This is a genomic window from Pseudomonas sp. (assembly GCF_051660785.1).
Classification (GTDB): Bacteria; Pseudomonadota; Gammaproteobacteria; order Pseudomonadales; family Pseudomonadaceae; genus Aquipseudomonas.
In genome coordinates, this window is sequence record NZ_JBOFQE010000088.1 from 1 (window position 1) to 54,409 (window position 54,409).

Sequence of the window (54,409 nt, forward strand, 5' to 3'; positions counted from 1 at the left end):
CGAGCCTGCTCGCGATAGCGGTGTGTCAGACAACATTAATGTCGACTGACACACCGCGATCGCGAGCAGGCTCGCTCCCACATTGATATTGCTTTGCTGCTTGAGACCGCTTATTGAACGGTCGGAGTCTCGCCAGCCGCCTGCATGCGTTGCAGTTCTTGTGCGTACAGCGCGTCGAAGTTCACCGGAGCCAGCATCAGGGCCGGGAACGAACCGCGGGTCACCAGGCTGTCCAGGGTTTCGCGAGCGTACGGGAATAGGATGTTCGGGCAGAACGCGCCGAGGGTGTGGCTCATCGAAGCGTCGTCCAGGTTCTTGATCAGGAAGATCCCGGCTTGTTGCACTTCAGCGATGAACGCCACTTCGTCACCGTTTTTCACGGTCACGGACAGGGTCAGCACGACTTCGTGGAAGTCGCCTTCCAGCGCCTTTTGACGAGTATTCAGATCCAGACCGACACTCGGTTCCCACTGCTGGCGGAAGATAGCCGGGCTTTTAGGGGCTTCGAACGACAAGTCACGTACGTAGATGCGCTGCAAGGAGAATTGCGGTGCGGTTTCTTCTTCGCTAGCTGCAGTGTTCTGTTGGTCAGTCATCTCAGATCCTTTCTGATCTTGGGGTCTTATAGGGAAGGCATTCAGGCCTTGAGCATGGCGTCGAGCTTGCCGGCGCGCTCAAGGGCAAACAAATCATCACAGCCGCCAATGTGGCGCTCGCCGATCCAGATCTGCGGCACGGACGTACGTCCGGCTTTCTGGGCCATGGCGGCACGCACCTGCGGCTTGCCATCGACCTTGATCTCTTCGAAGGCCACGCCTTTGTTCTGGAGCAATTGCTTGGCCCGGGAACAATAACCGCAGTAATCGCTGGAATAGACGACGACGTTGCTCATATCACTTCACCAGCGGCAGGTTGTCGCCTTTCCAGCTGGAAATACCGCCGGACAGCTTGGCGGCGGTGAAGCCGGACTTCATCAGTTCGCGGGCATGGGTGCCGGCGGTCTGGCCCATGGCGTCGACCAGGATAATGGTCTTGGCCTTGTGCTTTTCCAGTTCGGCAATGCGAGCGGTCAGTTTGTCGTGAGGAATATTCAACGCGCCGACAATGTGACCGGCTGCGAAATCCTTGACCGGACGAATGTCGATCACAACGCCGGCGTCCTTGTTGACCAGCCCGGTCAGTTCACCGGTGCTCAGGCTGCGGCCGCCGCCTTGCATCTGATAAGCGATCAGCAACGCCAGCAGTACGACAAAGATACCGACGAGCAGATAGTGATTAGTGGCGAATTGAATCAGGTTAGCAACCATCGAAGGAGGTTCCAGGGCGTTAAAATGTCGGCCAGTATACACAGCCCCTATGGTGGGCCAAACCCCGTCCGGCGGTGACGTGGCCGGAACTTCGCTTTAAACTGCCACTCCCTTTTTCATTGCCCCTCTTTTCATTAAGCCAACGAGCGGAATCCATGACTACCACGCCTAAACCTTTGGTCCTGATTATTCTCGACGGCTTCGGTCACAGTGAGAGCCCTGAATCCAATGCCGTGTTTGCGGCGAAGAAGCCCGTGCTGGACCGCTTGTGGGCCACTGTGCCGAACGGCCTGATCTCCGGCAGCGGCATGGACGTCGGCCTGCCCGACGGCCAGATGGGCAACTCCGAAGTCGGCCACATGAACCTGGGCGCCGGTCGCGTGGTGTATCAAGACTTCACCCGCGTGACCAAATCGATCCGCGACGGCGAGTTTTTCGAGAACCCGACCATCTGCGCCGCGGTGGATAAAGCCGTTGCTGCGGGCAAAGCCGTGCACTTCATGGGCCTGCTGTCCGATGGCGGCGTCCACAGCCACCAGGATCACCTGGTCGCCATGGCCGAACTGGCCTACAAGCGCGGCGCCGAAAAAATCTACCTGCACGCCTTCCTTGATGGCCGCGACACGCCACCGAAAAGCGCCCAGTCGTCCATCGAGCTGCTCGACGCGACCTTCCAGGCCCTCGGCAAAGGCCGGATCGCCAGCATTGTCGGCCGTTATTTCGCCATGGACCGTGACAACCGTTGGGACCGCGTGTCCCAGGCCTACAACCTGATCGTCGACGGCAACGGCGAATTCAACGCCGCCACCGCACAGGAAGGCCTGCAAGCCGCTTACGAACGTGGCGAGAGCGACGAATTCGTCAAAGCCACCTCCATTGGCGAGCCGGTGAAAGTCGAAGACGGCGACGCCGTGGTCTTCATGAACTTCCGCGCCGACCGTGCCCGTGAGCTGACCCGCGTGTTCGTCGAAGACGGTTTCAAGGAATTCGAACGTGCCCGCCAGCCGAAACTGGCCGGTTTCGTGATGCTGACCCAATACGCGGCCAGCATTCCCGCACCATCGGCCTTCGCCGCCGGCAGCCTGGACAACGTGCTGGGCGATTACCTGGCGAAAAACGGCAAGACGCAGCTGCGCATCGCTGAAACCGAGAAATACGCCCACGTGACCTTCTTCTTCTCCGGCGGTCGCGAAGAACCGTTCCCGGGCGAAGAACGCATCCTGATCCCGTCGCCGAAAGTCGCCACCTATGACTTGCAGCCGGAAATGAGCGCCCCGGAAGTCACCGACCGCATCGTCGACGCGATCGAAAACCAGCGTTACGACGTGATCGTGGTCAACTACGCCAACGGCGACATGGTCGGCCACAGCGGCGTGTTTGATGCGGCGGTGAAAGCCGTTGAATGCCTGGACCTGTGCGTTGGCCGAATCGTTGATGCGCTGGACAAGGTTGGCGGTGAAGCGCTGATCACGGCCGACCACGGTAACGTCGAGCAGATGTCCGACGAATCCACTGGCCAGGCTCACACGGCTCACACCACGGAGCCGGTGCCGTTCATCTATGTCGGCAAGCGTGACTTCAAGGTGCGTGATGGCGGCGTGCTGGCGGATGTTGCGCCGACGATGCTGATGTTGCTGGGGATGGAAAAACCGTCTGAGATGACCGGTACTTCGATTCTGGTGTAACTCAACCTTCCAAACACCACCAAATCCTGTGGGAGCTAGCCTGCTAGCGATTGCGGAGTGTCAGCCAACATCAATGTTGCCTGACTCACCGCATTCGCTAGCAGGCTAGCTCCCACATTGGTTTTCAGTGTTTTGCAGGCCGGTTATCACACAACCCCAATTGGGCGTTTTTTTTGCGGCGCTTGGCGGGCATACTAGGCCGTCCCTTTCCCTGGTGTCGCCCGCCTCTATGCTTCGCGTCCTGATAGCCCTTGCTCTGACCTGCCTGCTCCAACCGGCCTTCGCGGATGAGCGCGCGCAAACCCAACAACAGTTGGACGCCACGCGTCAGGACATTGCCGAGCTGAAAAAACTGCTGGGCAAGCTGCAGGAAGAAAAATCCGGTGTGCAGAAAGACCTCAAAGGCACCGAGACCGAGATGGGCAAGCTCGAGAAACAGGTCGAAGCCCTGCAAAAAGAGCTGAAGAAAAGCGAATCCGAGCTGCAGCGACTCGATGGTGAGAAAAAAAAACTCCAGAGCGCGCGCACTGAACAGCAAAGACTGATCGCCATTCAGGCCCGTGCGGCCTACCAGAACGGCCGTCAGGAGTACTTGAAACTGCTGCTGAACCAGCAGAACCCGGAAAAATTCGCCCGCACCCTCACCTATTACGACTACCTGAGCCAGGCCCGTCTGGAGCAGTTGAAGAATTTCAATGAAACCCTGCGCCAACTGGCCAATGTCGAAAAAGACATCGCCCTGCAGCAGGCGCAATTGTTGGTGCAGAAAAGCAGCCTCGACAGCCAGCGGGACGAACTCGACAAGGTTCGCAAGGAACGCCAGCAAGTTCTGGCCAAGCTGAGCGACGACGTGAAGGCCCGCGACCAGAAGCTGGCCGCCCGCGAGCAGGATCAGGCAGACCTGTCTAAAGTCCTTAAAACCATCGAAGAAACCCTGGCCCGCCAGGCTCGAGAGGCTGAAGAAGCGCGACAAAAAGCGCTCATCGCCCAGCAGGAAGCCGAAAAAAAGCGTTTACGTGAGGCTCAGGAACTGGCGGATGCCACGACTGATGCCCCACGCAAACCCGTTAAATCGACACCCGGCGCACTGGTTTCAAGTTCAGGCGAGACCTTTGGCGGCCCCTTTGCTTCAAGCCGGGGAAAACTTCCGTGGCCCGTTGATGGTCGACTGCTTGCGCGCTTCGGTGAATCCCGTGGCGACGATACCCGTACCAAGTGGGACGGCGTGATGATCAGCGCCTCCGCCGGCAGCCAGGTACACGCCGTGCATGGCGGTCGCGTGGTGTTTGCCGACTGGCTGCGTGGCGCCGGACTGCTGGTGATTCTCGACCACGGCAACGGTTTTTTGAGTCTTTATGGTCACAACCAGACGCTGCTCAAGTCTGCGGGTGACGTGGTAAAAGCCGGTGAGTCCATCTCCACTGTCGGTAGCAGTGGCGGGCAGGACACTCCAGCGTTGTATTTCGCTATTCGTCAGCAGGGTCACCCGAGTGATCCGGCGCAATGGTGTCGTGCGCAAGGATAAGTACGCCACCTACTTCAGGAGTTCGTTCGACATGCTGCATTTGTCCCGCCTTACCTCGCTGGCCCTGACGATCGCCCTGGTGATCGGCGCGCCTCTGGCGTTCGCCGCTCAACCGGCCCCGGCGATCGCGCCTGCGGGCACTGCTGCGACCACCAAGGCGCCGCTGCCTCTGGAAGAGTTGCGCACCTTTGCCGAGGTCATGGATCGGATCAAGGCAGCCTATGTCGAGCCGGTGGACGACAAGACCCTGCTGGAAAACGCGATCAAGGGCATGCTCAGCAACCTCGACCCGCACTCCGCCTACCTGGGCCCGGAAGACTTCGCTGAATTGCAGGAAAGCACCAGCGGCGAATTCGGCGGCCTGGGCATCGAAGTCGGCGCCGAAGACGGTTTCATCAAAGTGGTTTCGCCCATCGATGACACCCCGGCCTCCAAGGCTGGCATCCAGGCTGGTGATTTCATCGTCAAGATCAACGGCCAGCCGACTCGCGGCCAGAGCATGACCGAAGCCGTGGACAAGATGCGCGGCAAGATCGGCCAGAAAATCACCCTGACCCTGGTCCGCGACGGCGGCACGCCGTTCGACGTGACCCTGACCCGCGCCATCATCCAGGTGAAGAGCGTCAAGGCACAGCTGCTGGAGTCGGGCTACGGCTACATCCGCATCACCCAGTTCCAGGTCAAGACCGGCGAGGAAGTCTCCAAGGCCCTGGCCAAGCTGCGCAAGGACAACGGCAAGAAGCTCAACGGCATCATTCTCGACCTGCGCAACAACCCGGGCGGCGTGCTGCAATCGGCGGTGGAAGTGGTCGACCACTTCATCACCAAGGGCCTGATTGTTTACACCAAGGGCCGCATCGCCAACTCCGAACTGCGCTTCTCCGCCACCGGCAAAGACGAAAGCGAAGCCGTGCCAATGGTTGCCCTGATCAACGGCGGCAGCGCCTCGGCCTCGGAAATTGTTGCTGGTGCCCTTCAGGATCAGAAACGCGCAGTGGTCATGGGCACCACCAGTTTCGGCAAAGGCTCGGTGCAAACCGTACTGCCGCTGAACAATGATCGCGCACTGAAGATCACCACGGCGCTGTACTACACGCCGAACGGCCGATCGATCCAGGCCCAGGGCATCGTGCCGGACATCGAAGTGCGCAAGGCCAAGATCACCAATGAACAGGATGGCGAATACTTCAAGGAAGCCGATCTGCAGGGTCACCTGGGCAATGGCAACGGCGGCGCCGACAAACCGACCGGTTCCAGCAGCAAAGCCAAGGCAATGCCACAGGATGACGATTACCAGTTGGCCCAGGCCCTGAGCCTGCTTAAAGGGCTGAGCATCACCTCCGGCCGCTGAGATGCGTCTGCGGTTAGTCCTCGGCCTGCTGTGCTGTCTGGCGGGTGTTGCTCATGCAGCGCCTGCCCCTCAGAAGGCCTACCTCACGTTGATCATCGATGACCTGGGGCAGAACCTGCCCCGGGATCGCCGTGTGCTTGCCCTGCCCGGGCCGGTGACTGCGGCGATCATGCCCGACACGCCCCACGCCACTGAATTCGCCCGCGAGGCTCATCGCGCCGGCAAGATCGTCATCCTGCACATGCCCATGGACCCGGCCACCGGCCCGTTCGCCTGGCATCCCGAGCTGCCCATCGAAGAACTTGAGAAACGCCTGAACGCGGCGCTCAGGGTCGTGCCTTATACCGCCGGCATCAACAATCACATGGGCAGCCGCATGACCGCTCAGCGACCGGCCATGGCCTGGTTGATGGCGGACTTGCAGCGTCGGCACAAGCTCTTCGTCGACAGCCGCACCAGCGCGCAGACCGTCGCGGCGGCGGAGGCGCAGAAGATTGGATTAGCGAGCGTTTCCCGGGACGTGTTCCTCGATGATGAGCGCACCGAAGCGGCGATTTTCACGCAGCTACAGACGGCGATCGACCTGGCACGAAGGCAGGGTTCGGCGGTGATGATCGGGCATCCGTATCCGCAGACATTGGCGGTATTGGAGCGGGAGTTGCCGAAGCTCAAGGCTCAGGGGATTGAGTGGATTGATATCAAACAGATGATCAGCGTGCGCGGCAATCGCGCGACGGCTGCTCACGGGAAGGATGGGGTTTATCGGTAGAGCCTGAAGAGCCCCCCTCACCCTAACCCTCCCGAAACGTCGGACCGCCCCAAGGGGCGAGGGGACTGACCGAGGTGTTCTTGGGAATTACATCGACCTGAAATATCGAGTCGACCTCAGGATTTGAAAGCCTTGGAGATCGGCTCCCTTTCCCCCTCTCCCCTTTGGGGAGAGGGCTGGGGTGGGTAAAAACCGGGTACATCCTTTACGTTTGAGACCGGGGACATGGTTTACAGGTATCAATCATGGTCAGGAGGTACTGACCATGCCCTGGAATCGAGAGTCCCCGATGGATCAGCGAGTGAAATTAATCCATGACTGGCTTAGCGGCAGTTACAGCAAGAGCCAGCTGAGTCGACGATATGGCGTTAGCCGCCCGACGGTCGATAAGTGGCTTGATCGGTATGCAACCTGCGGCGTAGATGGCTTGAAAGAGCGCTCGCGAAAACCGCTGAGCTGTCCGCACCAAACCAGCGATGAAATCATTGCCACGTTGCTTGCGAAGAAAAGCGAGCACCCGGATCGCGGGCCGAAGCAACTGATCCAGCGCCTGCGCAATGCCCAGCCGCAGATCGCTTGGCCGGCCGCCAGCACCGCTGGCGAGTGGCTGAAAAAGGCCGGGCTGGTGATTCCTCGACGGCTGCGCCAGCCCCGTCCGCATGGGCCAGTGCATCTACGTCAGGCCGACGAACCCAATCAAACCTGGTGCGCCGATTTCAAAGGGCAATTCAAAACCCAGGACGGCCACTGGTGCTATCCGCTGACCATCACCGACCATGCCAGTCGCTATCTTCTGGCGTGCCGGGCGCTTCCCAGCACCCACGGTGAACCTACGCGTCAGGGCTTCGAGTGGGCGTTCCGGGAGTTCGGCATGCCTGATGTGATCCGCACCGATAACGGTGCTCCATTTGCGTCGACAGGCTTGGCCCGCCTTTCCAGGCTGTCCGTCTGGTTCATTAGGCATGGTGTCCACCCCGAAACAATCAAGCCGGGACGCCCGGATCAGAACGGTCGGCATGAACGCATGCACCGCACGCTAAAGGCTGCCGTTCTCAGGCCTCCGGCGGAAAACCTGCTGCGTCAGCAGCTTGCCTTTGAGGACTTCGTACAGGATTTCAATCACGCACGGCCTCATACGGCGCTGGAGATGAAGACGCCATCGGATATCTATCTTCCGTCACTCAGACCTTATCCAGGCTATTTACCTGCGGTCGAATACGGGGCCGACGTCGAAGTACGGCGGGTGCGCAAGAATGGTGAGATCAAGTGGCAAGGGGCCCTGATCTTTCTGGGTGAGGCGCTGATCGACGAGCACGTCGCGCTGAAGGAGGTGGCTGATGGCGTGTGGGAGTTGTACCTTTGCTCTTTCCCTTTAGGCAGGCTTGAACGCGGTGCCAAACGCGTATCAAGCCTGTTAAATGTGTAAACGATGTACCCGGTCAAAAGTGTAAAGGATGTACCGGTCTCTACAGTGAGGGGTGTCCCTAACAGACGCTAGAGATACCGCGCCATGATGTCGTCCACCACGCCTTCCTTGCGCAGCTGATCCAGCGCGGCCTGGAGCTTGGCCACCACTTCGTCCGGCACATCCTTGTTCAACGCCAGATAAAGCTCGGCGCTGTTGAAACGCAGTACCGTCTTGAGGCCGTTAACCCCTTCCTGACGCGCCAGATACCGCCCCGCAGGATCGCCCGTGGCCCACAAATCAATCTGACCATTCACCAACTTCTTCGCATTGTCCTGATCGCGCAGCACCACAATCGGCTTCAACCCCTGTTTGGCTAGCGTCTCGGCAATCGCATCGCCCTTGTACGCGCCGATCTTGTATTTGCGCGCCTGCTCCAGCGACTCAAGGCTGATCTTGCTGTCAGCCTTGGCCAGCATGATCCAGTCATCCGGGCCAATCGGGCCGACCCATTTGAAGAGCTTCTCGCGGTCGGGCAAACGCGCCATCACGAACACGCCGTAACCGGGTTTCTCGAGGGCGAGCTTGTAGATTCGCTCCCAAGGGAAGCGCAGCGTCAGGCTGTAGGTGACGTCGGCACGTTTGAACATCTCGCGGACGATGTCCACGGCGATGCCGTTGATGTTCTCGTCCTGGGCGAAGTTCTTGCCATTCCTGGCCATGTTGTACGGCGGGAAATTTTCCGTCAGCAACACCAGGTCGGCGTCAGGATTTTCTGCAGCGTGCGCCCCGGTTACGAGCAATAGAGAAGCGCTGGCGAGGGCAATTAGAAGGCGTTTGAGCATGTCTGGCTACCGAAATCCATGGCGTGCCCAAGAGTGCCTTGAGCCCGCCATGATGTCCACTGGCCTGTATGGAATGTTTAGCGCATCACAATGCCGCGATGCGCCATGTAGGCCTTGGCTTCCTGCACGGTGTATTCGCCGAAGTGGAAAATACTCGCCGCCAACACTGCGCTGGCATGGCCTTCGATGATGCCGTCGGCCAGATGCTGCAGGTTGCCGACGCCGCCGGAGGCAATGACCGGGATGCCCAGTGCATCGCTGATGGCGCGCGTGACGCCCAGGTCGAAGCCGTTTTTCATGCCGTCCTGGTCCATGCTGGTCAGCAGGATTTCACCGGCACCGAGGCCTTCCATTTTCTTTGCCCACTCGACGGCGTCGAGGCCGGTCGGTTTGCGGCCGCCGTGGGTGAAGATCTCCCAGCGCGGGGTTTCGCCCGGACCGGAGACTTTCTTCGCATCGATGGCGACGACGATGCACTGCGAACCGAAATGCTGCGCCGCTTCGCCAACGAATTCCGGATTGAACACCGCAGCAGTGTTGATCGAGACTTTGTCCGCGCCGGCATTCAGCAAGTTGCGAATGTCCTGCACGGTACGCACGCCACCGCCCACGGTCAGCGGGATGAACACCTGGCTGGCCATGCGCTCGACGGTATGCAGCGTGGTGTCACGACCGTCGACGCTGGCGGTGATGTCGAGAAAGGTAATCTCGTCGGCACCTTGCTCGTCGTAGCGACGGGCGATTTCCACCGGGTCGCCGGCATCACGAATGTTCTCGAACTTCACACCTTTGACGACCCGGCCGTTGTCCACGTCCAGGCAAGGGATGATGCGTTTGGCCAGCGCCATGGTCAGTCCTCAGCCTTTGTACGAATCGCAGAAAGCTTGCGCTTCAGCGACGTCGAGGGTGCCTTCGTAGATCGCCCGGCCGGTGATCGCGCCGATGATGCCTGGCGCCTTGGCGTCGAGCAGCGACTTGATGTCACCGAGGTTGTGAATGCCGCCGGACGCGATGACCGGAATGCGCGTGGCAGCGGCCAGCGCAGCGGTGAACGGTACGTTGCAGCCCTGCATCATGCCGTCTTTGGCGATGTCGGTATAAACGATCGCGGAAACGCCGTCGGCTTCGAACTGCTTGGCCAGGTCGATCACCTGAATGGTGCTGATTTCAGCCCAGCCGTCGGTGGCAACAAAACCGTCTTTGGCGTCGAGACCCACGATCACCTTGCCCGGGAACGCGCGGCAGGCTTCGGCGACGAAGGCCGGATCTTTCACAGCCTTGGTGCCGATGATCACGTAGCTCACGCCCGCTTTCACGTAATGCTCGATGGTTTCCAGGGAGCGGATACCGCCGCCGATCTGAATCGGCAGGTTCGGGTAGCGCTTGGCGATGGCGGTAACCACTTCGCCGTTGACCGGCTGGCCTTCGAAAGCGCCGTTCAGGTCGACCAGATGCAGACGGCGGCAACCGCCTTCCACCCACTTGGCAGCCATGCTCACCGGGTCATCGGAGAACACCGTGGAATCTTCCATGCGGCCCTGGCGCAGACGAACACAGGCACCGTCCTTGAGATCGATAGCGGGAATAATCAGCATCTGGCAAACCTTCAAATTCGATTGTTCAGCTTCGCTCGAAAATCAGTTTTTCTCGAGCGCCCACAGGTCGCTTTCGATGCTTTCGAACCTCTCTTTGAGGTGCGTCTGCACATCGAAAATCGCCCTGTTGTAATAGTGCGGAGCAATTTCGCGGGTAAACAGCTCAAGGATTTCAGCCGCTTCGAACGAACCCAGGTCCAGCTCGAAGCGATCCTCCATGAAGCGCTTGATCTTGTGATTGGCCTCGTTCTCCTGCTCGGGAGTGAGGGTCAGGATCGGCGGCTTCTTCTTGACGGCCATTTACCAGCGACCGTCCCACGCAGCGAAGTTCTGCAGCAATTGCAGGCCATGGGTATGGCTCTTCTCCGGGTGGAACTGCACGGCGAAACGCGAGCCATCGGCCAGCGCCGCGGCGAAATCGACACCGTAGTGACCGCCACCCACCACCTGCCGCGCATTGCCGGCAGCGATGTAATAGCTGTGCACGAAGTAGAACCGCGCCAGGTCCGGAATGTCGTGCCACAGCGGGTGACTTACCGTCTGCTTCACTTCGTTCCAGCCCATGTGCGGGACTTTCAGGTGTTCGCCGTCCTCGTGCAGGTCTTTGCCGAAGAACTTCACCGCGCCCGGGAACAGGCCGATGCAATCGACGCCGTCGTTCTCTTCACTGCTGTCGAGCAAGGCTTGCATGCCGACACAGATGCCGAGAAACGGACGGTCCTGGCTGACTTCACGCACCAGCGAGTCGAAACCCAGGCGACGGATCTCCGCCATGCAATCGCGAATCGCGCCAACGCCAGGGAAAACCACCCGGTCGGCTTCGCGAATCACATCGGCATCGCTGGTGATCAGGACCTTGCCGGCACCGACGTGCTCGAGGGCCTTGGCCACCGAGTGCAGGTTGCCCATGCCGTAATCGATAACCGCGACCGTCTGCATTACAGAACGCCTTTGGTCGACGGCATCTGACCGGCCATGCGGTCATCGAGCTCTACGGCCATGCGCAGTGCGCGGCCGAATGCCTTGAACACGGTTTCGATCTGGTGGTGGGTGTTGGTGCCACGCAGGTTGTCGATGTGCAGGCTGACGAGGGCATGGTTGACGAAGCCCTGGAAGAATTCCTGGAACAGGTCAACGTCGAAACCGCCAACGGTGGCGCGGGTGTAGGGAACGTGCATCTGCAGGCCAGGACGGCCGGAGAAGTCGATCACAACGCGCGACAGCGCTTCATCGAGCGGCACGTAGGCGTGACCGTAACGACGGATGCCTTTCTTGTCGCCGATGGCTTTGGCGAAGGCCTGACCCAGGGTGATACCGACGTCTTCCACGGTGTGGTGGTCGTCGATATGCAGGTCGCCCTTGCTGACAATATCCAGGTCGATCAGCCCGTGACGGGCGATCTGGTCCAGCATGTGCTCAAGAAAAGGAACACCGATATCAAATCGGGCCTTTCCGGTGCCATCCAGGTTGATCGAGGCTTTGATCTGGGTTTCCAGAGTGTCGCGCTCGACTGACGCCTTACGTTCGGCCATCACCAGCTCCGCAAAATCATTGGGCGAAAAAGGCAGCCATTATAGGGGCGCGGGCGCGAAACAGAAACACGGGAGGTGATATGACTGACGGACAGAACCCGACGCTGTCGGGGATAGACATGTCCATACAAGCTATTTCGGACACCGCAAAACAAATGTGGGAGCGAGCCTGCTCGCGATAGCAGTGTGTCAGCCAACATTTATGTGGCTGACACTCCGTCATCGCGAGCAGGCTCGCTCCCACAGGGGTACTGCGTTTACTTAGTGAAAGAGGACCGCAGTTTTCTGCAGGGTCACCCAAACACCCCACGCCAACGGAATCCCCACCACCAGCCACGCAGCAATCGCCAGCGGACGTGTGCCAGGTGCCGCTTTCCACTCCAGCGAAGTGCTGGCATCAGCACCCTTGTCGTGGCCCAGCGCCTGTTCGGCGGCCAGTTCAGCGTCGGTCATGAAGTACTTGTCGGCCACCGGACGCACCAGCAGGTTGCAGATGAAACCCAGCACCAGCAGGCCCGCGAGGATGTACAGAGTGATGTCGTAAGCCGCGGCACGTTCAACGCCGATGCTCAGCTGATACTCACGCAGGTAGTTCACCAACACCGGGCCCAACACGCCCGCCGCTGCCCACGCCGTCAGCAGACGACCGTGGATCGCGCCGACCATTTGCGTACCGAACAGGTCCGCCAGATACGCCGGCACCGTCGCAAAACCACCGCCGTACATCGACAGGATGACGCAGAACGCCGCCACGAACAGCGCGACGCTGCCCAAGTGACCGAGGTTCGGGATCAGCGCGTACAGCGCGAAACCGAGGGCGAAGAACACGAAATAGGTGTTTTTGCGGCCCAGGTAATCCGAGAACGACGCCCAGAAGAACCGGCCACCAATGTTGAACAGGCTCAACAAACCGGTGAAACCGGCCGCAATTGCTGCGATCGAAGCCAGTTGCCCCGCGTCCAACTGACCGAATGGCAAGTCAACACCGATCAATTTGCCGCCGAAAACTTCCTGCAACAGCGGCGAAGCCATGCCCAGGATGCCGATACCGGCGGATACGTTCAGGCACAGCACCAGCCACACCAGACGGAACTGCGGAGTTTTCCACGCCACATTCACGTGAACGTGACGGTGAGTGATCATCGCGTTCGACGCTTTCTTCGCCGGAGCAGTCCAGCCTTCAGGCTTCCAGCCAGTTGGCGGCACGCGGTAGGACAGTGCGCCACCGATCATGAACACGAAGTAGATCGCGGCCATCACCAGGAAGCTCTGCCATACGCCGACGCTGTCTGCCGAAGCGAAGTGACCCATCAAGGCTGCGGCCAGCGGAGCACCGACCATCGCGCCACCACCGAAACCCATGATCGCCATGCCGGTCGCCATGCCACGCTTGTCCGGGAACCACTTGATCAGGGTCGACACCGGTGAGATGTAACCCAGGCCCAGGCCGATACCGCCAATGACCCCGGAGCCGATCCACATCAGCCAGATCTGGTGGGTATAGACCCCCAGCGCTGAAATCAGCAGACCACCACACCAGCACAGCGCCGATACAACGCCTGCCTTGCGCGGCCCGGCGTGTTCCAGCCAACCGCCCCAGATCGCTGCCGAGCAGCCCAGGAAGATGAAGAACAGGGTGTAGATCCAGCCGAGCATCGAGATCGGCCAGTCGCATTGCGACGAAAACACTTGCGAGATGAAGCTCATGTCCGGCGCGCAGGCCACTGCCTTGGTCACGCCCAGGGCTTTGGACAGCGGCAGCCAGAACACCGAGAAGCCATAAGCCATGCCGATGCAAAGGTGGATGGCCAAAGCGGCCGGTGGTACCAGCCAACGGTTGAAACCGGGCTTGGCGATGATGCGTTCCTTGGACAGGAACGCGGGCTGATCGGCTTTGAGGCCGTCCGCCGTGATGCTCGTGGTCATTGTGTATCCCCCAATTATTAGTATGGTTCGCCAGCCACTCTTCGCCCCCAGCCTTATGCGCACGCATGACTGTCTTTTTCAGGGTGAAGCTCCATTTTGGTGCGACATCACGTCGCAGAAGGACGGACGAACTGGCAGAGGTTACCATCTGTACGTGACAGAAAAACCAAAGTGATATCACCTTTATGTAAGTCATCTGTTCTCGTACCACTGAAGGAGCCGCCATGCCGGTCATTGTCGAACCGCTGAACGAAGCCACTTATCAGGATCAGCAAGACCTGCAAAAGATTTACCGCGACGCCCCGGACTGGCTGTTCGCCCCGTTTTCCGGGGATGTGCAGCTCATCGAAGGCTGCCTGGGCGACGGTTCGCTGATCGCCGGACGCTTCAATGATCGACTGCTCGGCGCGGCCCGTTTGCAACGGCACCAGAACGTCTGGCACTTGTCCCAACTTTGCGTACGAAAAATTACCCGCCGTCGTGGCGTCGCCGAGCGTCTGGTGAACGAAGCACAGAAAATGGCGTCGCAGTCGGGCGCGACATTGCGTTTGCTGGCGCCCGCCGGGCATCTGGAAGCCCAGGCCCTGGCCGCCAAACTGAAAGTGCCGCTGGATGTGCTGCCGCCGGCATGATCACTGACCGGTCGTCCGCTGCGGGGCGCTATACTCCCCGGCTAAATTTCGAATTCGACTAACTACAAGGACTCGCCCATGAAAGCGTTCGGCAAAATCCTGGGTCTGGTACTTCTCGGGCTGTTGCTGATCATTGTGGCGCTGGGCTTTGCCCTGACCCACCTCTTCGATCCCAACGACTATAAAGACGAGATTCGCCAGATTGCCCGCGACAAGGCCCACATCGAGCTGACGCTCAATGGCGATATCGGCTGGAGCCTGTTCCCGTGGCTTGGCCTGGAATTGCACGAAGCCAGTGTCGCGACCCTGGCCAAACCCACCGAGCCGTTCGCCGACTTGCAGATGCTTGGCCTCTCTGTGCGCGTGTTGCCGTTGCTGCGCCGCGAAGTGCAGATGAGTGACGTGCGCGTCGAAGGCCTCAACCTGCGCCTGAACCGCGACAAGGACGGCCACGGCAACTGGGAAGACATCGGCAAAGTCCCGGTGGCTGCCAACCCGACGGCGCCCGCAGTCACTCCTGGCAAACCCGCACCGGAAACCACCGTTCAGGTGGAAAAACCGGCCCAGCCGATTCGCCTGGACATCGACAGCCTGACCGTCAATAACGCTCGCGTTGAATACAGCGACGAGAAAACCGGTAAGCAATTCAGCGCCGAAAGCATCCAGCTGAGCACCGGCCCGGTCCACGACTCAACCAACATTCCGGTCAAACTCACGGCGTTCCTTGGCAGCAACCAGCCAGTCCTGCGGGTGCGTACCGAGCTGAATGGCGAGCTGCGTTTTGAACGCGCACTGCAGCGCTACAAATTCGAAGACATGAAACTCTCCGGCGAAGTCGCTGGCGATCCGCTGCAAGGCAAAACCATGACCTTCGCCGCCCAAGGCCAGTTGCTGTTGGATAAAGCCGCGAACGTCGCCGAATGGACCGGTATCAAAATCTCCGCCAACCAATTGCGTGCACTGGGCGAACTGAAGGTCAACGACCTCGACAAGACGCCGCAAATCAGCGGTGGCATTTCGATCGCCCAGTTTGACCTGGCGAAATTCGTCGACAGCATCGGCCAGACACTCCCGGCGATGGCTGAGGGCAGCCTGAGCAAAGTCGAACTGGTCAGCCGTATTGCGGGCACGCCGACCAGCGCATCGTTCGACAACATTAACCTGAAGATCGATGACAGCAGCTTCAGCGGCCGTATCGCCATCGAGGACTTCGCCAAGCAATCGCTGCGCGCAACCCTCAAGGCTGACACCTTCAACGTCGACCGTTACCTGCCACCGAAATCCGCCGAAGCCAACAGCGCGACGCAGGTGCGTCAGGCCGAAGTCGCCAGCACCGAAGCCGATGCCATGGCGGGCGCCGGCAGCACACCATTGCCCGCCGCACCGACCAAAACCGCATGGAGCACTGAACGCTTGCTGCCGGTAGAACGCTTGAGAAAACTGGATGTGGATGCCGACCTGACCTTCGGCCAGTTGACCCTCGACAAACTGCCGATCCAGAACGCAGCGCTCAAGGCTACCGGCCAGGGCGGCCTGCTCACACTGGAAAACCTGCGCGGCGACCTGTACGGCGGCAATTTCGAAGCCAAGGGCACCCTGGACCTGCGACAGGAAGTGCCAGCGCTGAATATGCAGACGCACATCACCAAAGTCCCCGTGGAAAAAATCCTCGAAAGCCAAGGGAAGAATCCGCCAGTCAAAGGCCTGGTGACGCTCAACAGTGCACTGACCGGCAGTGGCAATAGCCAGCAAGCGCTGATCGAAACCCTCAACGGCAACGCCAGTTTCGTCATCAACAACGGCGTGCTGCTCAATGCCAACCTCGAACAGCAACTGTGCAAAGGCATCGCCACCCTGAACCGCAAATCCCTCAACGGCGAGCCACGGGGCAAGGACACACCGTTCCAGGAGCTCAATGGCAACCTGACCTTCCGTAACGGCGTCGCGAGCAACCCGGACCTGAAAGTGCGCATCCCGGGCATGACTGTAAAGGGTGACGGCGACGTCGACCTGCGGGTGCTGGGCATGGATTACCGCGTCGGCGTGACCGTCGAAGGCGACAAGAGCGACATGCCGGACCCGGCTTGCCAGGTCGGCGAGAGGTTCGTCGGCATCGAGTGGCCACTGCGCTGCCGTGGCCCGCTGGAACTGGGCGCCAAGGCTTGCCGCCTCGATAACGAGCGCATGGGCCAGGTCGCGAGCAAACTGGCCGGCGAACGGATCAGCGAAAAAATCGACGAAAAGCTTGGCGACAAAGTCAGCCCGGAACTGAAAGACGCGCTGAAGGGGCTGTTCAAGCGATGAGAGCCGAGCAGTTTTCAACGGCGGTGCTGGATTGGTACGACCGCCACGGCCGCCACGATTTGCCTTGGCAACAAGGCATCACACCGTACCGGGTGTGGGTCTCGGAAATCATGCTGCAGCAAACCCAGGTCAGCACCGTGCTGAATTACTTCGACCGGTTCATGGCCTCGTTGCCGACGGTCGAGGCCCTGGCCGCCGCGCAGGAAGACGAAGTGCTGCACCTGTGGACCGGCCTCGGTTACTACACCCGTGCGCGCAATTTGCAGAAGACCGCGAAGATCGTCGTGGCCGAGTACGCCGGCGAGTTTCCGCGAGATGTGGAAAAGCTTGTCGAGTTGCCGGGCATCGGCCTGTCTACGGCCGGCGCCATCGCCAGCCTCAGCATGGGCCTGCGCGCGCCGATCCTCGACGGCAACGTCAAACGGGTGCTGGCGCGCTTTACCGCGCAAGAGGGTTATCCGGGCGAGCCCAAGGTTGCCAAACAGCTGTGGGCCAACGCTGAGCGCTTTACGCCCCATGATCGGGTCAACGCCTACACCCAGGCGATGATGGATCTGGGCGCCACGCTTTGCACCCGCAGCAAACCGAGCTGCCTGCTGTGCCCGCTGGAAAAGGGCTGCGAAGCGCACATGCTCGGGCTGGAAACCCGCTACCCGATCCCCAAGCCGCGCAAAGCCGTGCCACAGAAACGCACGTTGATGCCGATGCTCGCCAACGGCGAAGGCGCGATTCTGCTTTACCGTCGCCCTTCCACTGGCTTGTGGGGTGGTCTCTGGAGCCTGCCGGAACTCGACGACCTCGACGATCTGCAACACCTGGCCACGCAGCACTCGCTGGAACTGGGCACGCAACAAGCGCTGCCGAGTCTGGTGCACACCTTCAGCCACTTTCAGTTGTCCATCGAACCCTGGCTGGTTCAGGTCCAGGAAGCCTGCCACCACGTGGCCGAGGCCGACTGGCTCTGGTATAACCTCGCCACCCCGCCGCGCCTGGGCCTTGCCGCCCCGGTCAAAACCTTGCTCGAACGCGCGGCCGCCGTATTGAACGCAGGAGAGTTGTCATGACCCGCACCATCATGTGCCGCAAGTACAAAGAAGAATTGCCCGCCCTGGAGCGCGCTCCATTCCCGGGCGCAAAAGGTCAGGACATTTTTGACCACGTCTCGGCCAAGGCCTGGGCCGACTGGCAGAAACACCAGACCCTGCTGATCAACGAAAAACGCCTGAACATGATGAACGCCGAAGACCGCAAATACCTTCAGGGCGAGATGGACAAGTACTTCTCCGGCGAGGAATACGCCAAAGCTGACGGCTACGTTCCGCCGGCTGAATAATCCTGCTTTCTCGGGGGTCGGATCGTAAGCGACGGTAATAATTAAATATTTTTTGAAAACTTGCTTGACGACCCCCTGAAAAACCCGTTTAATGCGCCCCGTTGCCCAGATAGCTCAGTCGGTAGAGCAGGGGATTGAAAATCCCCGTGTCGGCGGTTCGATTCCGTCTCTGGGCACCAAATACCGAAAACCCTGAATCGCAAGATTCAGGGTTTTTTTATGCCTGGGATTTGATAGCAACAGTTCAGCGCAGCGCAGACGCCGGAAAAACAATCACTCTTTAAGACTCGGGCACGATGATGGCACCGTGATATGATTTTGCGCGTGCATGGAGCAAAGCCAACCTTGATCCCGATGTACCCGCATCGAATCACTCGATACAGGATAGAGACAGCGCAAGGAGTGCGTGCTTTTTACCCTCCCCGCAAGACACTGCCTCCCCCCTGCTCGACGACAGCTTTCCAGGCACGCTCCCTTCTCGAAAGCCCTGAACATGGAACCGTTATGTCCGACATCAATGAACTGAAAGACAAGATCAACACCAAAACCCTGAACATGGTCCTGCTGTCGATTGCGACCGCCGGGATCTACTTGCTGTTGTGGTTGTACAAGAGCAACCAGAAGATCAACGAGACGACGAAAATCAAAGTAGTCGACGACACATACATTATTTGGGTCGCCGTCTGCCTTGGCTGGAGCGGCGCGTTGTCGAACCTGGGCGACGTGTTGTTCGACTCGCTTTCCGGCATTCTGCTGATCGCATTGAACGCGCTGTACATCGTGTGGGCCTTCAAGGCAAAAAACGCACTGTCGGAATACGCCCTCAACGAGCACAAAATCGACCTGCGCATGAACGGGTTCTATACCTTCTTCCTGAACATTTTTTACGTGAATTACTGCATCAACGACTTGCCTGAAGAGCAGCGCAAACAACTGATCCTGCGCGGCCAGACGACGCAAGCCTGATCAACTGGCGAGGGGCAGTCTCGACGGACTGCCACCGTCACTCATCACCCTTCCAGTTGAACACCAGATTACGCACGCCAGCGCTGCCGACATCAGTCGTGTCGCGCTTTGACTCGCCGTTACGGGTGGCGACCACGGTGTACTTGCCAGCAGGCAGTTGGACATAAACCAGAGGCCCGGCTTGACTGAGTGTCAGCACTGATTGACCTTGAGCACTCTGAATAGCCAATTCAACATCCGGTACATACTTACCCTCCGTCCCAATGGAAAAGGTCATGTGCAGGTTGTAGCCGGTCGATTGCTGAATGGCCTTCGCTTCATCCTCGCCAATACCGCCGGACAAATAGGTAATCCCGTTCTGTTCCTGTCGCTGAATCTGCACGCCTGAACTGTCGACAGGTTCGAGGCTGGCCGCACTCGACATCGCTGGAAACATCAGTACGCCAGCGGCAACAACAGACAACAGGAATGCATGGAAGACTTTCATGATGGCGACTCCCGGTTTTTACAAAACCCTCTCGGTAACTCATTTTTGATTTCCCGGATGCGGGCCAAGTTTTAGATTGATTAGATCTTGGGCTCACTGCGAAATGGACTACACCCTGTATTCCTCAAACACGCCCCGCCGTCGGCACGATCCTGCAAAACGAATCCGGCATTTCCTGCGCATTTCCCAGCCGCGCCCTGCATCGCCACCGTGCCTTCTCTTGCCATTCTCTTTCGCCTGTTCCTCCAGCCGCGGAAGACTTCATGAGCATCGTCAAAACCGAAAACACTCAAGACCCACAACTCGCCTCCCTGGTGGGCAACCTTGGCGATTTGATACGTCAGGCACGCCAGAAGGTGCTGCGAGCGGTCGATACCGTTCAGGTGCAAACGTGCTGGCAGATTGGAAGGCATATTGTCGAGTTTGAGCAGGAGGGGGCTCGGCGGGCGAGGTATGGCAAACAGTTGCTGCCGACGCTGGCGAAGTTTTTAACGGCGGAGTTTGGGAAAGGTTTTGACGAAACCAACTTGCGAAAAATGCGACTGTTTTATCAGGCGTTTCCAATTCGAGACGCGCTGCGTCTCGAATTGAGCTGGACCCATTACCGCAGGCTGCTTCGAGTCGATAACGACCATGCTCGACGCTGGTACATGAATGAATCAGCGATCCAGAACTGGTCAAGCAGAGCCCTGGAACGCCAGATCAACACCCTCTACTACGAACGCCTGTTAGCCAGCCGCGACCGCCCTGCCGTCAAACAGGAAGCCGCCACCAACATCCAGAAAATGAACGCGCACCCTCGGGACTTCATCAGGGATCCGGTGATGCTTGAGTTTCTGGGCTTGCCCGACGCAGGCCTGACCCAGGAAACCGATCTCGAACAAGCACTGATCCATCAGCTTCAAGCCTTCCTGCTGGAGCTGGGTAAAGGCTTTGCCTTTATCGCCCGCCAACAACGCATCAGCACCGACAGCAAAGACTTCTACATCGACCTGGTGTTCTACAACTACCTGCTCAAGTGCTTCGTCATCTTCGATCTCAAGCGTGGCGAACTGACCCATCAGGATGTCGGACAGATGGACATGTACGTGCGTATGTACGACGACCTAAAGCGCGGACCGGAGGACGGCCCGACCGTCGGCATCCTTCTCTGCGCGCAGAAAGATGAGTCGGTGGTGCGCTATTCAGTGCTGGAGGGCAACGAGCAACTGTTCGCCAGCAAGTACAAATTGGTACTGCCTAGCGAAGAGGAACTTCGTGCGGAGCTGGATAGGGAACGCGCCATGCTTGAGGAACGACAGCACAATCGGATGTTGTGAAAACGACGGGCGGATTGTTCACAAGCGATGCGAGGACTATCGTTGGCAACTACCCGCAAAGGTCCAAAGCCGATGAATTTGCAGGACATGCCTTCACTGGCACCGACTCAAGTCGAATTGTCGCTGACCACCGACACTGCTGGCGAACCGTTCAAGGAGCCTGCCGCAGACGGCTTCATCCTCGGCGGTTTCACTTGGCGGCACGCCTCTCAGAACAGCGCCCGCCCGGTCGTCATCATCAACGCCGCCACCTCGGTTCGTTGCCGGCACTATTCGCGTTTCGCCGACTATCTGTTCGCCAACGATTTCGATGTCATCACCTATGACTACCGCGGCATCGGCGAATCGCGCCCGACGTCGCTGAAAGGGCTGGAGGCGTCATGGTCCGATTGGGGTGCGCTGGATTTCGAGGCGATGCTCAAGCGCGCTCAGCGCGAATTCCCCGGCCAACCCATCGACGTCGTCGGCCACAGCTTTGGAGGCTGTGCAGCGGGCCTGGGAGCGTCGGGGCACGTGATTCGACACTTGGTGACGGTCGGCGCGCAATTCGCGTACTGGCGCGATTATGCGCCCGCCCATCGCTGGCGGATGTTCGGCAAGTGGCATGTGGTGATGCCGTTGATGACCCTGCTTTACGGTTACTTCCCCGGCAAACGCCTCGGCTGGCTGGAGGACACGCCCGCCGCGGTGGTTCGCGACTGGAGCACGCCCACTGCGCGCTATGAAAAACGGCCCAGTGGTCGACTCATGCACGCAAAAACCGGTCAGCTTCCCTTTGCGTCAGTCACCGCAAAAACGCTCGCCATCAGCATCACTGACGATCCTTACGGTACGATTGCGGCCATTGAACGCCTGCTTGGCTACTTCAACGGCAGCACAAACACTCATCTGCGAATCGCTCCCGAAGACATCGGCGAAAAAGAAGTCGGACATTTCGCCTTTTTTCGCAGCGCATACCAAGCCACACTATGGCCCATTGCACTGTCCTGGTTGCAGACCGGAGAACTGGCCCCCGATACACCCGGGCGGCGAGTGCCACGCAACTGATCGACTCGCCTCAATCATCGAATTACGGAACGACACCCATGGCATCCGCCAACAAGCAGAACAAACGCGCCACCCGCGCCAAAGCCAAGGCCAAGCAGAACCGCACCCAGCGAGCCGCCGCGCCGGTCGAGCTGGACCCGAACGACGATCGCATCGACTTTGAATCGGTTGACCTGACCGAGCTGTTCAAGAAAATGATCGACGCTGAAAAAACCAGCCAGCAAGCGATGTGCGTGGCCTTCCTCGAAGACCCGCTGCTGGAACTGGTGTACGAGCAGGAAGGCGAAGAAGGCGCGATGGATTTCATCCTCGCGGCGCTGATCGAATATCGCCAATGGTCCACCGAGGTCGATGAAGCCGGCGCCCTGGCGTGGATCGAATCACCAGCCTTCCAGGCTGACTACGTAGCGGCGTCCGACGTCATTGCGGCTCAAACTCAACAGAAAGCGAACTGAATTTAATGGCATCCCTGAACAAGCAGCAAAAACGCGCCAAACGCGCCAAGATCAAAGCCAGGCAAATCAACATCCACGGCCGAAAACCCGCAGCGCTGGACGATGACCTGGGTGAAATCGGCGAGCCGATTCCGGAATACACCCTGGCAATGTTCAGCAAAATGCGCGACGCAGAGGCCATCAGCCGTAACGACATGCTGCTGGCCCTGCTGTCCGACCTCGCTGGAATCATCAGCGACCATCCAGAACTGCTGGACATGGAAAACGCCGACAACGAAGCCATGGCCGCCACACACCTGGCCGCCGACATGCTGATCGACTACCGCATGTGGGCCGACGGCATGGACCGCGATGCTGCACAGGCCTGGCTGACCGATCCGCAATTCATCACTGATTTTGGCGATGCGCTGGACAGCTATCGCAAGGCGCTGGATGCGCAGGAAGAAAAGAGCGAGTAAACACTCGCCCTTGAAAGCAAAAACGGCCATTTGTCATCACTGACAACGGCCGTTTTTTTCAAACCTGACAAACAACAATCAGGCAGCAACACCTTCCAGACGCGGAATATCAATACCGAGCTTGGCGCTGGCATAACCCAGCTCGCCTTTGGCGATGGATTGAGCCTTGTAACCGGCAGCGATCAGGTCCTGAACGTACAGCTTGTTGTAGATGAACATGAACACAAGGTTGCTGAGGCTGAACGTGAAGCAGGCCACGACGAACATGATCGCAGCCCACTTGAAATCACCACGGAACAAGGCCGGGAAAAAGCCAAAGAAAAACACGGTCCACGAGAAGCCGATTGGCGCTTCTTTCATGGCACCGGTGTTAGGGTTTTTGAACACAACCGATGTAAACGCCATGCCTGACTCCTTGATGCCCCAATGGGTTGGCTGAATGGCCGGGCTATCTCCATGCAGCTCTTTTAAACCGCAACACGTGAACGCATCTGTGACTTGCGTCAGATGAGGGAGCAGGCAAGAAAGGGTCGGGGCTTTAGCCAGGAAGGCTGGGGGCGTCGAACAATCCGTGTCCTGAAACTCCATCGCATCCCGCAACAGCGAGATACACATTCGGCGAGAAGGCTACTATCTAGCCATCATCGTGTCTATCAGATTGCCGTTAGATAACTTGCCTGAATGAAAACAAAAACGACCGCGATCATTTCTGATGGCGGTCGTTTCTGTATTTCAACAGCGTTTGGCTGGCGTCAGCACACTCAGCGCGCTACCGCTGCGATCATCTGCTCATTGCGACGACGGCGCGCCACAAACAAGCCGGTAGCAACAACCAACAAGCTCAGCAGGCCGGTCGCGAGGATCTCGACGCGATGGGCATCCTGGAACAGCATGATGGTCAGGGCCGCGACGATGAAGATGATCACCGCATAGGTCAGGCCAGGAAACAGCCACATGCTGAAGGCAATTTTTTCACCGCGAGCCATACGCTGTTTGCGCATACGCAGTTGCGAAATCGCGATCACCAGGTACACCAGCAGCGCGATGGCGCCTGAGCTTGCCAGCAGGAATTCGAACACCGCGGTCGGGGCCACGTAGTTGGCGAATGTTGCCAGGAACGCTGCGCCCGTGGACAGCATCACCGCCCAGTAAGGCGTGCCACTTTTGTTGGTGCGGGTGGACACGGCCGGCGCGTCACCGCGCTTGCCCAGGGAGAACATCATGCGCGATGAGGTGTAGAGCGCAGAGTTCAGGCAGCTGGTCACGGCAACCAGCACGACGATGTCGACGATCATCTTGGCGTTCGGGATGCCCATGCGCTCAAGAACGGTCTGGTAGGAACCGACGCTGGCCAGTACCGGGTCGTTCCATGGCACCAGGGCCACGACGATGAAGATCGATACGAGGTAGAACAAACCAATCCGCCAGATCACCGAGTTGGTGGCCTTGGAGATTTGCTTGCCAGGGTTTTTCGATTCCGCCGCCGCGATGGTTACGATCTCGGTACCCATGAAGGAAAACATGGTGGTCAGGATGGCACCCAACACTGCGCCCATGCCGTTCGGCAGGAAGCCCTGGGTGTCGAACAAGTGAGAAACCCCACTCACCTGGCTGTTCGGCAGGAAGCCGAAGATCGCCAGAACGCCGAGTACGATGAAACCGATGATCGCCACAACCTTGAGCAAAGCGAACCAGAACTCGAACTCACCGTAGTTCTTCACGCTGAACAGGTTAGTGACGGTCAGCAACATCGTGATGACCAGGGCGAAGGCCCAGATGTCCACGCCAGGGAACCAGGCATGCAGGATGGTTGCGGCGGCGTTGGCCTCCAGCGGGATCACCAGCACCCAGAACCACCAGTACAACCAGCCGATGGTGAAACCGGCCCAGTGACCGATTGCGCGATCAGCGTAGGTCGAGAAGGAGCCGGTGTCTGGCGAGGCAACCGCCATTTCACCCAGCATGCGCATCACCAGCACTACCAGCATACCGGCGGCGGCGTAGGCCAACAGCACGGCCGGGCCTGCGGCAGCGATAGCGTGGCCCGAGCCAACGAACAGGCCGGCGCCGATAACCCCGGCGATCGACAGCATCGTCACATGACGCGGTTTGAGCCCCTGTTCGAGGCCGTTAGAGCTTTGGGTATTGCTCATTGAAACTACCTTTGTAAGGAAAAGCGAATGCGTGCATCCCGTAGGGAATTCCCTTCTGTAAAAAGAAACCAACGGGGCGTTCCGGAATCTGCACGCAATAATTGCGCCAAAATGTTTCAAAACCTTCTAACCCGGCGATCTCGACCTGACCGGACAGTCATCGCAAGTCATTGAAAGCAATGGCACTTTGCCAGAACGTTACCCTGCGACTCACTTAATAAACGAGTCTGCGCACCGGAAACACACTCATAAATGTGCCGACGCACAATAAAAGTGCAGATCAGGAACGTTTGGCCGGTTAGCGCTTCCAACACCCCGTCAAAGCTGGCAACATCGCGCCCTTTTTTACGCGACACCCGCTGGGCACCTGGTTCAAACGGCTGTTCGGTTGATAGCAGCGCGACAGTCTGCTGTACCGATGCGACAACCTGCCACATGCCACCCGTTTACCGCCCGTAGCGCTGTTGGCTGCCATTCAGACGCTATGCTAGCTTGGCCGCCTCGCCAGGAAGGCCAACCAACAGCAGGAGCGAAACACTATGAGGAACGCACATGGCTGAGGCCACGCCCGCGCTTGAAATCCGCAACTTGCACAAACGCTACGGTTCGCTTGAGGTGCTCAAAGGCATCTCGCTGACCGCCCGCGACGGCGACGTGATCTCGATCCTGGGTTCTTCCGGTTCCGGCAAGTCCACGTTCCTGCGTTGCATCAACCTGCTGGAAAACCCGCACCAGGGCCAGATTTTGGTGGCCGGCGAAGAACTCAAGCTCAAAGCCGCCAAGAACGGCGAACTGGTCGCTGCCGATGGCAAGCAGATCAATCGCCTGCGCAGCGAGATTGGTTTTGTGTTTCAAAACTTTAATCTCTGGCCGCACATGAGCGTGCTCGACAACATCATCGAAGCCCCGCGCCGGGTGCTCGGTCAAAGCAAAGCCGAAGCCATCGAAGTCGCCGAAGCCCTGCTGGCCAAGGTCGGCATCGCTGACAAGCGTCACGCCTATCCGGCGCAACTGTCCGGCGGCCAGCAACAACGCGCGGCCATTGCCCGTACGCTGGCGATGCAGCCCAAGGTGATTCTGTTCGACGAACCCACCTCCGCCCTTGACCCGGAAATGGTCCAGGAAGTACTTAATGTCATCCGCGCACTGGCCGAAGAAGGCCGCACCATGCTGCTGGTCACCCATGAAATGGGTTTCGCCCGTCAGGTGTCCAGCGAAGTGGTGTTCCTCCACCAGGGCCTGGTAGAAGAGCAAGGATCGCCACAGCAGGTGTTCGAAAACCCGCTTTCGGCGCGCTGCAAACAATTCATGTCCAGCAACCGCTAACGGAGCTACCCGCATGCAGAACTACAAAAAGGTCTTCCTGGCAGCCGCCGTCACCCTGGCCTTCAGCGCCGGTGCCATGGCCGAAACCCTGAAGATGGGCATCGAAGCGGCCTACCCGCCGTTCAACAACAAAGATGCCAGTGGCAATGTCGTCGGCTTCGACAAAGAAATCGGCGACGCCCTGTGCGCCAAGATGAAAGTCGACTGCACCGTGGTCACGTCCGACTGGGACGGCATCATCCCGGCCCTGAACGCCAAGAAGTTCGACTTCCTGATCTCCTCGATGTCGATCACCGACGAGCGCAAGCAAGCGGTGGACTTCACCGACCCGTACTACTCCAACAAGCTGCAATTCATCGCGCCGAAAAACGTCGACTTCAAGACCGACAAGGCGTCCCTGCAGGGCAAAGTGATCGGCGCACAACGTGCGACCCTCGCCGGCACCTGGATGGAAGACAACATGGAAGGCGTTGAAGTCAAACTCTACGACACCCAGGAAAACGCTTACCTCGACCTGACCTCCGGTCGTCTGGACGGCATCCTGGCGGACAAGTACGTCAACTACGAGTGGCTGAAAAGCGACGCCGGACGTTCTTACGAGTTCAAGGGCGACCCGGTAGAAGAAAGCGACAAGATCGGTATCGCTGTACGTAAAGGCGACACCCTGCGCGCGAAGCTGAACCTGGCCTTGAAAGAAATCGTCGAGGACGGCACTTACAAGAAGATCAACGACAAGTACTTCCCGTTCAGCATCTATTGATTCTGACTTGCCTGGCCGGCGCCGTTATCTGACGGCGCCAGTCTCTGGCATTGCCTGCTGCAAAATGAAAAGAAATCCATGACTATCGATCTCTACGGATTCGGCCCGGCGCTCGCCGCTGGCGCGCTGATGACTGTGAAACTGGCACTCTCGGCCCTGTGCCTGGGGCTGGTGCTCGGTCTGCTCGGCGCCTTGGCCAAGACTTCCCCGTACAAGCCGCTGCAATGGCTTGGCGGCACTTATTCGACCCTGGTGCGCGGCATCCCTGAATTGCTCTGGGTGCTGTTGATCTACTTCGGCACGGTCAACCTGATGCGTGCACTGGGCGAGTTCTTCGGCAATCCCGACCTTGAACTCAATGCCTTCGCCGCCGGCGTGATTGCGCTGGGACTGTGCTTCGGCGCCTACGCCACGGAAGTGTTTCGTGGTGCGATCCTGGCGATTCCCAAAGGGCATCGTGAAGCCGGCGTGGCGTTGGGCCTGTCGAAGTTTCGCATCTTCACCCGGTTGATCATGCCGCAAATGTGGCGCATCGCCCTGCCCGGCCTGGGCAACCTGTTCATGATCCTGATGAAAGACACCGCGCTGGTGTCGGTCATTGGCCTGGAAGAAATCATGCGCCACGCGCAAATCGGCGTGACCGTATCTAAACAGCCGTTCACCTTCTACATGGTGGCCGCGTTCATGTACCTGGGTCTGACCATTCTGGCCATGACCGGCATGCACTTCATGGAAAAACGCGCCGCTCGCGGCTTCGCGAGGAGCACCCAATGAACTGGGAAGTCATCATCAAGTGGCTGCCGAAACTGGCTCAGGGCGCGACGCTGACCCTGGAACTGGTGGCCATCGCCGTGATCGCCGGGTTGCTGCTGGCGATTCCACTGGGCATCGCTCGCTCATCGCGCCTGTGGTGGGTCCGGGCATTTCCCTACGGCTACATCTTCTTTTTCCGCGGCACGCCGTTGCTGGTTCAGTTGTTCCTGGTCTACTACGGCCTGGCGCAGTTCGATGCGATCCGTAACAGCTCGATGTGGCCGTACCTGCGCGATCCGTTCTGGTGCGCCACGGCAACCATGACCCTGCACACGGCGGCCTACATCGCCGAAATCCTGCGCGGCGCGATCCAGGCGATTCCACCGGGCGAGATCGAAGCGGCGCGCGCGCTGGGCATGTCCAAGCCCAAGGCACTGTTCTACATCATCCTGCCCCGTGCTGCGCGTATCGGCCTGCCCGCCTACAGCAACGAAGTGATACTGATGCTCAAGGCCAGTGCGCTGGCCAGCACCGTGACCCTGCTGGAACTGACCGGTATGGCCCGCACCATCATTGCCCGGACCTACCTGCCGGTGGAGATCTTCTTCGCCGCAGGCATGTTCTACCTGCTGATGGCTTACGTACTGGTGCGCGGCTTCAAGCTGCTGGAGCGCTGGTTGCGCGTCGATGCCTGCCAAGGGCGTTGATTCCTGCGTGTTGACGGGCGACGCCTTACTCGCCCGTTTCACGGCGCTGGATGCTTTTCTGATAGAGCATCAAGCGCTGTGGAAACCTCGCCCGTTTACTCATCTGCAGCTTCCCTGGGAAGCGTCCTGTCCGGAACTGGCGATTTGGCTACGCGGCCGCTCGCTGGAGCAAGCAGAAAGCAGTCATAACCAACCTGGTTTGCTGGATGCGCCGGAGCCGTTTGCTTCGTTGGCGGCGCTGTCCCTTGAGTTGAGTTCGGTGGGTGAGTTGCCGTCTCATGCATTGGAAGCTGCCGGGCATCGATTGAATGTCGACGTTCCCGGGCGCAAGTGGCAGCAGATTGAGGCGTTCGCCAGTCGCTTGTCATTTACCTCGCCGTCCAGGCATTGGCTGGATTGGTGTTCGGGCAAGGGCCACTTGGGTCGGCGTCTGCTGCAACCCGGACAACAACTGACGTGTCTGGAATACGACCCGGCGCTGATTGCCAGCGGTCAGGCACTCAGCCAGCGTCATCACATGCATGCATTGCATGTCGAACAGGATGTACTCGCGGCTGAGGCGGCCTCTTTATTAAGCGCTGATCACACGCCAGTAGCGCTGCACGCCTGCGGGGATCTGCATGTTCGGTTAATTCAGCTCGCCAGTGCGGCGGGCTGCAAACAATTGGCCATCGCGCCCTGCTGCTATAACCGGATCAGTCTTACTGCGTACCAGCCACTTTCCTCGGCCGGTAGGCGATCCGGCCTACAACTCTCCCTCGATGATCTGTCGCTGCCAATGAGCGAAACCGTCACCGCCGGTGCTCGCGTCCGGCGTCAGCGCGACACCTCGATGGCCCGCCGCTTGGGTTTCGACCTGCTGCAAAGGCAACTACGCGGCGTTGACGACTACCTGCCAACCCCTTCCCTGCCGAGTGCCTGGCTGGACAAATCTTTCGCCGATTACTGCCATCATTTGGCCGCACTGAAAGAGTTATCCACAATCGATCCGCAAGATTGGTCCGCACTCGAAGCCGCTGGCTGGCAGCGACTGGCGCAAGTGCGCAATCTGGAACTGCTGCGCGGTCTTTTCCGTCGCCCTCTGGAGCTGTGGCTGGTGCTCGATCGGGCACTTTTCCTTGCCGATCAGGGCTACGCCGTTCGCCTCGGCACCTTCTGCGAATCCCCGCTCACGCCGCGCAATTTCCTGTTCTTGGCGGAACGCCCATAAAAAGCCACAGCCTGTGGATAACTCTGTTGATGAAATTATCGTGGATCCAATATAAGCGCCTGTTTCAAGGATGAAACGCTACTGTTCAATTTTCGTACACCTGTAAAAAAATAGAAAAAACAGGCATTTGCGGGCAAATGAGAACAGGTCCACAAAAAGGGTAATGAGAGCAGCCAGCGTCGGACCTGTTGTGCATAAGCATTTAATGCAAAGGACATAAGCGCCTAATCCGGGACGTCATCTGCGGAAAATTGCGCCGCTTCCCCAGTCTTGTTATACAAACAGCCAAGGACGCCGACAGTGCGGCCACGAACAAGAAAATCCGACTGACAGGATGCGACAGTGACGTTCATTTCTTACGCACAGAATTTCGAAGACATACGCCTGTGGCGCGCCCTCAAAACCGTTGAAAACGGCTTCTACATCGACGTCGGCGCCAACCATCCCACCCACGACTCCGTGACCAAAGCTTTCTATGACCTTGGCTGGACCGGCATCAACGTCGAACCGATGCCCAATTATTACGACGCTTTGTGCCAACAACGTCCCAAAGACACCAACCTGCAATGCGTGGCCGGCGAAAGCGCCGACGACCTGACCTTCTATGGCATCGCCGGTACCGGCCTCTCCACCCTCGACCCCGCCATGGCGAAAATGCACAAAGACGCCGGCATGGACGTGCGCAGCCAAACCGTCAAATCCCGCACCTTGACCTCCATCTGCGAAGAACACGCCCAGGGCCGCGAGATTCACTTTCTGAAAATCGACGTCGAAGGCCACGAAGAAACCGTGCTGCGCGCCATGGACTTCACCCAATGGCGGCCGTGGGTCATCCTCATCGAAACCCCATGGGACCGCGACCAGGCGTGGGAAACCCTGGTCATCGACGCCGGCTACCACTCCATCCTGTTCGACGGCATCAACACCTACTACCTCGCCAACGAACACCGGAACCTGAAACCCGCCTTCGACATCCCGCCCTGCAACCTGGACGAGTTCCAGTTCTGCAAAGGCCACAACTTCAGCCACCCCGTCAGCGACGCCGAACACCAGCTCGCCGCCGCCCTGCAACGCGCCGAACAGGCCGAAGCGCAGCTGCGCGCGATGCAAAACAGCCGCACCTGGAAAGCCCTGCAGAAACTCAAGAAAACACTCCTTCGGGCCTGACTTGAAGGCTGAGTAAAAATAGTCTGAATTCAGGGGTTTACAGAACCATCCCAATCGCTATAATCGTCGCCCTAACACGCCGGTATAGCTCAGTTGGTAGAGCAACTGACTTGTAATCAGTAGGTCCCGGGTTCGACTCCTGGTGCCGGCACCATACAAAACGAAGCCCCTGCAGAAATGCAGGGGCTTTGTTGTTTCTGGAACGTCCACTTTTCGTCCACACACTGGAACCTGTGGGAGCGAGCCTGCTCGCGATGAGGCTCTCAAACCCAGCGACGCTCTACTGACCAAGACAAAAGCTGCTTTTCCAAGACACTTGCGTGCGGAATCGATGCATCCAATTCTTCTACCGCGCATCTACATACCTCACCGAAACGATGAGCGGTTAAGGTCGAGAATCAGTGAAGCGGCATAATGACAGCAGTGCTTATGCACAACCTGCCATTTCTCTCCGCCGTTGCGAGCCTCTTTGTAATGAACACCGAACGACGTTACTCGATCATCCTGGAGCACAGCGCCGAGGTGCTGCTTGAACATGCACCCATGGCGCAGATAGAGGCATTTTGGGACGCCAACGATACCCGCTACTTCGGGTTGCGTATGGAGGACGAGCACAGCGCGCATGCACGAGTGATTGTTACGGACGAAATCCCCGACGAAGAAGATGCAGTGTTTTCTAGTCAGTAGAAAAAAGGGCACGGATTTAGTTTCCATCCAGTGCCGGCACCGCACAAAACAAGCCCTCGTAGAAATACGAGGGCTTTGTTGTTTCTGGCGTTTGTAAACCAGACCTTAGTGACCAGCGCTTTGCCCACCATCCACATGCAGGATCTCGCCGGTGACAAAGTTGGCGCTGTCCAGACAAGCCGGAAAATAGATCCGTCCCCTTTTCCGAGTTGTTCGTCAGTGGATGAATTTACCTTCATCGGTCTGCTCCACCGCAGTTCGACCCATTCGTGCCCTCACATGCTCGATGTCATCGTGAAGAACGTCCACCACCAAGCAACTCGCACTTGGCCACTCGTCTCGGCCAGATCGGCGAGATAGCGTGAAGGGTCTTCCGATAGGTTCAGGGGTATCCCGATCCTAGCCGCCTCGATGGAGGACGGTTGTTGGGCATCTTAAACCGGCAAACGCTCACTTGAATTTGCAGGTCATCGCGAGGTGCTTCTCGACGTATCCCGTTCTTAGGTTGATGTAGCTTTCCGGGAGACGTGGCTAGCATCAAGTCAATATACCCACGCTGGGAGCTCTAAAGGCTTGATAACACACAGCATTCGTGGTCGGATCAATGACCGAGTCGATATCGGTTTAGACTCAAGCCCTTGAATAATTTAAAGGAGCAACCCTAAACAGCATCGGAGGTTGAATACTGGCCCCTCCCAATGGCACACTGACACTAATGAGCAGATGAAAGTATCTATTAAAGCTAGACATCCAATCATTATAAAAGCATAGGAAGATAGTAAGGCTATTTACTTCAAGCTTCAAGGCAGCAGAAGGAGAAAGCGCAGTGATGGAATATATAGAATACTGGAAAGCAATTTTATCAAATGTCCGAGAACGAAAGCGTATGGTGAAAGCCACGTCGTCGTACTCTCAACATCGACACGACTTAACGCGCACGCAACAAACACTTTTATTTATTCTTTATCTTTTTTTCGCACCTCCTGCTGGCATACTCCATCTTTTATCACCAGTCTATACAGTAATTAAAGGTTGGGGAACAACAAACCGGCGCATCGCAGCGCCGACAACATAATGAACAACAGCATGCCCAACACAGCGCAAAAAAAAAGTACTTCGACTTCAAATATAAGACATATACGTTCAACAACATTAGCCACATTGATTCTGGCTTTAATTATTAGTCTTTACGCCGTAAAGACTCTTGCAGAAATATCCAACACCGAAACAAAAGAACAGAATCAAGAAGAGCCAAGCCTGACAAATCACGAAAATCTGAAAGACTATCTTCTTATTCAGGAGATCGTCCAGTCGATGACTCCCAAAGCGGATTCCAGCACACGAGATCTTGTACTGGAAGTAAAACTCCAAGCCGAAAAAATAAAAAATCTAGAGAAAGAAGTCTCAGAATTAAGGAAACCTGACGACAACAGCGTGGCCACGCTTTTATTATCCGCTGTATCAGTAATTATAACTGTACTTGGAGTACTTATTGCGATACTAGCAATACTTGGGTATCGCAACATAAAGAACGAAGCTATTAAAGACGCTCGAAAAACCGCAAAAGAAACTGTAAAAATAGTCGCCAAAGAAGAAATTCCGAGAGCGACAGAAGAGAATATAATTAAGCTAATCGAAGAAAACAGATTCGACAGGTTAATTCAAAACGCTGTGGAAAATATTGTTTATCGAGATACTTCAATGCCGGATGAAGTTACAGATGAGGAGCGGTCAAATTGAGAACTTCGCCGGAATGGAACTCTTTGAGCGATCATCAAAGAACGGTCATATCTTCGCATCAAACTAATCTGCCAGTGGCGGTCGGAGCAATCGCCAAGGATCTCGGATTAACCATCCTTAAATCTACTATGCCAGGTTCAATTTCAGGAGAAATAAGGGAGTCGGACGGAGTTATCACGATCAAGGTTAATCGCCACGATGTTAAAGAAAGACAACGATTTACTATTGCGCATGAAATCGCGCATTTTTTGCTGCATCGTGAACGTCTCGCTGGCGGCATCACAGATGATGTACTTTATCGCTCGAGACTCTCGGATGATCTGGAAAGAGAAGCCAATAGATTAGCGGCAGATATAATAATGCCTGCATCGCTTATCCAAGAAGCGCTAATTGTGCATGGAGCGCTAAAACCAGATGATCGATATAAAAAAATCGCTGAGCTCGCCCAAGTATCGCTCGCCGCAATAAAAATCAGGACGGGGAAAAAATAGTTTATGCAAGATACATTTCCAAATTGGGAATACATACCGATTTTAGCAATAAGTCTTGCTGAAATGACGGCGATTGCACAACTCCCCGACAAAGACAAAGATGAACTACTTCCGCTCTTTTCCCTGAGAGGATGGGTTAGTGCTCATCGCTTGGAAAACTCACTCAAGAAAATTGAGGAGTCCATAGGGAACCGTCCTTGGATCTCAGATATCGACGAAAAATTTCTTTCCGAAAATAAAGTATTCCTGTTCACCGGAAAATATCCCGAAAAACCCGTGTATCAAGAATTAGTGCAGCTTTTAGATCCTAGTAACAGTTATGACAATTGGTACAACTTCATAAAAAGCCAAAAAAATGCGATCCCTTGCCTTCGACATGAAAGCCTACAAGATATTGAGGGTCAGATTAACAAGCTGTCATCCCTTGACAGAGGTTTAGTCTTGAGGATCTGTCCAAACGAGTTAAATATTGAGAAGCATAACCGCTTGATTACCGCTTTAAATGTTACTAAAGCGGAAAATGTTCTTATTATTTACGATCTAGGGGGGATCGACGTAAATTTCCACGAGAGGATTCCGCTTCTAGAAAGGCTGATGCTAGAAGCAAAACGCCAGATTGCAAATGTTACGATATCAATAAGCGCATCCTCTTTCCCTTCAGGTTTTGCAGGGCAACATCGAGGAACGAACTCTATATACGAGAGAATTCTTTTTAATACAATAGCAGAAAAAGGAATCTTCAATCCTGTCGTTTATTCCGACAGAGGAAGCGCACGTGCAGAAAAACAAGAGGGTGGTTCGGGAGTTCCTCCTCCTAGAATTGATTACCCATTAAAAAAAGATTGGAAATTCGTCAGACGAGAAGTTGACGATAACGCGCCAGACTCCAAAGCCAAACGCACGACTGCCTATATAGATATCGCAAAAGAAATCATCAGTGATGAATATTGGATTCCAGAGCTACGCCTTTGGGGCACCCAACAGATAGAAATAACCTCTGAAAATAATGAGTTCGGAATTTACAGCGCTCAGAAATCCACTGCAGTTCGCATCAACATCCATCTTTTCAATCAGCTTCATTACAATGCTATTGGGGATATAATTAACACCGATGAAGAGTGGGTGGATTGACCACTCTCTCATGCTACCTCGACTACGCGCTTCAAATATGGGCTTAACAAAATCACATCGGATGGTCTGACACTGCCAAAAGCGCAGACCTTGGCCAGGAACCTATTTGACGGCATGCTAAACCTCTTAGAAATCCCGTCTAGAAGTATGTCTTTCACATCAGATTTAGAAATCTTACTCAACCTACTTGAGACTTCGATTTTCAGCTCATACATTGCAATATCGGAAGGAATTATGCCGACTCGCCTAGCTAGAAGGGAGACTTCTCTCTTCGTCATGAGCTCAAGATAATTTTGCTTAGATATATTTTTAATCAGACGTCCCTTGCGAATCACCTTTAACCCGTCCGATGTCACCTCCCAAACCGCCACATCATCATCAGCGATAGCGAGGACCCCTTCAACGTACTTCCCAGCAACGGCAACAATGACGCGATCGAAGTATTTTCTGTACTCTTCGAGCTGTCCCGCCAATCGAAACAACGAATCTTTTTCGCTCTTAATTTCAATTGCGACCATCTCTTGATTTCGAATATAACCAAGATCTACCCTACGAGCTTTTCTTGCCAAGTTCATCTCACTAAAAACAAGGGACGAAAAATCAATCTGCCCTGTTTTCAAAAGCTTGTCTAAAACCGTCGTTTTAATCTCTTTCTCACCCATATTTAAACACCGCCTTCATACGTTTAATCAACGCACACTTCTCAACAATAAAGTATCTCTACGACAGATACGAAAACAAAAACACTTTCAGTACTTCTGACATTTTCAGCCCCCCCCCCGAACCTCCTGGAAAATATTAATTATCCACAAAATCCAAACTTAAGTATAACCTGACTTGAAATCAATATAAAGCTAGAAATCTGCACCGCTCCAGATAATAAGGCAACCGCAGACGTCATTACTACTCTTTCACTAGCAAGCATAATATTTATGCCGTTTCTATGTTATTCCAAAAATACAAATCAAATTCAACTCAAGCCAAAAATATTACAGCCATCCAACTACAAACTGCACGCATTTTCTATTGATACCTTTATCTAGCATGCCATGCATTACCGCCGCAGCAACGAAGTACGCCCTATTACTGGGCGCACCCGATCAAAACGAAATTAAAATAATAAGATCAATCAAAAAGCGGAGACATGCCACGATTATGGGATTGGCCGTTTTATCAGTTAGCAAAATCGTGGGCTGGATGGGTTGAAGACATCAAGGATACGGGGAGCAGTCCAAATGAGCTTGCAAGGTGCGTAGAAAATCCAAAGCAATTCAGTGAAAACCAGCCGCTTAAGGATAGAAATAGAGGTAAATAGCAGCTCAGCACGAACACAAGCTACTGAGATAATTACCATTTTTTATATAGTTCGACTCCTGGTGCCGCACGATATTCAAAGCCCCGCAATGCGGGGCTTTGTCGTTTCTGGGCTTCGGAACTACCTCACGTCAAATCGTGAAAACGTCCACAAAGTGCCCACACTTTATATTCTTGGGACCCAGAACTTCCACCACTTGGGCGTGGGCACCGGCTTCGGCTCCGTCAAATCGCGGCCAATTTTCATAGCCATCTCCAGTAAATCACCTGTTTCCTTGAAGGCTTGCGGGTTCGAGCTTTTTGTGAGTACGCCACCGGGTACTACGTCGAGCCTGACGCTGTCAGCGAGCTGATGGAAGCGAACGATCTGTTTCGCATCCTCCGCTGTGAGCACCCCGAGTTTCGATACATTTCCCTGATAGACCCTGCTGTACTGGCTATCAATGTGGACTACAAATGGCTCAATAGTTTTAGCGTTTGGGAATATTGCATAAGCAGATGAGGATCGTGCGCGCAACAGCGCTTCCCTCTCCCGCAAGCCCGGTAGATAGCCACGACGTTCCACAATTTCGACTAGCGCCGCCACCTCAGCGAGAAGCGACGCTCTGACGCTTTCGGCCTCCTTTTTCACTTGCTTTTTCCATAGCAGAAATGGACCGGCCCCCGTTACACCACCTACCAACACCGCTGTCCAATTGATCGCAGCAAGCGACTGCACCAAAGGCGTCCAATCAATTTCTCCAGGCATTCACTTTGCTCCCTTGGTGGGTACATCAACTGAAAGCGGATTGCGGTGTACGACCTCGGTAAGATGCCCAGGACTAAAGTGAGCGTACTTTATCGTCATAGCTAACAACGCATGACCGATGACACCCTGCAGCGTAAGAATATCCCACCTTTCGCCAGGTAGTGACTTGCAAACGTATGGCGTAGCACATGCGTCATCTGCCCGTCTGGCAAGTCTATTCGCAATGCCTCGACAGGCTCTCCAAACTTCTTATAGCAGTCGCCAAAAGGCATAGCAGCATTGATTTTTGTTGCAGAGCTTCAACTATAGGCACCGTACAGTAAAAATGGGACAGATCTATTTTCTGCCCCACACCGGCACCAGACGAAACAAAGCCCTCGTAGAAATACAAGGGCTTCGCTGTTTCTACACTTTGGAAAAGCAGTCTTAGTGACCAGCGCTCTGCCCACCATCGACGTGCAGGATCTCGCCAGTGACAAAGTTCGCGCTATCCAGATAAACAACAGCCTGCGCAATGTCACTGATCTCACCCATATGCCCAACCGGATGCAGATTCCCCAGCGCCTCATGAGTTTCCTCACCATGCATCGGAGTCTTGATGATGCCAGGAGAAACCGCATTCACCCGAATCCCGCGCTTGGCGTACTCAATCGCCAGCGACTTGGTCGCCGCGTTCAAACCACCTTTAGTCAGCGAAGCCAGCACCGACGGCACACCATCAATCGCGTGGTCGACCAGGCTGGTGGTGATGTTCACGACGTGGCCTTTGCCTTGTTTTTCCATCTCGGTGATCGCGAGTTGGGTGATGTAGAAGAAGCCATTCAGGTTCACCGACAGCACCGCGGCGTAGTCTTCAGCGGTGTAAGCAGTGAACGGCTTGGCAACGAAGATCCCGGCGTTGTTGACCAGGGTATCGATGCGGCCGAAACGGGCGATGGTTTCACGGATCACTTGCTGCGCAACTGCCGGGTCGCCGATGTCGCCGGCCACGGTGAGGATGTCCGGGTCGGTGGACGGCTTGATCGAACGCGATGTGGCGACAACTTTGTAATCCAGATCACGGAACGCCTTGACCATGCCTGCGCCGAGGCCTTGGGATGCGCCGGTAATTACGATGACTTTTTTCGAATTGCTCATGATGAACCTCTACTAATAAATGATGGTTTGAAAAAGTAAGTAATCAGGCTTCGGCGGGGACCTTGGCCATTTGTCTCAACATCTGTTCGTAGTACTCGACCGACTGCGAACCGGACACCAGGTGACGTCCGTTAAGCACCATGGCCGGGACCGAGTTGATGCCGTGCTGGCGGTAGAACGCTTCAAGCTCACGCACTTCTTTGGCAAACGCGCCGGACGCCAACACTTCTTGAGCAGCCGCCGCATCCAGTCCCGCTTCAGCCGCCAGACGAACCAGCGTCTCGCGATCGCTCGGGTTCTCGCCGTCGGCGAAATAGGCTCGCAGCAGGATTTTCTTCAGAGCGACCTGCCGCCCTTCCTGCAACGCCCACAACAACAGCCGGTGCGCATCAAACGTGTTGTAGAAGTGAGTGCGCTTCTCCAGGTCGAACTTGAAACCAAGCGCCGCGCCACGTTCGATCTGCATCGCTTTGCCGGCGGCAACGTCCTCGGCAGTGCGTCCATACTTGCGCATCAAATGCTCGACCGCTTTTTCGCCGACCGCCGGCATGTCCGGGTTCAACTCGAAAGGCTTGTAGGTCAGCTCAACCGAGATTTCTCCGGCCACGTTCTCGATCGCTTGCTCCAGCGCCGTCGCGCCCAAAGCGCACCACGGGCACACCACGTCAGAGATAAAATCGATGGAGACGGACGCGGTCATGACTTGCCCTCCGCGTCAGCCAGTTGCTTTCGGTACCGGGTGGTGGTGATGCCGGCGTAGCCCCAGTTATCGGTGTCGACTTCTTCGATCACGATGTGGGTCAGGTGCGGATCCTTCTTCAGGACGCGTTCCAGGGTTTCAGTGATTTCGGCGATCACCTGAGCTTTCTGCTCAGAGGTAACGCCATCGCGGGTGATGCGTACGCTTACGAAAGGCATGAGGACTCTCCAGTGACCTTCCCTTCGGAATGAATGGGTCGGCGTTGGAGTTCAATGTATGGAGTTAGCTGGAGGGGATAAAGGTGGGGGCGGGAACATCATTAGTTACTTGGTGTAATGATTGTCTCGATGGAAGACGCTAAAACTGTTTGCGTCGAAAATGATTAATCGGCCAACTTCCAACCGCAATGTTTAGATATCGCCAAAAAATGGAGAAATGCTCATGACAATTCGATTCTTCGACAGCCCGTTCCATGTCACGCACGACGAGGAAATTGCCAACAAAATGGTGAGGGAAGTGGAGCTATCGATCGTCACTGATTGCCCTCAAAAGCCTGGCGTCGAAGAGAATGAAGCCGGCGTCAGGTTAGACGTGGGTCATTCACGCATTCCCAAGCCTCAGGACCAGTAAATCACTGAAGCTCTCACCCTACGCCACCACCTAGCCACGATTGCGCATCCGCCTCCCTCAAGCTACCTTCAAACCGTCGCTGCCAATTCAGCGACCGGGCCTGATAACCCGAGTAAGATACAGGCGCACAAGCGCCCATAATCACGATTGTTGGCGTTTTTTTGTGCCTGCATTTCCGTGTAATGGCGGCTGTGCGTGGGAGACCTTCGGGTCTGCCGGGTTCCTGTATCTCCGGTTTATCAGCCCGCGCATAGCTGCCACCCATTCGCCTGATAACGAACGTGGTAGCTCTAACTTTGATTCAGGAGTTTTTGCTAATGCCCGCTATCGATCCGTCCAAAATTTGCGTTACCGCTTCACTGGTCACCACCCACCACCGTCCAAAAACCGGAGGTGCCCAATGACCAACCCCCAAGACCTGAAAACCATCGGCCTCACCCCTTTCTCCCACCACGCCAACCAACCGCTCTTTCGCATCAACGCAGGCGTCCCGGTCATCGCAGCCCTCTCCCACGCATCCGATCTGCTCCACGTCGCCAAACTGCTCGCATCAGACGCGGCCATGGTCCGCGACACAGACCGCCACGCCTGGGCATCGCATTACTTGCAGGACATGAGTAAAGCGATCATCGATGACGTGGTGAAGGTGCTCGACGCACCGTGTAACAACCGAGCCAGTAACGTCGTACCGTGATCTAAATCGCACGCATAAAAAAGCCCCGAATCAATCGGGGCTTTTTGCATCAATGAGAGGGCGTTGGCATATGCCTTTTGCGCAAAAACGAATCTACGTGCATAAAAACGTTCACAACGCTTAAGCGTTATCGACTCTCACAGTCTCCACAGTGATCTGCTTAAGCGCATAAAACGGCGCAAGCGCCGCCTCATCCGCGGTTGAGCTGGTAATCAACCGCCACTCCCGCTCAATCGGCGTCCAATGCTGCTGCCGAGCCCGCCCCAGCTTGTCAGTGTCAGCAAGGACAACTATCTGCGCCGCCCGCTTGATGATGCATTCCTTCAAATACGCCTGCTGCGCACTCGCCTCACACAAACCAAACTCCGCGACCACACCATCAGCACCCAGAAACGCCTTATCGACACTCAACCGACTTAACGTCAGCTCAGCCAACGGCCCCAACGTGCTCATGCTCGAACCGCGCAGATCGCCACCGATCAACGTCAACCGAACCCCCGGCGCATTGGCCAAAGTCATCACGGCGAGCAGGTTGTTAGTCACCACATGCACGTCTTGTCGCGAACACAAATGATGGGCCAGCGCAGCACATGTGGTGCCGCCGTCGAGCAGCACGGTATCACCGTCCTGTACATGAGCCGCCGCAGCTTGGGCGATGGCGTCTTTTTGCTCCCACTGCGACGTCTTGCGTTCTTCAAGGGAAGCTTCCGGCTCATGAACGCCGACAACCGAAGTGGCGCCGCCATAGGTCCGCACCAGATGCCGTTGTTTGGCGAGCATGGTCAGGTCGCGCCGCACTGTGGCTTCCGAGACTCCGAGCGCCGCGCTCAATTGCTCGACGTTGGCATCGCCAATGCGTACGAGATCGAGGATGGCGCGGTGGCGTTCGGAGGCTTTCATGGCGGGTCTCGTTGTGTGGACGGTGGTCGATCTTACACGACAGCGCCCGCGCGGCTCATCCCCGTCGCGTGGCGAGTTCCGCCCCCTGACGCAGCGCTTCGAGCAGGCTGCGTTCATCGGCGATGCCCTTGCCGGCGATATCGAAAGCCGTGCCGTGGTCGACCGAGGTGCGGATCACGTCGAGGCCGACGGTCACGTTCACGCCCGCTTCAAGTCCGAGCACTTTGACCGGGCCGTGACCTTGGTCGTGATACATCGCCACCACGAGATCAAAGTCGCCGCGGCCGGCGCGGAAGAACAGCGTGTCGGCGGGCAGCGGGCCAGTGACGTCGAGGCCGCGTTCCTGCAGCAGCTTCACCGCAGGGATGATTTTTTCTTCCTCTTCGCCATAACCGAACAAACCGTTTTCACCGGCATGGGGATTGATCCCGCACACGCCGATTCGCGGTTTGGCGATGCCGGCCTTGATCAGCGTGTCATTGCCGCGCTCGATGGTGCGCTGGACCAGGCCCGGTTCGATCTTGCGGATCGCGTCGATGATGCCGATATGCGTCGTGACGTGAATCACCCGCAGTTGCGGCGCCACCAGCATCATGGAAACTTCATCGACATTGGTCAGGTGCGCGAGCATTTCGGTGTGGCCGGGGTATTTGTGGCCACCGGCGTGCAGCGCTTCCTTGTTCAGCGGCGCGGTGCAGATCGCGTCAATCTCGCTGGCTTCGGCGAGTTTCACCGCGCGGGCGATGTATTGATAAGCGGCGTCACCGGCGATTGGCGACAGTTCGCCGAACGGCAGGTCGTCGGGGATCAGGTCGAGGTCGATGCAGTCAATGGTGCCGGCCTCGTACAAGGCTTGGGCGGCGTTCTCGATGCGGCGCACTTTGGCGCTGCCGCCGACGATGACGTTGGCCTGTTCGAGACGGCGGGCATCGCCGATCACCAGCGGCCGGCATTGTTGGTAGACGATGTCATGAGTCAGGCTCTTGACGATGATTTCCGGGCCGACGCCGGTGGCGTCGCCCATGGTGATGCCGATGATGGGGAGGTAGTTGCTCATAGTGTTCATTCGAGTCCTTGGATTCGTGTGCGTTGGGGCGGGGAGCGATCGGCGCTGTCGCTCAGGTGTTGCCATGCCGCATACAAAGCGTTGTCGGTGCCGAACGCGCCGGCTTTGGTGACGATGCCGGGGCGGTGACCCTGCCGGGAAACGGTCGGGCGGGCGAAAGCGACGCCGGCTTCGATTTCGGTCAGCAGTTGCAGGCTGTCGATGCCGACGGTGGTCAAGATGGCCCGGGCCGTCTCGCCGCCCGTGGCGATCAGACCGCCGACCTTGGCAAAGTGCGGCTCGACCAGCACGGCGAGCATGCTTGAGAGTTGCGCGCCCTCTTGCGGATCGAACGCTTCATCGCGCCCGATGCGCAGCAGCAGGTCGCTCCAGCCGTCCAGTTGCTCGCCGATGCGCGATTGCCAGAGCGCCCAATCGGCATGCGTCGTGCCTTGGCGAAGAACCTCGGGTGGGACAACCAATTCGCTGACGCCGCCACGTTCCTTGAGCAAAGCGCATTGGCGTTCGCAGACGCCGGAGAGGCTGCCGACGAGGATCAGAATCGGTGCCTGGCTTTTTTCCTGCGCTGTCGGTTCGCTGGCTGTGAAACGTGTTTCGGAGAAATCAGAAAGACTGGCGATTTCCCGCGCAAGGCCACCCGAACCGATCCAGAACAGCGGCTGCTCCATCGAGGCGGTCAGGCGAGCGAGGGTCAGCAGGTCGTCCTCGGTTTGCGCATCGACGATCAGTGCCTGGGTGCCATTGCCGGCAATTTCAGCAATGTGTCGCTCAAGGGCTTTTTCGTTGCCGCGCAAGGTGTCGAGGTCGAGCTTCGCGGTGCTCAGGCCGGCGGCAACGAGCATCGCTTCGACATCGGCCGGACGGTCGGCGTTTTCCAGTTTCCAGGTATCGGTGGTCTCCAGCGGTTGGCCGTTCACGAACACCCGGCCACCGAGCAACGTGCGTCCGGTGGCGGGAAACGCCGGGGCGACGATGGCCAGGCCGGCCAGCGGTTGCAGGGCGGCGACTTCGGCCGCCCAGTTGCCGCGCAGCGTCGAATCGATTTTCTTGTACAGCCGTTGCCCGGGTTGATGCAGGGCCTTGAACGCAGCGACGGTGCGCTCGGCGGCCCGCGTCGGAGTGAGGCGCCGAGTGTCCGTGTCAGCGGCAATCACCTGAGCATCAGCCTTGTCATTCAACGGGTCGAGGGTGACGACCGTCTGCATCCCCACACTCGCGAAGCCGATGGCGCAATCCGCCGCGCCGGACAGATCGTCTGCGATGATCAGAATCCTCATCGCAACGCCTCCTGCTTTGGAGGTTCGATCCCCGGCTCGGGTATGACAACGGGGTTGCGCTGCTGTACGCGCTTGGCGACGGCGGCGGTGAGCAACGGTGCGAGGATCGCGGTGACCACGACGCAGGCGGCCACCAGTATGGTCGCGCTCTTGGCCGCTTCGGCGTAGACCGGGTTGGCCGCTGCGATCAGCGCTGGCACGGCTGCGGCGTTCCCGGCGGTGGTGGCTGCGGCAACACCCGCGACGCCTGTGCCACCGGTCAAACGGTCAGCGAAGAACAGCGGGATGCCCGTCAGCACGACCACCGCAACACCCATGCCGAGACCCAGCAAACCGGCCTGCCAGACGTTATGCAAATCCAGGCTGGCACCCAGCGCGAGGGCGAAGAACGGGATCATTACCGGGACGGCTTTGGCCAGAAAGTCGCGCATGTCTCGGTCGAGATTACCCAGCAGCATGCCGAGAGCCAGTGGCAGGATGCTGCCTACCAGCGTCGGCCAAGGGAATGCCGACAGGCCGGCGATACCCAAGGTCACCATCGTCAGAAAAGGCCCGGACTCCAGGGACATGACCGAGTAGGCGCCGACGTCTTCGGATCGACCGTATTGACCCATCAGCGCCATGTACAAGCCGCCGTTGGTGTCGTTCATCGCCGCGACAACCGCGAGCGTGGAAATGCCGGCGAAGAGTCCCGAAGAAATCGGCTGCTCACCCAGGAAGTGCCCGAGCACAATGCCGATCAGCACGGCGATGCCGACTTTCGTGATGAGCAGCGTGCCGCCCTTTTTCAGCAGATAAGGCGTGGCCTTGATATTGATGCTCGCGCCCATGCAGACGTAGAACACCGCGAGGATGGGTAACGCCCCGGTGAACAGCGCATTGGTGAAGGAGCCGAAAAACTTCGGTGTGTCGGGAAGGAATGTAGCCACCAGCGAGCCGATCAGCAGCGGGACAATCATCATGCCGCCAGGGATGCGTTCAATGGTGCGCTTGATAGGAATTTGGGCCACGAGGGTCTCCTTTTATAATTGTTTGGTAAGACGTATTTCACCTCGAAACTGACTGGATCGATCACCTTGTGATTGATTCAGTCAAAATTATCTTAGGCCTTCGTCATTGCTTGCGCAAATCAATCATTCAAATGATCGTTTTGATCATTTGTGGAGGTAGAGCCTCAGACTGAAACGACCTCGCTGGTGCGAGGCTCATTGACACAAGCATCACCCTTTGCAGAGAATCGACCCAAGAGCGCGAAACCGACTGCCTTCAGGTGGCAGTAGTCGGCGTTAGGAACCCCGTTGATGACCTGGACATCAGCGCTCGGGTGAGACCTCTTTTTAAATGCAGCCTTTCAGGCTGCTTTTTTTTTGGCGCGAAAAAAAGCCCCGTATCAGTCGGGGCTTTCTTCTATTTCATATCGCGCCAACTTCACCAACAAGCCGCTGTAAATGACTCGAGCGCTCTACCTGAATAGTTCTGAATGACTTCCGAGATCAACAAATGTAATCAGGTCGGAACGTGTGTGCTCATAGATCATCAAGAAATCACCGCCAATATGACATTCTCGGAAACCAATCCAATCACCTGTCAAGGCATGGTCAAGATATTCGGGGGGCAATGGCTCTCCCAGAAAAAGCATGATCATCACTTGTCGCACTTCGTTCATATCACGACGTCCCGCCCGCCTGTAACGCTCCCAAGACTTCTTAAATACTGACGTTTGTGCACATTGTTTAGGTATTTCGGCGCGCTTCTGTTTGTTCTCCGGTTTCGCCATCAGCATCCCTCAGCATGTCGTCTATCGAATCGAACTGCTGGCGAATATTTCGTGCTTCTATCATTGCGCGGGCTGTCTTCTCCGACGGGACGCGTACCTCAAACGGGAGTCCTTGCGTCGCAACAACCTGACGGAGAAAGAGACGCATGGCATCACTGATGCTCAGGCCGCACGCGCTCAAGACCTCTGTAGCACGCATCTTCAAATCCTCATCAATGCGGCAGCGCACATCAGTGGTTTTCAGCAATGCACCCATATAAATGCCCTCATCGTTATTTTGTAGCTACATTGGCGCTACCTCTGCATTGTGGTCGAGCGTACCGTTTTCGGTCAATGTCGAGTTGATAAGCGGAGCCATAGACTGGACTGACATGTGCTATTTCAGCGTTTTATACAGTCGATAACTATCAGCCAGATCCTCATTTTTCTGAAGAGACGTCCTAAGACGACGCAGGAAATAACCCCCAGTCCTGTCAGTCTCAAAACCAAAAAAATGCCCAAACCTCCCGGTCCGAGCATTTTTTTGACCCTGATCACCCACCCCTCCCCAAAAACCTCGACTCTATGTAAGCCTCCAGCCATCGGACGCAGCATCATTTCGCTACTAAACTCGGGACAAGCGTGTTCAGGTGCAGGATTATAGCCAGCACGAATCGCCCAACCGGCGGCCAGGTACTCAACAATAGCCAGCCCACTTTAGAGGGCATTACCCAATGGATAGCAGAACCCTACGCAACCTGATGCGCATTGTTCAGACCGGCTCATTGTCGGCGGCAGCAGAGCATTCCTGTTTAACGGTGCAGGCGTTGGCCGCGCAGTTGAACAAGGTCGAAGAGCAGTTCGGTTTTCGGTTGTTCCGTCGCTCCAACAAGGGGTTGACCCTGACCACGCAAGGCACGGAACTCACGCCTTACATGGACAAGGTGCTGGTTGCCACGCGGCAACTGGAAGAAAAAGTCGCCGCGCTGAAGGTGCCTGGGCAGCGCACGCTCAAGGTGGCGCTGAACACGACGCTGTCGGCTGACTTCAATCGGCGAATGATCGGACGCCTGATTGAGGTGTTTCCCGACTATCAGCTGGAATTCAGCTACGCCGAGTCGATGGAAAACCTCAGCAAGCTGAAGAACGAAGATTTTGACCTGGCCGTGTTGATCGGGCCGCAAAAGCCGGGTTTGCCCAGCATCATCCTGCCCGATGTCCAGGTGCAGGTGGTCGGTGCGCATTGCGGTCAGGAACATGATCCGCTGGTGTTGCTCGGCAACAAGTTTCAGGTGCGTCCGGCCGACGATTGTCCGTATTCCCACAGCTTCCTGCGCTTTCTCGATGCCGGTCTTGGCAATTACGAGTCGGGCAAGCGGATGGTGTATTCGTGCAGCGAAACCCTGACGCTGTCGTTGATCACGCAAATGGACGGCCTCGGCATGGTCTCGCGGGATGCGGCCCAGCGAAACGGCCTGACCATTTTCCCCGGTTTCGAGGATGCCCTCGAAGTGCGGCTGGCGATCAACAATCCGGAGTTGTCGGGTCAGGCCTTGCACGATGTGGTCGACCTCCCGCTACATGAACGAGCCGAGCGCAATGTACGCAGCCGTTCCCACCGCAACGGAGAGAAAGAGGTTTTTGCTGAAGTACGCACATAACAACGTCGGAATCGCAGCATAAAATTCCGGGCGATCGAGCTGCACGTGCTGATCCTTGATCAACAACGGCGTAAGGCTGATTGCAGCGACGATCGCCACCGGCAGGTATTCCAGCGCCCGGGCGACGAAGGGCGGCCAGTGGTCGGTGTTCACTTGAAGCGGCAACGCGCGCGGCAGGAAGGTCACGGCCATCATCAGCGCGACGACCAGGATCAGGAACGTTTGGTCAGGCATACGCCCACCCCGCAGCCGACGAATGTGGCGATGAAGACGTTGAAGGGCGAGCTGCCGACCAGGCTCAGCGCGCCCATGCAGGCGACGGCGGCCAATGCGGCGATGAGTTTGTTACGGGTGTTGCACAGCGACACCAGCACGTAGAGCATCATTGCGGTCAGCGCGTAGTCGAGCTGATACTGGATCAAGTGCGCCGCGTACTGCGCACAAATCGCCCCCAGCAAACCACCGAGCACCCACGAAGTGTGGCAAAACAGGTTGAAACCGATCAGGTAACGCACGTTGACGGGCGAGCCCTTGCCCAGTTTGACGCTGTGGAAGGCGAACGACTCATCGGTCAGCCCGCCCGCGTAACACCAGCGCTCCATTCGACTGAGCCCCATCGCCTGCAACGCCTTGGCCATGTAGACCGACATCAGCATGTGCCGCGCATTGATCAAAAACGTGGTGAGGATGATGGTGGTGAGCGAAGCGCCGCTGGAAATCAGCGCCAGGGCAGCGAACTGTGAAGCGCCGGCATACACGAACAGGCACATGGCGACCGGCAGCCACACGGGCAACCCGGCATTCACCGCCATCAATCCGAACACAAACGACACCGTGAAGTAACCCGCAATGACCGGGCTGGCTTCGGCGAAGGTGCGCGAAGCGTGCGGCTCGACCATCAGCGGCTGGCTGCTGGACGTCTCATTCATAGGTCCCTCTCAAATGTTCTTTCGCCGCGCGGTTCGCAAAAACCCTGGGCACTCCAGAAGCGCTGGCCGGCAAGGTTAGCATCGTCGACAAACAGGAACATGCGCAGAACGCCTACGCGTTTCATGTCTGAGGACGCCGCTTCAACCAGGCGTTGACCGACGCCCTGGCTGCGGTAATCCGGGCTCACTGCGAGGTGGTTGATCGTGCCGCGACTGCCGAGCATGCCGCCCAACACCGCGCCGACAATTTCGCCGCTGACATCCAGTGCGATAAACGCGGTAGTGGTCTTCTGCACCAGCACACCGCGCAGGCATTTGGCGTCCTGCCATTCACAGAAAGACACTTCTTCGAACTGCCGAAAGAAGCGTTCCAGGCGCTGTGCATCCTTGGCCGTGGTGCGCCGCAGCATCACCGGTGCAGGGCACTCGGCGAGGCTGGTCACGGAGTTGTACTGTTCAGCGAACAATGTCGAAAGCGGTCCCGGGCCGCGAGAAAGAGATCGCCAGAATCTGCCGGTACGCCATGTCGTGAGAATGGGTATTGCGTGCCGGTGTCACGTAGTGACGCATGTCGCGATCGAGAAAGTAGGTGGTGTCGAGGATTTCCTGATACGTCGTCGAGGCCAGGTGTTCCTGGTTTTCAGTGTCGTATAAACGACTCTCTGCCCCTTCAACGTTATTGCGTCCCCAGAAGTGCACGCCGCTGAACGGGTAACCGTCGCAGTGAATCCCTTCCGGGGTGATTTCCAGTTGCTTGCCAGGCTTGATCTCGATGCGGATCTGATGAATCTGACATTGCCAGATTTCATCGTGCAACTCAGGTGGCAAAACGTTTTTGTACACTTCGAAGTCGGTGTCGATCAGGCTGCGCATCACCGGCGAACTGATGATTTCATCGGAGAAATCCTGGAAGTGCCGAACCATCCCGCCCACGTAGCTGTTGTTGGCCTTGGACTGAACATAGGCGCGATGTTCAAGCTGCTTGAGATCGCGCGTGACCGGGTTGTATTCGAAATCGCTGTAACGTCGATAACGCATGCCCGCCTCGGCCTGACCGTAGTAACTGTCCGGCTCCATGTTTTCCCAGCTTCTGGTCAATCTGACGAAATCGTTGAAATGACCGAAAAGATTGAAGTCAGCACCCCGGACGTTGGCATATTTGTCCCGCCGTAGAAATTCGCCCACTTCTTTGTTCAAAACGATCATTTTCAAAATCTCCGTACATTTAGCAGCCTAATCTAGAGAGCACAGGATTTACGTCCATGAGAAAGAATTTGAGGCATATCAAGCGCTGCTTGAAACGGAACATGACGTTGCTTTAATTCGGTTTTTTATGACCGAAAATGGCCGTTTTTTGCGTTTTTCGATGGTTCTCAGGCAAAAAAAACCCCGAGCCAGTCGGGGTTTTTTCAGCGAGTGTTGGACACTCAGTCGATCATCAGAAGATGTTGATCGGGTAATCCACGAACACACGCACTTCGTTACCGCTGACGTTGTACTCGCTGGATTTCTGCGAGACACGCAGGATCGAGCTGCGCAGTTTCACGCTCAGGTCTTTGGCCGGGCCGCTTTGCACGACGTACTTGAACTGGTTGAAGATTTCGCGCTCGGTGCCGCCTTCGCTGGTGGACGTGGTGATGTTGTCACCGCGCACGTAGGCGAAGTTGTAGCTCAGGCCAGGAACGCCGAATGCGGTGAAGTCCAGGCCGTAGCCCAACTGCCAGCTGCGCTCGTCTTCGGCGTTGAAGTCGGACCAGTAGGAGTTCGCCAGGTAGATGGTGTTGCCACCGTCACCGACACGACCTTGATCCTTCTGATAGCCGCCGTAGGCGTAGCCCAGGTTGCTGTCGCCGGTGCTGCGCTGGTGACCGACGGTAAACGAGTGCGGGCCAGTGGCGAAGGTCGCTGCCAGGCTCCAGATCTTGTTGTCGTCGCCGGTAGCACCGCTTTCGCGGACGTAGGAATCGTCCAGCTTGGTGCGATAGCCGTTGAAGTCCAGGGTCAGAGACTGATCCTTGTTGATCGGGAACACGTAGTTGGCGTTCACGTATTGCTTCTTCAGCACGTCTTCGACGTCGGATGCGTACAGCGCAGCCTTGAATTGCTCGGTGAACTGATAGCTACCGCCCAACACGTTGATCGACTTCAGGCCACCACTGTCACGGCCTTCAGCGCTTTTGCGCGATTCGGCGGTGAAGCGACCGGCGTTCAACTCCAGGCCTTTGATCTCCTTGGAGGTGATCAAGGTGCCGGTGTAGCTTTCCGGCAGCAGGCGCACGTTGTCATAGCTCAGAACCGGCAGGGACGGCATCTGGTCGCCGTAGGTCAGCGTGGTGCTGGAGAGACGGAATTTGACCGCTGCGCCACCCTTCGACAGGTCGTCAGCCGCGTTGCCGCTGTCGCCCTTTTTAAAGAAATCGATGCCTTGGGCGCCGGTGCGACCCTTGCCGCCATCCAGACGCAAAGCGTACAGACCGAAAGCATCCACACCGACACCGACGGTGCCTTGGGTGAAGCCGGACGAGAACGTACCGATGGCCGCTTGGCCCCATTCGGCTTTGTCCGCACGACCGTCTTTGTAATCACGATTCATGTAGGCGTTGCGCAGCAGCACTTTGAGACTGCTGTCTTCAACAAATCCCTTGGATTCGGCCTGGTCGTTAGCCATGGCCTGTGTAGCGCTCAACATCCCCAGAGCGATCAGGCTGATTCGCTTATTCAACATTTTGTTCTTTTCCTTATTACTGGTTGATACGCGCTGTGTCGAACGGCTGAAATGGCGCTATCGCGCTCTTTTTTCACCCCAAAACAAAAAGGCCCGCCCACGAGGAAATCGTGGCGGGCCTTTTTATTATTTTGTTGAGTCATGGCGGTTAGCCACAGGCGTTGGCGAATGCTAGCCGCGCCCAGAACACCGTGTCAATTTGATGAATCGTCTATCGATAGGCTGGAAACGTCTAAGCGGACTGAGCAACCCAGGTTGCGAACGCCTCAGGCTTGCCGAGCCAGGGGCTGATGTCGACCAGCGCGAATTGGCCATTGCGCTCAAGGGCCAGCGTTGGAAAGCCCTGGCCGCCGACGCGGGCCAACAACGCGCGACTGTCCTTGATATGCCGATCGACATCGGCATTGTTGTAGGCGGCCTCAAAAGCCTGAGGTTTCAGGCCGATGTCCTTTGCCAGTTCACACAACACCGTCTCATCGGCGATGCGCCGACCTTCCACGTAATGGGCTGTTTGCAAACGCCCCAGCAATTCAAGTCCACGACCGGCCATTTGTTCGGCAGCCAGCACCGCAGCGATGGGCGGCGTGGAGTCGAACACCGCTGTTTCGTCGCGTAGCAAACCTTCGAAATACGCTTCGCCAAACGGTTGACCGCTGTACTCAGCGATGCGTCGGTCGTGGGGCATCACGTAGTTGCGCAGTTGTGGCGAAACGGTCTGGCGGTTGGCGCCGCTCATCATCCCGCCGCCGTGGGCGATGACCGGCAACACGCCTTGAGCGGCTTGAGCCAGCGGTTTAGCGCCGTAGCACCAGCCGCATAACGGGTCGTAAATGTAGTGAAGGATCATAGGAGACTCCGGCAATCAATCGGGGAAATTCAATGCGGCAGACTAATCCTCAGACCGTTTCGGAAAAACGCTGAAATGGCTTTCAGTCTGTTTCATGAATCGGTCGAATGCTCTCTTCAAGCCTTTGTATCAACCTCGAAATAACTCGAAACAATCCAGCGGCGGAACCTTTCAAGAATAATTAACAAAAGTAAATAGCAAGCATTACCATTCGCGCCCTCGAATTCTTCCACCCTTTCGGATGCGCTTCAGATGCCTGCCCCCTTCCGCCTTACGCCCGTCACCCTTGGGCTTTCTGCTTTTCTGTCTGCCGGTTTCACCTGCGCCGCGACCACCGTATTACCCGAAACCTCGATCAGTGCCGAAGCCGAAGCCGACGACCCGCGAGTGAAGGAAACCAGCACCGCAACTCGCACTGCGACACCGGTACGCTATGTGCCCCAAGCCATCGACTCGATCAAAACCTCGAACGTCTCGGATTACGGCACCAACGACCTGGGCACTGCGCTGAGCGGCATCCCCAACGTCAGCAGCGGCGCCGACACCCGTTTCGACAGCCTGCGCATCCGCGGTTTCGACGCCAGCAACGACTTCTACCTCGATGGCATTCGTGACGACAGCCAATACGTGCGCGACCTGCACAACATCGAGCGCATCGAAGTCCTCAAGGGCCCGGCGGCCGTGTTGTACGGCCGTGGCAGCCAGGGCGGGATCGTCAACCGGGTCAGCAAACTGCCCGAGTTCGGCCGCCGTTCGTCCATCGAAGCCCAAGGCGGCAGCGATGATTTGCGCAGCCTGTATGCCGACCTCAGCACCGATCCGTCCGAGAACATCAGCCTGCGCCTGAACATGGGCAACATGGATCAGAACAGCTTCCGCGATGGCGTCAGCGGCAACCGTCAACTGTTCGCGCCGTCGATGAGCTGGCAACTGACGCCGGACCTGAACTGGCTCGTACAGTACGAATACAGCCGTTACAACCGTACGCCGGATCGCGGCATCCCTGGTATCAACGGTCGCCCGGCAGACGTAGGACGCGATACGACCTACGGCAGCGAGCACGATTTCATCGACGACAAGTCGCAATCCCTGCGCTCCAAACTCATCTATGAACTCAGCGACAACTGGCAGCTGCGCCACACCCTGGGCGTGTTCAAGCTCGACAGCGATTTCGATAACACGTACCTGACCGGCTACACCCCGGCCACCAACAAGGTCACGCGCCAGCACTGGCAGCAGGACCTGACCACCCGCAACGTCTACAACAACGTCGAACTGGAAGGGGGTTTCGACACCTTCGGTCTGGAGCATCGTGTGCTGACCGGGATCGAGATCGGCAGCCAGCGCCGCGATCCGACCTTGTACACCGCGGCCACGACAGGGCGAGGCAGCTCACCGGTGCCGGCGCTGGACCTGTACAACCCGAATCGCGATTTGCGCCATACCGGGCGCATGCAGGTGTCCAGCGACAACCACACCGAAGTCGAAAGCCGTGCGGTGTACATACAGGATCAATTGCGCCTCAACGATCAATGGCAACTGCTGGCCGGTTTGCGCTACGACACCTTCGACATCGAATCGACCAACAAGCTGCGCAACATTTCTGAGGACCGTGACAGCCACAGCACCAGCCCGCGTGTAGGCCTGGTCTGGACGCCGCTGCAGAATCATTCCTTCTATGCGTCCTGGACCAAGACATTCTCGCCAGTGGGCGGCGGCTTGATCGGCATCACGCCGGGCGCTGCCGGCAACAGCAACGACTTGAGCCCCGAACTGACCAAGCAGAAGGAAATCGGCGTGAAAAGCGACTGGCTCGACGACCGCCTGAGCACCACGCTGGCGATCTACGAACTGGAACTCTACAACCGCCGCACCAGCGACCCGCTCAACCCGACCATCACGTTGCTCTCGGGCCTGCAACGTTCCCGCGGGATCGAGCTGACCGGCACCGGCAAAATCGCCGGCAACTGGTACGTGCGCGGTGGAGTCGGCGTGCAGGACGCGACGGTCGAGAAGGACAACAACGGCTTTGAAGACAAACGCATCAGCAACGTGGCCAAGCACAACGGCAGCCTGTTCCTGACCTGGAAACCGGAAATGGGCTGGTATGCGGAAACCGGCTTGACCCTGGTGGGCCAGCGTTATGCAGACAACCTCAACACCGTCGTGCTGCCGGGTTATGGCCGTTGGGATGCACTGGCCGGGTTCCGGCAGAAGGATTGGGACTTGCGTGCGGCGCTGAACAACATCAGCGACAAGACCTATTACTCGTCAGCCACCAGCGCGGCGCAGATTCAACCGGGCGAACCGCGCAGCCTGGTGGTGACTGGAACCTACAGTTTCTAAACACGCCACAACCGTGTGGGAGCGAGCCTGCTCGCGATAGCGGTGGATCAATCAACATCGATGTTGACTGTCAGACCGCCATCGCGAGCAGGCTCGCTCCCACAGGGGGTGTGTTGTTCACAAAACCATCGCCCATAAAAAGCGCCGCCCTCCCGGCAGCGCTTTTATCAATCCTTTGTTTTTTCTTCTTATCCTTCCATCACATCCCACAACGCTTCCAGTTCCGCCTCGCTGAATAAACCAGCGGGGTAACGCTCGATCATCATCCGGCGCGGATCAGGCTCTCTGATCTGACGCGTTCCATTGGACTTCAACCAGTGCGCAAGAACCTGGAGCGATTCGCTATTGACTGCCAGGGGATGCAACGCCCGCTCGCTCACTACGTTCACTTCGGCGTTCATTTCGGCGCTCTCTCCCGGTTTGTGAGCGGCTAACTTATCCAAGGTTTATGACAGAACATCGAAGTCCTCCCCCTCCCTGTTTCACACCTTGAGAGATACAAGAGCTGTGCCAATGTTTCTGATATGTCGACAAGTGGATACAAAGAAGCCCGCAGTCCTTTGGGGCTGCGGGCTTCTTGATGAACGGCGGGGATAAACAGGAGCCTCAGTGG

General features: G+C 57.1%; 60 protein-coding genes and 2 tRNA genes. 30 read left to right on the forward strand and 32 right to left on the reverse strand.

Annotated elements, in window-relative coordinates; genetic code table 11:
• Positions 1 to 110: 110 nt before the first annotated feature.
• The 3 genes from secB to ACRC4F_RS23765 are packed head-to-tail and all read right to left on the reverse strand — an operon-like array spanning position 111 to position 1,307.
• Positions 111 to 596 carry a protein-export chaperone SecB gene (secB, locus tag ACRC4F_RS23755; RefSeq protein ID WP_007949026.1) on the reverse strand — a complete coding sequence of 162 codons (486 nt, stop codon included), beginning with the start codon at positions 594 to 596 and terminating at the stop codon, positions 111 to 113.
• Positions 597 to 637: 41 nt separating this feature from the next.
• On the reverse strand, positions 638 to 892 hold the full coding sequence (grxC, locus tag ACRC4F_RS23760; RefSeq protein WP_438661556.1) for a glutaredoxin 3: 255 nt from the start codon (positions 890 to 892) through the stop codon (positions 638 to 640).
• A 1-nt stretch (position 893) separates the two neighbouring features.
• On the reverse strand, positions 894 to 1,307 hold the full coding sequence (locus tag ACRC4F_RS23765; RefSeq protein WP_438661557.1) for a rhodanese-like domain-containing protein: 414 nt from the start codon (positions 1,305 to 1,307) through the stop codon (positions 894 to 896).
• A 155-nt stretch (positions 1,308 to 1,462) separates the two neighbouring features.
• Here ACRC4F_RS23765 and gpmI point away from each other — a divergent pair, with 155 nt between their 5' ends.
• From gpmI to ACRC4F_RS23790, 5 genes are all read left to right on the forward strand, one after another.
• A complete protein-coding gene (gene gpmI, locus ACRC4F_RS23770; RefSeq protein WP_438661558.1) occupies positions 1,463 to 2,992 on the forward strand; it encodes a 2,3-bisphosphoglycerate-independent phosphoglycerate mutase in 1,530 nt (509 codons plus the stop codon).
• A gap of 229 nt (positions 2,993 to 3,221) precedes the next feature.
• Positions 3,222 to 4,517 carry a murein hydrolase activator EnvC family protein gene (locus ACRC4F_RS23775; RefSeq protein WP_438661559.1) on the forward strand — a complete coding sequence of 432 codons (1,296 nt, stop codon included), beginning with the start codon at positions 3,222 to 3,224 and terminating at the stop codon, positions 4,515 to 4,517.
• Between the two features lie 31 nt (positions 4,518 to 4,548).
• Positions 4,549 to 5,868, forward strand: coding sequence for a S41 family peptidase (locus ACRC4F_RS23780; protein ID WP_438661560.1), 1,320 nt, complete (start codon positions 4,549 to 4,551; stop codon positions 5,866 to 5,868).
• Between the two features lies 1 nt (position 5,869).
• The gene (locus tag ACRC4F_RS23785; RefSeq protein ID WP_438661561.1) at positions 5,870 to 6,637 is read left to right on the forward strand and encodes a divergent polysaccharide deacetylase family protein; all 768 of its coding nucleotides are present in this window, start codon (positions 5,870 to 5,872) and stop codon (positions 6,635 to 6,637) included.
• Between the two features lie 265 nt (positions 6,638 to 6,902).
• Positions 6,903 to 8,063: an integrase core domain-containing protein gene (locus tag ACRC4F_RS23790; protein WP_438661562.1), complete on the forward strand. Its 1,161-nt coding sequence runs from the start codon at positions 6,903 to 6,905 to the stop codon at positions 8,061 to 8,063.
• 68 nt (positions 8,064 to 8,131) lie between these two features.
• On the opposite strand, the gene ACRC4F_RS23795 is transcribed toward ACRC4F_RS23790, so the two are convergent.
• The 7 genes from ACRC4F_RS23795 to ACRC4F_RS23825 all read right to left on the reverse strand — a co-directional run bounded on the left by ACRC4F_RS23795 (position 8,132) and on the right by ACRC4F_RS23825 (position 13,940).
• Positions 8,132 to 8,887, reverse strand: a complete 756-nt coding sequence (locus tag ACRC4F_RS23795; RefSeq protein ID WP_438661563.1) for a substrate-binding periplasmic protein — start codon at positions 8,885 to 8,887, stop codon at positions 8,132 to 8,134.
• Between the two features lie 77 nt (positions 8,888 to 8,964).
• Complete coding sequence (gene hisF / locus ACRC4F_RS23800) at positions 8,965 to 9,735, reverse strand: imidazole glycerol phosphate synthase subunit HisF (RefSeq protein ID WP_007972752.1); 771 nt, start codon at positions 9,733 to 9,735, stop codon at positions 8,965 to 8,967.
• A gap of 9 nt (positions 9,736 to 9,744) precedes the next feature.
• The gene (hisA, locus tag ACRC4F_RS23805) at positions 9,745 to 10,482 is read right to left on the reverse strand and encodes a 1-(5-phosphoribosyl)-5-[(5-phosphoribosylamino)methylideneamino]imidazole-4-carboxamide isomerase (RefSeq protein ID WP_010464588.1); all 738 of its coding nucleotides are present in this window, start codon (positions 10,480 to 10,482) and stop codon (positions 9,745 to 9,747) included.
• 42 nt (positions 10,483 to 10,524) lie between these two features.
• Entirely contained in the window at positions 10,525 to 10,782 is a 258-nt protein-coding gene (locus ACRC4F_RS23810) for a DUF2164 domain-containing protein (protein ID WP_008024930.1), read from the reverse strand.
• Complete coding sequence (hisH, locus tag ACRC4F_RS23815; RefSeq protein WP_438661564.1) at positions 10,783 to 11,421, reverse strand: imidazole glycerol phosphate synthase subunit HisH; 639 nt, start codon at positions 11,419 to 11,421, stop codon at positions 10,783 to 10,785. It lies immediately after the preceding gene.
• Positions 11,421 to 12,014, reverse strand: a complete 594-nt coding sequence (gene hisB / locus ACRC4F_RS23820) for an imidazoleglycerol-phosphate dehydratase HisB (protein WP_003218037.1) — start codon at positions 12,012 to 12,014, stop codon at positions 11,421 to 11,423. The genes hisH and hisB overlap by 1 nt, the downstream gene beginning before the upstream one ends.
• 261 nt (positions 12,015 to 12,275) lie before the next feature.
• Positions 12,276 to 13,940, reverse strand: a complete 1,665-nt coding sequence (locus tag ACRC4F_RS23825; protein ID WP_438661565.1) for an OFA family MFS transporter — start codon at positions 13,938 to 13,940, stop codon at positions 12,276 to 12,278.
• A gap of 224 nt (positions 13,941 to 14,164) precedes the next feature.
• Between ACRC4F_RS23825 and ACRC4F_RS23830 the strand changes: the two genes are divergently transcribed.
• The 6 genes from ACRC4F_RS23830 to ACRC4F_RS23855 all read left to right on the forward strand — a co-directional run bounded on the left by ACRC4F_RS23830 (position 14,165) and on the right by ACRC4F_RS23855 (position 19,175).
• Positions 14,165 to 14,572 (forward strand): acetyl-CoA sensor PanZ family protein, encoded by a 408-nt coding sequence (locus ACRC4F_RS23830; RefSeq protein ID WP_438661566.1) that lies wholly within the window; start codon positions 14,165 to 14,167, stop codon positions 14,570 to 14,572.
• 78 nt (positions 14,573 to 14,650) lie between these two features.
• A complete protein-coding gene (locus ACRC4F_RS23835) occupies positions 14,651 to 16,876 on the forward strand; it encodes an AsmA family protein (RefSeq protein ID WP_438661567.1) in 2,226 nt (741 codons plus the stop codon).
• Positions 16,873 to 17,940, forward strand: a complete 1,068-nt coding sequence (gene mutY / locus ACRC4F_RS23840) for an A/G-specific adenine glycosylase (protein ID WP_438661568.1) — start codon at positions 16,873 to 16,875, stop codon at positions 17,938 to 17,940. Before ACRC4F_RS23835 ends, mutY begins: the two co-directional genes overlap by 4 nt.
• Positions 17,937 to 18,209: an oxidative damage protection protein gene (locus tag ACRC4F_RS23845; protein WP_010464608.1), complete on the forward strand. Its 273-nt coding sequence runs from the start codon at positions 17,937 to 17,939 to the stop codon at positions 18,207 to 18,209. Before mutY ends, ACRC4F_RS23845 begins: the two co-directional genes overlap by 4 nt.
• 103 nt (positions 18,210 to 18,312) lie before the next feature.
• A tRNA-Phe gene (locus ACRC4F_RS23850) sits at positions 18,313 to 18,388 on the forward strand.
• Positions 18,389 to 18,713: 325 nt separating this feature from the next.
• Complete coding sequence (locus ACRC4F_RS23855; RefSeq protein ID WP_438661569.1) at positions 18,714 to 19,175, forward strand: DUF4234 domain-containing protein; 462 nt, start codon at positions 18,714 to 18,716, stop codon at positions 19,173 to 19,175.
• 37 nt (positions 19,176 to 19,212) lie between these two features.
• Here ACRC4F_RS23855 and ACRC4F_RS23860 read toward each other — a convergent pair whose 3' ends face one another.
• On the reverse strand, positions 19,213 to 19,662 hold the full coding sequence (locus ACRC4F_RS23860) for a carboxypeptidase regulatory-like domain-containing protein (protein ID WP_438661570.1): 450 nt from the start codon (positions 19,660 to 19,662) through the stop codon (positions 19,213 to 19,215).
• Between the two features lie 263 nt (positions 19,663 to 19,925).
• Here ACRC4F_RS23860 and ACRC4F_RS23865 point away from each other — a divergent pair, with 263 nt between their 5' ends.
• The 4 genes from ACRC4F_RS23865 to ACRC4F_RS23880 all read left to right on the forward strand — a co-directional run bounded on the left by ACRC4F_RS23865 (position 19,926) and on the right by ACRC4F_RS23880 (position 22,941).
• Positions 19,926 to 20,981, forward strand: coding sequence for a PDDEXK nuclease domain-containing protein (locus tag ACRC4F_RS23865; RefSeq protein WP_438661571.1), 1,056 nt, complete (start codon positions 19,926 to 19,928; stop codon positions 20,979 to 20,981).
• 72 nt (positions 20,982 to 21,053) lie between these two features.
• Positions 21,054 to 22,028: an alpha/beta hydrolase family protein gene (locus ACRC4F_RS23870; RefSeq protein WP_438661572.1), complete on the forward strand. Its 975-nt coding sequence runs from the start codon at positions 21,054 to 21,056 to the stop codon at positions 22,026 to 22,028.
• Between the two features lie 38 nt (positions 22,029 to 22,066).
• The gene (locus ACRC4F_RS23875) at positions 22,067 to 22,483 is read left to right on the forward strand and encodes a hypothetical protein (RefSeq protein WP_438661573.1); all 417 of its coding nucleotides are present in this window, start codon (positions 22,067 to 22,069) and stop codon (positions 22,481 to 22,483) included.
• A 5-nt stretch (positions 22,484 to 22,488) separates the two neighbouring features.
• Positions 22,489 to 22,941 carry a hypothetical protein gene (locus ACRC4F_RS23880; protein ID WP_438661574.1) on the forward strand — a complete coding sequence of 151 codons (453 nt, stop codon included), beginning with the start codon at positions 22,489 to 22,491 and terminating at the stop codon, positions 22,939 to 22,941.
• Positions 22,942 to 23,019: 78 nt separating this feature from the next.
• Here the strand turns inward: ACRC4F_RS23880 and ACRC4F_RS23885 are convergent, their stop codons facing one another.
• The 3 genes from ACRC4F_RS23885 to ACRC4F_RS23895 form a co-directional block, all read right to left on the reverse strand.
• Positions 23,020 to 23,346 (reverse strand): hypothetical protein, encoded by a 327-nt coding sequence (locus ACRC4F_RS23885; RefSeq protein WP_438661575.1) that lies wholly within the window; start codon positions 23,344 to 23,346, stop codon positions 23,020 to 23,022.
• 356 nt (positions 23,347 to 23,702) lie between these two features.
• Positions 23,703 to 25,094 carry a GABA permease gene (gene gabP / locus ACRC4F_RS23890; RefSeq protein ID WP_438661576.1) on the reverse strand — a complete coding sequence of 464 codons (1,392 nt, stop codon included), beginning with the start codon at positions 25,092 to 25,094 and terminating at the stop codon, positions 23,703 to 23,705.
• Between the two features lie 167 nt (positions 25,095 to 25,261).
• Positions 25,262 to 25,531, reverse strand: coding sequence for a hypothetical protein (locus ACRC4F_RS23895; protein ID WP_438661577.1), 270 nt, complete (start codon positions 25,529 to 25,531; stop codon positions 25,262 to 25,264).
• A 115-nt stretch (positions 25,532 to 25,646) separates the two neighbouring features.
• Here ACRC4F_RS23895 and ACRC4F_RS23900 point away from each other — a divergent pair, with 115 nt between their 5' ends.
• The 11 genes from ACRC4F_RS23900 (at position 25,647) to ACRC4F_RS23950 (ending at position 35,066) form a co-directional block, all read left to right on the forward strand.
• Entirely contained in the window at positions 25,647 to 26,420 is a 774-nt protein-coding gene (locus tag ACRC4F_RS23900; RefSeq protein WP_007972784.1) for an ABC transporter ATP-binding protein, read from the forward strand.
• A 13-nt stretch (positions 26,421 to 26,433) separates the two neighbouring features.
• On the forward strand, positions 26,434 to 27,180 hold the full coding sequence (locus ACRC4F_RS23905) for an ABC transporter substrate-binding protein (protein WP_438661578.1): 747 nt from the start codon (positions 26,434 to 26,436) through the stop codon (positions 27,178 to 27,180).
• 78 nt (positions 27,181 to 27,258) lie between these two features.
• Complete coding sequence (locus tag ACRC4F_RS23910) at positions 27,259 to 27,954, forward strand: ABC transporter permease (RefSeq protein ID WP_059406395.1); 696 nt, start codon at positions 27,259 to 27,261, stop codon at positions 27,952 to 27,954.
• Entirely contained in the window at positions 27,951 to 28,640 is a 690-nt protein-coding gene (locus tag ACRC4F_RS23915; protein WP_150771954.1) for an ABC transporter permease, read from the forward strand. Before ACRC4F_RS23910 ends, ACRC4F_RS23915 begins: the two co-directional genes overlap by 4 nt.
• The gene (locus ACRC4F_RS23920) at positions 28,621 to 29,850 is read left to right on the forward strand and encodes a methyltransferase (protein ID WP_438661579.1); all 1,230 of its coding nucleotides are present in this window, start codon (positions 28,621 to 28,623) and stop codon (positions 29,848 to 29,850) included. Before ACRC4F_RS23915 ends, ACRC4F_RS23920 begins: the two co-directional genes overlap by 20 nt.
• 342 nt (positions 29,851 to 30,192) lie before the next feature.
• Complete coding sequence (locus ACRC4F_RS23925; protein WP_438661580.1) at positions 30,193 to 31,017, forward strand: FkbM family methyltransferase; 825 nt, start codon at positions 30,193 to 30,195, stop codon at positions 31,015 to 31,017.
• A gap of 78 nt (positions 31,018 to 31,095) precedes the next feature.
• Positions 31,096 to 31,171 (forward strand) — tRNA-Thr (locus ACRC4F_RS23930).
• A 320-nt stretch (positions 31,172 to 31,491) separates the two neighbouring features.
• On the forward strand, positions 31,492 to 31,704 hold the full coding sequence (locus ACRC4F_RS23935; protein ID WP_438661685.1) for a hypothetical protein: 213 nt from the start codon (positions 31,492 to 31,494) through the stop codon (positions 31,702 to 31,704).
• A gap of 1,086 nt (positions 31,705 to 32,790) precedes the next feature.
• A complete protein-coding gene (locus ACRC4F_RS23940; RefSeq protein WP_438661581.1) occupies positions 32,791 to 33,444 on the forward strand; it encodes a hypothetical protein in 654 nt (217 codons plus the stop codon).
• On the forward strand, positions 33,441 to 33,935 hold the full coding sequence (locus ACRC4F_RS23945) for an ImmA/IrrE family metallo-endopeptidase (RefSeq protein WP_438661582.1): 495 nt from the start codon (positions 33,441 to 33,443) through the stop codon (positions 33,933 to 33,935). The genes ACRC4F_RS23940 and ACRC4F_RS23945 overlap by 4 nt, the downstream gene beginning before the upstream one ends.
• A gap of 3 nt (positions 33,936 to 33,938) precedes the next feature.
• Positions 33,939 to 35,066, forward strand: coding sequence for a beta family protein (locus ACRC4F_RS23950; RefSeq protein WP_438661583.1), 1,128 nt, complete (start codon positions 33,939 to 33,941; stop codon positions 35,064 to 35,066).
• A gap of 8 nt (positions 35,067 to 35,074) precedes the next feature.
• Here ACRC4F_RS23950 and ACRC4F_RS23955 read toward each other — a convergent pair whose 3' ends face one another.
• From ACRC4F_RS23955 to ACRC4F_RS23975, 5 genes are all read right to left on the reverse strand, one after another.
• The gene (locus ACRC4F_RS23955) at positions 35,075 to 35,728 is read right to left on the reverse strand and encodes a sce7726 family protein (RefSeq protein WP_438661584.1); all 654 of its coding nucleotides are present in this window, start codon (positions 35,726 to 35,728) and stop codon (positions 35,075 to 35,077) included.
• Positions 35,729 to 36,546: 818 nt separating this feature from the next.
• Complete coding sequence (locus tag ACRC4F_RS23960; protein WP_438661585.1) at positions 36,547 to 37,128, reverse strand: hypothetical protein; 582 nt, start codon at positions 37,126 to 37,128, stop codon at positions 36,547 to 36,549.
• Positions 37,129 to 37,554: 426 nt separating this feature from the next.
• On the reverse strand, positions 37,555 to 38,265 hold the full coding sequence (locus ACRC4F_RS23965) for an SDR family NAD(P)-dependent oxidoreductase (protein WP_438661586.1): 711 nt from the start codon (positions 38,263 to 38,265) through the stop codon (positions 37,555 to 37,557).
• A 43-nt stretch (positions 38,266 to 38,308) separates the two neighbouring features.
• Complete coding sequence (locus ACRC4F_RS23970; RefSeq protein WP_438661587.1) at positions 38,309 to 38,965, reverse strand: DsbA family oxidoreductase; 657 nt, start codon at positions 38,963 to 38,965, stop codon at positions 38,309 to 38,311.
• On the reverse strand, positions 38,962 to 39,183 hold the full coding sequence (locus ACRC4F_RS23975; RefSeq protein WP_438661588.1) for a tautomerase family protein: 222 nt from the start codon (positions 39,181 to 39,183) through the stop codon (positions 38,962 to 38,964). The genes ACRC4F_RS23970 and ACRC4F_RS23975 overlap by 4 nt, the downstream gene beginning before the upstream one ends.
• A 223-nt stretch (positions 39,184 to 39,406) precedes the next feature.
• Here ACRC4F_RS23975 and ACRC4F_RS23980 point away from each other — a divergent pair, with 223 nt between their 5' ends.
• Both ACRC4F_RS23980 and ACRC4F_RS23985 read left to right on the forward strand, forming a co-directional pair.
• The gene (locus ACRC4F_RS23980; protein ID WP_438661589.1) at positions 39,407 to 39,595 is read left to right on the forward strand and encodes a hypothetical protein; all 189 of its coding nucleotides are present in this window, start codon (positions 39,407 to 39,409) and stop codon (positions 39,593 to 39,595) included.
• 400 nt (positions 39,596 to 39,995) lie between these two features.
• A complete protein-coding gene (locus ACRC4F_RS23985; RefSeq protein WP_438661590.1) occupies positions 39,996 to 40,289 on the forward strand; it encodes a DUF3077 domain-containing protein in 294 nt (97 codons plus the stop codon).
• 120 nt (positions 40,290 to 40,409) lie between these two features.
• Here the strand turns inward: ACRC4F_RS23985 and ACRC4F_RS23990 are convergent, their stop codons facing one another.
• The 6 genes from ACRC4F_RS23990 to ACRC4F_RS24015 all read right to left on the reverse strand — a co-directional run bounded on the left by ACRC4F_RS23990 (position 40,410) and on the right by ACRC4F_RS24015 (position 45,565).
• On the reverse strand, positions 40,410 to 41,189 hold the full coding sequence (locus ACRC4F_RS23990; RefSeq protein ID WP_438661591.1) for a DeoR/GlpR family DNA-binding transcription regulator: 780 nt from the start codon (positions 41,187 to 41,189) through the stop codon (positions 40,410 to 40,412).
• A 55-nt stretch (positions 41,190 to 41,244) separates the two neighbouring features.
• Complete coding sequence (gene pdxA, locus ACRC4F_RS23995; protein ID WP_438661686.1) at positions 41,245 to 42,246, reverse strand: 4-hydroxythreonine-4-phosphate dehydrogenase PdxA; 1,002 nt, start codon at positions 42,244 to 42,246, stop codon at positions 41,245 to 41,247.
• Positions 42,247 to 42,251: 5 nt separating this feature from the next.
• Complete coding sequence (locus tag ACRC4F_RS24000) at positions 42,252 to 43,532, reverse strand: four-carbon acid sugar kinase family protein (RefSeq protein ID WP_438661592.1); 1,281 nt, start codon at positions 43,530 to 43,532, stop codon at positions 42,252 to 42,254.
• Complete coding sequence (locus tag ACRC4F_RS24005; RefSeq protein ID WP_438661593.1) at positions 43,529 to 44,542, reverse strand: 2-keto-3-deoxygluconate permease; 1,014 nt, start codon at positions 44,540 to 44,542, stop codon at positions 43,529 to 43,531. The genes ACRC4F_RS24000 and ACRC4F_RS24005 overlap by 4 nt, the downstream gene beginning before the upstream one ends.
• Before the next feature lie 452 nt (positions 44,543 to 44,994).
• Positions 44,995 to 45,315, reverse strand: coding sequence for a type II toxin-antitoxin system YafQ family toxin (locus ACRC4F_RS24010; RefSeq protein ID WP_438661594.1), 321 nt, complete (start codon positions 45,313 to 45,315; stop codon positions 44,995 to 44,997).
• On the reverse strand, positions 45,266 to 45,565 hold the full coding sequence (locus ACRC4F_RS24015; RefSeq protein ID WP_438661595.1) for a type II toxin-antitoxin system RelB/DinJ family antitoxin: 300 nt from the start codon (positions 45,563 to 45,565) through the stop codon (positions 45,266 to 45,268). The genes ACRC4F_RS24010 and ACRC4F_RS24015 overlap by 50 nt, the downstream gene beginning before the upstream one ends.
• Before the next feature lie 457 nt (positions 45,566 to 46,022).
• Between ACRC4F_RS24015 and ACRC4F_RS24020 the strand changes: the two genes are divergently transcribed.
• Complete coding sequence (locus tag ACRC4F_RS24020; RefSeq protein ID WP_438661596.1) at positions 46,023 to 46,949, forward strand: LysR family transcriptional regulator; 927 nt, start codon at positions 46,023 to 46,025, stop codon at positions 46,947 to 46,949.
• On the opposite strand, the gene ACRC4F_RS24025 is transcribed toward ACRC4F_RS24020, so the two are convergent.
• The 6 genes from ACRC4F_RS24025 to ACRC4F_RS24050 form a co-directional block, all read right to left on the reverse strand.
• A complete protein-coding gene (locus ACRC4F_RS24025) occupies positions 46,866 to 47,183 on the reverse strand; it encodes an AzlD domain-containing protein (protein WP_094469616.1) in 318 nt (105 codons plus the stop codon). The genes ACRC4F_RS24020 and ACRC4F_RS24025 overlap by 84 nt on opposite strands.
• Complete coding sequence (locus ACRC4F_RS24030; RefSeq protein ID WP_438661597.1) at positions 47,162 to 47,878, reverse strand: AzlC family ABC transporter permease; 717 nt, start codon at positions 47,876 to 47,878, stop codon at positions 47,162 to 47,164. The genes ACRC4F_RS24025 and ACRC4F_RS24030 overlap by 22 nt, the downstream gene beginning before the upstream one ends.
• Positions 47,875 to 48,288 carry a GNAT family N-acetyltransferase gene (locus ACRC4F_RS24035; RefSeq protein WP_178082335.1) on the reverse strand — a complete coding sequence of 138 codons (414 nt, stop codon included), beginning with the start codon at positions 48,286 to 48,288 and terminating at the stop codon, positions 47,875 to 47,877. Before ACRC4F_RS24035 ends, ACRC4F_RS24030 begins: the two co-directional genes overlap by 4 nt.
• 46 nt (positions 48,289 to 48,334) lie before the next feature.
• Complete coding sequence (locus tag ACRC4F_RS24040) at positions 48,335 to 49,084, reverse strand: 2OG-Fe dioxygenase family protein (RefSeq protein WP_094469618.1); 750 nt, start codon at positions 49,082 to 49,084, stop codon at positions 48,335 to 48,337.
• 232 nt (positions 49,085 to 49,316) lie between these two features.
• The gene (locus ACRC4F_RS24045) at positions 49,317 to 50,603 is read right to left on the reverse strand and encodes an OprD family porin (RefSeq protein ID WP_438661598.1); all 1,287 of its coding nucleotides are present in this window, start codon (positions 50,601 to 50,603) and stop codon (positions 49,317 to 49,319) included.
• 232 nt (positions 50,604 to 50,835) lie between these two features.
• Positions 50,836 to 51,450 (reverse strand): DsbA family protein, encoded by a 615-nt coding sequence (locus ACRC4F_RS24050; RefSeq protein ID WP_438661599.1) that lies wholly within the window; start codon positions 51,448 to 51,450, stop codon positions 50,836 to 50,838.
• Between the two features lie 252 nt (positions 51,451 to 51,702).
• Here ACRC4F_RS24050 and ACRC4F_RS24055 point away from each other — a divergent pair, with 252 nt between their 5' ends.
• The gene (locus tag ACRC4F_RS24055) at positions 51,703 to 53,796 is read left to right on the forward strand and encodes a TonB-dependent receptor (protein WP_438661600.1); all 2,094 of its coding nucleotides are present in this window, start codon (positions 51,703 to 51,705) and stop codon (positions 53,794 to 53,796) included.
• A 188-nt stretch (positions 53,797 to 53,984) separates the two neighbouring features.
• Here ACRC4F_RS24055 and ACRC4F_RS24060 read toward each other — a convergent pair whose 3' ends face one another.
• Positions 53,985 to 54,197, reverse strand: coding sequence for a hypothetical protein (locus ACRC4F_RS24060; RefSeq protein ID WP_094469623.1), 213 nt, complete (start codon positions 54,195 to 54,197; stop codon positions 53,985 to 53,987).
• Positions 54,198 to 54,409: the final 212 nt, after the last annotated feature.

Excerpts from the sequence above, each read along its gene's own strand:
- ACRC4F_RS23975 (WP_438661588.1), bottom strand. The coding sequence starts at position 39,183 with ATGCCTTTCGTAAGCGTACGCATCACCCGCGATGGCGTTACCTCTGAG.
- ACRC4F_RS23900 (WP_007972784.1), top strand. The coding sequence starts at position 25,647 with ATGGCTGAGGCCACGCCCGCGCTTGAAATCCGCAACTTGCACAAACGC.
- secB (WP_007949026.1), bottom strand. The coding sequence starts at position 596 with ATGACTGACCAACAGAACACTGCAGCTAGCGAAGAAGAAACCGCACCG.
- ACRC4F_RS23830 (WP_438661566.1), top strand. The coding sequence starts at position 14,165 with ATGCCGGTCATTGTCGAACCGCTGAACGAAGCCACTTATCAGGATCAG.
- ACRC4F_RS24000 (WP_438661592.1), bottom strand. The coding sequence starts at position 43,532 with ATGAGGATTCTGATCATCGCAGACGATCTGTCCGGCGCGGCGGATTGC.
- ACRC4F_RS23875 (WP_438661573.1), top strand. The coding sequence starts at position 22,067 with ATGGCATCCGCCAACAAGCAGAACAAACGCGCCACCCGCGCCAAAGCC.
- ACRC4F_RS23990 (WP_438661591.1), bottom strand. The coding sequence starts at position 41,189 with ATGAAAGCCTCCGAACGCCACCGCGCCATCCTCGATCTCGTACGCATT.
- ACRC4F_RS23785 (WP_438661561.1), top strand. The coding sequence starts at position 5,870 with ATGCGTCTGCGGTTAGTCCTCGGCCTGCTGTGCTGTCTGGCGGGTGTT.
- ACRC4F_RS23950 (WP_438661583.1), top strand. The coding sequence starts at position 33,939 with ATGCAAGATACATTTCCAAATTGGGAATACATACCGATTTTAGCAATA.
- ACRC4F_RS23810 (WP_008024930.1), bottom strand. The coding sequence starts at position 10,782 with ATGGCCGTCAAGAAGAAGCCGCCGATCCTGACCCTCACTCCCGAGCAG.
- ACRC4F_RS23870 (WP_438661572.1), top strand. The coding sequence starts at position 21,054 with ATGAATTTGCAGGACATGCCTTCACTGGCACCGACTCAAGTCGAATTG.
- ACRC4F_RS24030 (WP_438661597.1), bottom strand. The coding sequence starts at position 47,878 with ATGAATGAGACGTCCAGCAGCCAGCCGCTGATGGTCGAGCCGCACGCT.
- ACRC4F_RS23765 (WP_438661557.1), bottom strand. The coding sequence starts at position 1,307 with ATGGTTGCTAACCTGATTCAATTCGCCACTAATCACTATCTGCTCGTC.
- ACRC4F_RS23865 (WP_438661571.1), top strand. The coding sequence starts at position 19,926 with ATGAGCATCGTCAAAACCGAAAACACTCAAGACCCACAACTCGCCTCC.
- mutY (WP_438661568.1), top strand. The coding sequence starts at position 16,873 with ATGAGAGCCGAGCAGTTTTCAACGGCGGTGCTGGATTGGTACGACCGC.
- hisH (WP_438661564.1), bottom strand. The coding sequence starts at position 11,421 with ATGCAGACGGTCGCGGTTATCGATTACGGCATGGGCAACCTGCACTCG.
- ACRC4F_RS23985 (WP_438661590.1), top strand. The coding sequence starts at position 39,996 with ATGACCAACCCCCAAGACCTGAAAACCATCGGCCTCACCCCTTTCTCC.
- ACRC4F_RS23795 (WP_438661563.1), bottom strand. The coding sequence starts at position 8,887 with ATGCTCAAACGCCTTCTAATTGCCCTCGCCAGCGCTTCTCTATTGCTC.
- grxC (WP_438661556.1), bottom strand. The coding sequence starts at position 892 with ATGAGCAACGTCGTCGTCTATTCCAGCGATTACTGCGGTTATTGTTCC.
- ACRC4F_RS23855 (WP_438661569.1), top strand. The coding sequence starts at position 18,714 with ATGTCCGACATCAATGAACTGAAAGACAAGATCAACACCAAAACCCTG.
- ACRC4F_RS23845 (WP_010464608.1), top strand. The coding sequence starts at position 17,937 with ATGACCCGCACCATCATGTGCCGCAAGTACAAAGAAGAATTGCCCGCC.
- ACRC4F_RS23910 (WP_059406395.1), top strand. The coding sequence starts at position 27,259 with ATGACTATCGATCTCTACGGATTCGGCCCGGCGCTCGCCGCTGGCGCG.
- gabP (WP_438661576.1), bottom strand. The coding sequence starts at position 25,094 with ATGAGCAATACCCAAAGCTCTAACGGCCTCGAACAGGGGCTCAAACCG.
- ACRC4F_RS23980 (WP_438661589.1), top strand. The coding sequence starts at position 39,407 with ATGACAATTCGATTCTTCGACAGCCCGTTCCATGTCACGCACGACGAG.
- ACRC4F_RS24040 (WP_094469618.1), bottom strand. The coding sequence starts at position 49,084 with ATGATCGTTTTGAACAAAGAAGTGGGCGAATTTCTACGGCGGGACAAA.
- ACRC4F_RS23920 (WP_438661579.1), top strand. The coding sequence starts at position 28,621 with ATGCCTGCCAAGGGCGTTGATTCCTGCGTGTTGACGGGCGACGCCTTA.
- ACRC4F_RS24010 (WP_438661594.1), bottom strand. The coding sequence starts at position 45,315 with ATGCTGATGGCGAAACCGGAGAACAAACAGAAGCGCGCCGAAATACCT.
- ACRC4F_RS23905 (WP_438661578.1), top strand. The coding sequence starts at position 26,434 with ATGCAGAACTACAAAAAGGTCTTCCTGGCAGCCGCCGTCACCCTGGCC.
- ACRC4F_RS23885 (WP_438661575.1), bottom strand. The coding sequence starts at position 23,346 with ATGGCGTTTACATCGGTTGTGTTCAAAAACCCTAACACCGGTGCCATG.
- ACRC4F_RS23880 (WP_438661574.1), top strand. The coding sequence starts at position 22,489 with ATGGCATCCCTGAACAAGCAGCAAAAACGCGCCAAACGCGCCAAGATC.
- ACRC4F_RS24035 (WP_178082335.1), bottom strand. The coding sequence starts at position 48,288 with ATGCTGCGGCGCACCACGGCCAAGGATGCACAGCGCCTGGAACGCTTC.
- ACRC4F_RS23790 (WP_438661562.1), top strand. The coding sequence starts at position 6,903 with ATGCCCTGGAATCGAGAGTCCCCGATGGATCAGCGAGTGAAATTAATC.
- ACRC4F_RS23780 (WP_438661560.1), top strand. The coding sequence starts at position 4,549 with ATGCTGCATTTGTCCCGCCTTACCTCGCTGGCCCTGACGATCGCCCTG.
- ACRC4F_RS23895 (WP_438661577.1), bottom strand. The coding sequence starts at position 25,531 with ATGTGGCAGGTTGTCGCATCGGTACAGCAGACTGTCGCGCTGCTATCA.
- hisA (WP_010464588.1), bottom strand. The coding sequence starts at position 10,482 with ATGCTGATTATTCCCGCTATCGATCTCAAGGACGGTGCCTGTGTTCGT.
- ACRC4F_RS23860 (WP_438661570.1), bottom strand. The coding sequence starts at position 19,662 with ATGAAAGTCTTCCATGCATTCCTGTTGTCTGTTGTTGCCGCTGGCGTA.
- ACRC4F_RS23955 (WP_438661584.1), bottom strand. The coding sequence starts at position 35,728 with ATGGGTGAGAAAGAGATTAAAACGACGGTTTTAGACAAGCTTTTGAAA.
- ACRC4F_RS23835 (WP_438661567.1), top strand. The coding sequence starts at position 14,651 with ATGAAAGCGTTCGGCAAAATCCTGGGTCTGGTACTTCTCGGGCTGTTG.
- ACRC4F_RS23965 (WP_438661586.1), bottom strand. The coding sequence starts at position 38,265 with ATGAGCAATTCGAAAAAAGTCATCGTAATTACCGGCGCATCCCAAGGC.
- ACRC4F_RS23940 (WP_438661581.1), top strand. The coding sequence starts at position 32,791 with ATGCCCAACACAGCGCAAAAAAAAAGTACTTCGACTTCAAATATAAGA.
- ACRC4F_RS24020 (WP_438661596.1), top strand. The coding sequence starts at position 46,023 with ATGGATAGCAGAACCCTACGCAACCTGATGCGCATTGTTCAGACCGGC.
- ACRC4F_RS23825 (WP_438661565.1), bottom strand. The coding sequence starts at position 13,940 with ATGACCACGAGCATCACGGCGGACGGCCTCAAAGCCGATCAGCCCGCG.
- ACRC4F_RS23915 (WP_150771954.1), top strand. The coding sequence starts at position 27,951 with ATGAACTGGGAAGTCATCATCAAGTGGCTGCCGAAACTGGCTCAGGGC.
- ACRC4F_RS23775 (WP_438661559.1), top strand. The coding sequence starts at position 3,222 with ATGCTTCGCGTCCTGATAGCCCTTGCTCTGACCTGCCTGCTCCAACCG.
- pdxA (WP_438661686.1), bottom strand. The coding sequence starts at position 42,246 with ATGAGCAACTACCTCCCCATCATCGGCATCACCATGGGCGACGCCACC.
- ACRC4F_RS24025 (WP_094469616.1), bottom strand. The coding sequence starts at position 47,183 with ATGCCTGACCAAACGTTCCTGATCCTGGTCGTCGCGCTGATGATGGCC.
- ACRC4F_RS23970 (WP_438661587.1), bottom strand. The coding sequence starts at position 38,965 with ATGACCGCGTCCGTCTCCATCGATTTTATCTCTGACGTGGTGTGCCCG.
- ACRC4F_RS24060 (WP_094469623.1), bottom strand. The coding sequence starts at position 54,197 with ATGAACGCCGAAGTGAACGTAGTGAGCGAGCGGGCGTTGCATCCCCTG.
- ACRC4F_RS24055 (WP_438661600.1), top strand. The coding sequence starts at position 51,703 with ATGCCTGCCCCCTTCCGCCTTACGCCCGTCACCCTTGGGCTTTCTGCT.
- hisF (WP_007972752.1), bottom strand. The coding sequence starts at position 9,735 with ATGGCGCTGGCCAAACGCATCATCCCTTGCCTGGACGTGGACAACGGC.
- ACRC4F_RS24015 (WP_438661595.1), bottom strand. The coding sequence starts at position 45,565 with ATGGGTGCATTGCTGAAAACCACTGATGTGCGCTGCCGCATTGATGAG.
- hisB (WP_003218037.1), bottom strand. The coding sequence starts at position 12,014 with ATGGCCGAACGTAAGGCGTCAGTCGAGCGCGACACTCTGGAAACCCAG.
- gpmI (WP_438661558.1), top strand. The coding sequence starts at position 1,463 with ATGACTACCACGCCTAAACCTTTGGTCCTGATTATTCTCGACGGCTTC.
- ACRC4F_RS23960 (WP_438661585.1), bottom strand. The coding sequence starts at position 37,128 with ATGCCTGGAGAAATTGATTGGACGCCTTTGGTGCAGTCGCTTGCTGCG.
- ACRC4F_RS24050 (WP_438661599.1), bottom strand. The coding sequence starts at position 51,450 with ATGATCCTTCACTACATTTACGACCCGTTATGCGGCTGGTGCTACGGC.
- ACRC4F_RS24045 (WP_438661598.1), bottom strand. The coding sequence starts at position 50,603 with ATGTTGAATAAGCGAATCAGCCTGATCGCTCTGGGGATGTTGAGCGCT.
- ACRC4F_RS23935 (WP_438661685.1), top strand. The coding sequence starts at position 31,492 with ATGAACACCGAACGACGTTACTCGATCATCCTGGAGCACAGCGCCGAG.